Below are 57,671 nucleotides of genomic sequence, written 5' to 3' on the forward strand. Positions count from 1 at the left end.
TCCACAACTCGATCGCCATCGAACAATTCAGAACGCAGGATGTATAAAGCCGGCCGGTCGGCCGCCACGCTCCAGAGTTCGGGACGTGGCGCCGCTAACGCCTGCCGGACTTCCATCGCGGCACCGGCCTCGACCGCGAACGGTCCGGAACTGACCGGCGCAACGAACACCGAGCCATCGCACTCTTTCAGAATGGTCGTGCGCAAAGTGACACTCCGGTCCGACGCCTGCCGGTTTTCAATCCGGGTTCCGACTTCGACGGAGACAGGCATCCCGCGCCGGTATTCCTCCTCCAGGTCCGGCGTTACACCCGTACCGCCGTAGCGCGCCACCTGACCCGGCTCGACCGCCGCAAGCGTGACGCCACGGTAAATGCCGCTGCCGGAATACCACCGGCTGCTGCAACGGTCGCTGTCACCGGGTTCGGTCCGGTTGACCGCCCGCACGGCGACCACATTTTCCGTGGCGCCGTCGCAATTCACTTCATCGGTAATATCGTAGCAGAACGGAATATAACCGCCGGGCCGCGTCCCGACCAGCCGGCCGTTGACATAGACGGCACTGTCCATATAACCCCCGCCGAAATCGAGTAGAATCCGTTTGTCCCGCAGCGCTTCCGGCAAGATGAAACGCTTCCGGTACCAGCCGACGCCGCCCTTCAAATGGCCGATCTCACCGGTGACGTCATGGGAAAAATCCAATTCGATGCTCCAGTCATGCGGCAATACGACCTCCCGCCAGCCGGAATCATCATAATCAACCTTCGCCGGCCTCTCTTCCCGCACCGCATCTTCGAAACAAGGATCGGCGGCAAGCTGAAATTTCCAATGGTCGTTAAACGGCACTTGCAGCCGCCCCGCTTCCGGCCAACCGGCGACGACCGAAGCAACGACGCCCGGTTCCCCCGCCCTTCCGCCGGAAAACGCGCCAAGCACGGCTCCCAGCATCACCAATCTTTTAAGGCGCTTCATCATATCGACCTTCCATTGCTTGAAAATCCGTCACAGGACGCGGCACACACGGTCGGACCCCAAGGAAATTAATTTAGCGTATGATTCAACGTCCTGCAACTCTCGAAAGGCAGATATTTTCCGGAGCGGTCCCGGCATACAACCGGCGCGTCAAGGGAAATGACGGTTCGCTGCTCGAACCGTCTCGCTTTCCAGGCGATTCCCGGCGGCTGGCCGGCCGAAAGGATCACTCGGCGGCATGCTTCAGGATCACCCGGTCGATGAAAACGTTGTCGACCCCGTCGGAAATCGTCGGCGCCATATAGAGCCGGACGCCCGTCCCCATCGGCAAGGTCGCCAGTTTGATCCAGTGGTAATTGCCGGAAATATCCTTCAATTTGAACTGCTGCTGATGGTCCTTGTCGTTGCTGCCGTCATAAACTCCGATCAGCATGGCATCGCTTTCCGGATCGTTCCCCTCGCCGCGAATGCTCGCCCAGACCTCCCAGCGATTTTCGACCGCCGGGAACCAGTTCGCCAGCATTCCCGGCAAATCCAGCAGAAACGCCCAGGAAATATGATTGTTCGGCATCCGCACCGCGACGCCGTACGGCGACAGTGAATCCGCTTCACGGATATTCTTGACGCCCGGCTGCAACAAGGTCAAATCATCGGCCGAAAACTCGTACCAGGCCGCGTCATCCAAGCCGCGGCAGAATTCCGGCACTTCGCCGGACCGCTTCAGCCGCGCCGGACCGCCCAGCAGTTTCGGCATCAGTTCATAAAACGCCGCAATCCGGGTAATTTCATTGAAGTCGACCACGTTATTCCGCTGCAACGTCGCTTTGACTTCTTCCCACAATTTCCACAACCGCTCCCGTTCTTCCGGCGTCAAAGCCGGATTCCAGGCCGAGGATTCCGGCCGGTAAAGCAGCGCAATGTCATAAGGCAGCCGGGCCCGGCGCAGCCGTTCGCGGCAAACCGGTCGCTGTTCCTCCGGCAGCGCCTCCAGCGCCGCCGCTGCTTCGTCGAACCGCCGGAGCGCCTGCTGCAGCGTTTCCATCGACAGCCAGTCGTTGGCATCGGCCCGGTAGCAGCCGAGCGGTTTGCCGCTCCGTTCGAATTCCGCCGCCATCAGGTCGATGACCTCCAGCAGCTTGTCGCCGGCTTCCGGCGAATAGTAGCCATGCAGGAACTCTTTTTCGAGTTCGCGCTGATCGAGATAGGGATTCCACAGCAGATGGGCGACCACCCAGGCGCGCATCTGGATGAATTCGCCGCAATTCGAGGTGCCGATATCGCCCTGGGCGAAAACGAATTCAACGTTATTGTCGGCAAAGAGCCGGAGATTGGCGCCGAGCGTCCGGATGTTCGGATGCGGAATCAGATAATTGCTGAAATTGGAGTTGTAATCCCAGATTCCCAGCCGGTCGGCCAGCTTCCGCCAGTTGAGCAGATCGTCGCGGAACGCCGCATTGGCTTCCGAGGCGTAAGGCCGGGAAAAATCACACAGATAAGGACAGAGCCGGATCAGCACATTCCGGTGAACGTCCGCATTCACCGGCGGCTTCTGGGAGTAGACGTACGCCAGTGTTTCGATGACCACGTCGGGAAATTCCGATTCGATCGCCGCGGCGACGGCGTTGACCGCCTGAAGGATCGGGCCGGCCGGCGAACCGGTCTCCTCCTCGACGGCGGCACAGCGTTCGCAGCGGCAGCGCACCCAGCCGTCCATCTGGCTGATGGATAGAATTTTAACGCCGGGATGTTCGCGCAGGTAATCCCGGGTCTGCCGGATCAACTCCTGCTGCATCGCCGGTTCGCTCCAACAGGGCTGCTCGGCGGTGCGCTTGCCGGCTTCATCCAACGCATACCACTCCGGATGGGCCTCAAAATAGCGATCCGGCGGCAGCAGCGCCAGAATGGTATGAACGAACCCCGGATTCAGCGCCACATGGCCGCCCCACTCCTCCGGAATTTCCTGAAAATGACCGTTACTCTTCAATTTCACGGCAAACGGCACGAAATCCGGGTGGTAGTTGACCTGATAATAGTGCGCTTCCCGGCTGAAAAACTGCGGCGCGTAGCAGAACGACAGCTCATCCGGCACCGCCAATTCCCGCCGTTCCGGCACCAGCTCCTCGGTCGGGCTCCACCAGCGGACGCCCCAGTAATCCTCCAGCAGCGTGTAAACCGCGTACAGCGTGCCGCGCGGCCGGGCGCCGCTGACGACCAGCGTATCGCCGAACGTTTTGAGAATAACCGCGTCGTCCTTGTCCAGATATCCGGCTATTTCCGGCCGGCCCTCCAACCGCCGCAACGCCTCCGGCGAACGGCCGACCAGGATATTGCGCCCATCCGGCTGCGCTTCGCCGACGACCGGCAAAGTCACGCCGGACAGCAGTTCGATATATTTCTGCAACTCCCGCGCCGCCGTCTTCTCCGCCAGAATCGCCGTTTCATCGACGACAATCCGGTAATCGCTGCGACCGTCAACCGTCAAATCCAGTCCGCTCGCACTCATCGCCACCGCCAATCCCACCACCGGCAGCAGCCGGCGCATCCAGTTCGTTCGTACCGTTCCCATACCGTCAATCGAATTCCTTTCCAACCGGCCCCGCTGCAGGACGGCCCGGCTATTCCAAGATTCAGAAAGCGCCGGCATTGCCGGCGTTTCCATATATCTATATCAATGAATCAAAGGTTACAGTTTTTACAGCCAGCTCGGCCACAACAGCGTGCCGTCACCGGTGTTGTACGGAGCCCAATATTTGGTGACCGAATCAAGTTGCACAGCCGGAATTGATTCAACATGCCCGTCAAGGATTGCCGCATTGACTTTATTGTTGTGACGAGCATTCGGTTGATAGAAGCTCAATTCACGCAACGGATAACACCCTCTATCGAAACTCAGGAAATAAGAAGGCGCCCACGTCCCGGTCGCATTCTGAACAATTTCAGTCGGCGTTGCATCAGCAGACCAAACCAAATTGGTAGTGTTGCCGAAGCGGTCGAAATCCGATAATTTATGCGGGGTATAATAAACATTTGTCCAAGAAGTAACGCCGAAGCTGTTCATATTAAGGCCATAACTATAGTTGGCCATGTTCTTCAACAGGTCATCCTGGCTCACAATACCCTTTTCCGAAGAAGGGCATTCATACAATTCAGCGGCGAATCCGTAATTGTCAATCAGTTCCCAACCCCAGACCCGGGTACCTTCCCCACCCCAGGGATTAATTCCCGTAAATTCGGCCGGCATGCACCAGTCGTCATTGTCATTCTGATAGAACGCGTGCCCCAGCCCGAGCTGTTTCAGATTGCTGACGCATTTGATCGCCTGCGCCGCCGCTTTGGCCTTGCCCAGGGCCGGCAGCAACATGCTGGCCAGAATGGCGATGATCGCGATCACGACGAGCAGTTCGATCAAGGTGAAATTCCTTGACGACCAACGACATTTCTCGATGTTTCTTTTCATTTTATCCTCCGGTTGTTAGAGATTTCCCATTGTATTAAAACTGATTCAACGATTCGCAATAGTCCAGCAGTTCACGATCGCCGTAGGTATCGAAATACTCACCGTCCATATAGACCGCAAACGTGGTGAAACTGTCGATGCCGAGCTGGCGGTAGGCGCGCAAATCGCGGCGGATGATCTCCGGCGTCGTCTCCGGCTTCTTCGCCGGCTTGCGCCAGTTGCTGAACAGTGAACTGTCCAGCCAGTATTCCAGGATGTGGGTGGTGGCCGGATCAAACACCTCCAGCAAATCCAGCAGCGCCTGCCAATGGCGGCGGTTCACGCAACAATCCGCATCGTCGATGGCGTGACGGTAACAGCGGTTGAACGGCGCATATTCGAGAAACACGTTGCCGGCCGGCTGGACCCGCCGCGGCCGCTCCATCGTCGAACAATAGGCCAGGAACGCCACCTGCGCTTCCGGATCGAACTGGCGCAGTTGCCCGGCCATCGCGTTGACGCTGAGCAGGTACTGTTCGGCGTCGGACAGCGCGGCGCATTCATCGCAATGGCACCAACTGCTGACGGCGGAGTCCTCGCCCCAGAAGAAATGCCGGTGGGTCGACGGCGCCAGCTTTTCTCCCAGCGACCGGGCGCAGTTGCCGACCACGCCGAGCGCTTCCGCCCGGGCGGAACACCAGTTGCCGTTCGCCGACCGCTCCTTCGCCCGGAACGGCTGGATGAAATACTCCGGATGGCTCGTGAAAAGATTGCGCGGCATCAATTCCTGCGACACGTGCAACTCATATTCATAATCGATGCCGGCAGCCCGGAGCCGCTCCCGGAATTCCGGCTCGATCGTTTTGCCGAGCACGCCCAGCACATCATGGGCGGCGCCGCCGCCGGAATGAATGCCCAGCGTATTCAATCCCAGCGACTTCATTTTGGCCACCCAGTCCACCCCGATCAGATCGGACGGGGTAATTACCACACCTTTTCGCATGCAAACCTCTGAATGATTGTTATTTCGTATTTGCTTTTCGAGTCATGAACCATTATTTATTATTATACCAGAAATCGCGGTTCAAAACCATATAGAGAATGAGCAAAAGATGAGTATTCTGCGCAAATTTGAATTATTTAACGAAGAATGTGTCGTCGCGTTGGAAAATGAAGGCGATTCCCGACTCTATATGCCGCTTTGCGGGATAACCCGCTGTTTTCCCGATTACCACATTCGCCGGACCAACTCCTGCGAATGCATCATCGAAGCCATCGTCAGTGGTTCCGGCCTGTTTCAAATCGGCAAAATGGAGTACCATCCCAAAGCCGGTGATGTATATATCGCTCACCTCGGCAGCGACCATTACTACCGCACCGACCCGCGGAATCCCTGGGTGAAAATCTGGTTCAACCTGCGCGGCAGCCTGGTCGAGGAGCTGCTCCGCAGCTACCATCTGGACAAAGTCAATTACCTGCCCGGCTGCCGGCTCGAAAAGCTGTTCGAGGAGTCGCTGGAAACCATGCGCCGGAACCTCGACCAGCCTCACGAAACCGCCACACTGGTCGCCCATCGCCTGATCTATCACCTGGCCCGCTGCGCCGCCACCACCGACGCCCCCCGGCAGCCGGAAGCCGAAGAGATGAAGCTTTACCTCGATCAACGGCTGAGCGGCAGTTTATCGCTGCAGGAACTCGCCAGGCTGATCGGCCGCTCGCAATCCCAATGCCGGCGGATTTTCAGCCAGGCCTACGGCGTCTCGCCCTACCACTATTTTCTGGACCGCAAACTCGAACTGGCCAAACTGATGATTGAACGCGACAACAAATCCCTGAAGGAGATCGCCGCCGAACTGGGTTTCGCCGATCCCTATTATTTCTCCAATTTGTTCAAGAGCCGCTACCACATTTCGCCGTCCTCACTGCGCAAACGGCACGGCAATTCCTGAGATGCACGCCGTCTTGCGCCGAAGCGCGCCGTGAGCGCCCGGCCAAATCGCGGCGGGTTTATTCTTTGCCGGTTTTCAGGATCAATGTCAAAATCCGTTTGGCGCTGCGCTCCAGCTCCGGCCTCGCCAGCCTCCCTTCGGCGAGCGCCGCACGGAGACAGTCCGGCACGCCGGCCGGCATCTTGATATCGTTTCCGGCCTTGATTTCCCGGTCATGCCGGGAATTGTTGCCCCAGTCCGTCATCACGACTCCGGTAAAATCCCACTCACCGCGTAAAATACCGGTCAGCAGCTCATCATTTTCCGCCGTTTCCACTCCGTTGAGCAAATTATAAGACGACATGATGCACCACGGTTCCGCCTCTTTGACGGCAATCTCGAACCCCCGCAGATAAATTTCCCGAGCCGCCCGTCCGGACAGCCGGCTGTCGGCCCGCAGCCGGTTTTTCTCCCGGTTGTTGGCGGCCAAATGCTTCAAGGTCACACCGATGCCGTGACGCTGGACACCGCGCACCATCGCCGCGGCGATTTTACCGGTCAGCAAAGGATCTTCGGAGTAGTATTCGAAATTCCGGCCGCACAGCGGAAAACGGTGAATGTTCATCCCCGGCGCCAGCCACAGATCGACGCCGTTGTATTTCGCCTCTTTCGCCACCGCCGCCCCGACCGCTTCAACCAACGCGACATCCCATGAACTGGCCAGCAGCGTCGAATTCGGCCACTGGGTCGTCGTCAGGCCGCGACCCAGCCGGACACCGGCCGGCCCGTCGAATGTTTCCAGCGCCGGCACCCCGAAGGCTTCCAGGCCGCCGATCGTGCCGGTGCCGCCCCAGACATTCGGCTCATGGCCGCCCACCAGCCAGATCAAATCCTCATCGGACAACTGCGCGACAAATTCATCCAGCAATTCCGGCTTCTGCCGCAATTCTGCGAACATGACCGGCCGGCCGCCGCGCTCCTGCGCCTGACGCCTGACGCCGCTTGCCGCGACCGGCCATCCGGCGCAGGCTAATAATTTCTCCCGGTAAGCCGTCGGCGCGATAAGAAAATAGTCAAGGTTGGGACAATATCCTTTCGTCGTCAGCTGCAATTCGACCCGGCCGGCCGGCAGTTCAATTTCCACCGGTTCGAGATCGATGAACTCATGCCACTGCCCCGGCGTCGCCGGGCTGGCCACCGTGACATTCTGAAGCCGGCCATTGACGGCAATTTCCAGCGCATCGGCAATCGGTTCGGCGTTACCGTTGGCGCCGCGCAACCGCAACAGGTAACGGCCGCCCTCTGCCACCTCAAGCCGATAAATCATCTTCCGGCCGGCATCGGGCCAGCCGGCCACGCAGCAGCCGCTTTCACCGGACGGCCGGTAGAAATATTCCAGCCAACTGCCGCCAGTCAATGCCGCATAGTCCTCCGCCTCCACCCGGGTACAATCATCCGGCCGGACCGGCAGGCAGGGCGGCGGCGGCGGCGGTTGAACCGGCAATTGTTCCATCGTGCCGTCAGCCAACAGCCGTTCGGGCAATTCCTTCGGCGCCAGATAGCCGGTCAATTGTTCCGTCACCGCCAGCGACTCCCGGCGATGACAATAGATTTGCCGCGCCGCCGCATCCCATGACGAACTGCCCAGATAAATCCGGTAATCGCCAGCTTCGAGCAGCCGGCAATGGCGATGACCGCTGTGTCCCTGGTCGTCATAGGCGGCCATTTGAGCGACCGGAAACCGAAGCGGGATCTTTTCCGCTTCACCGGGAGCCAATAATTTTGTTTTGGCAAACGCAGCCAATTCCAGCGCCGGGCGTCCCAGCCTTCCCGACGGCGCCGCGAAATAAAGCTGCACAACTTCCCGCCCCGGCAAGCCGCCGCAATTGCGAACCGTCACTTCGACGGCGATTGCACCGTCCTCTTCTGCGGCCGACCAATCGTCCAAGACAAATTCAGTATAGCTCAAACCATGACCGAACGGGTAGCGAATCAAGCGGCGGGCCGGGTCGAAAGTGGCAAAATAGCGGTACCCGACGAAAATATCTTCCGTATAATCGACATGGTCGTCAGACGCGGCAAACCCGTCGGCGCCCGGATAAGCCGCCAGCGAAACCGCCCAGCTATCGGTCAGTTTGCCGGACGGATTGACCAGGCCAAGCAAGACGTCCATCACCGCCGGACCGCCTTCCATGCCCGGCAAACCGGCGAACAGCACGGCATCGATCCGGTATTCGTCGATCCAGTTCGTGTCGACAATGCCGCCGACATTCAGCACCGCAATCACCTTCCGGAAGCCGGCTTTGGCCAGCCGCTCCAACAGCCGGCGCTCCGCCGGCGCCAACTGATAATCGCCTTCCCCCGGCGACCGGTCGTCGCCCTCATGCGAATTGCGGCTGAGGACGAACAGCGCGACATCGGACCGCTGCCGGACTTCGGCAAGCTGCCCGTCGGTCAGCTCCACGGCGGGATTGGCCAGATACCACTGCGCCAAAGCAGTATCCAACTGCAAACGGCCCTCCGCCCGGGCGGCAAAAGCCGCCTGCAGCAGATTGGTCGCATAAGCGACCGTGACATCACCGGAACCGAGCCCGCCGCGGACGAAATCGACCTGCCCGCTCCCGAAAATGGCGACGCGGTCGCCTTCCTGCAACGGCAAAGCCCGGTTCTCGTTTTTCAGCAGCACCATCCCTTCGGCAGCGGCCCGGCGGGAAAATTGCTCATTTCCCGGATAGGGTTCCGCCGCCAATTCAAAGCTCGCGCGGCAAAAGGTCAAAATTACCATTGCTCCACAAATTCTTCTCATCCACTGTTTCATATCTTGCCTTTTACCGTTTTTTTCAGTGCCTGCCGGAAAATTTTACAGCCAATTTGGCCACAACAGCTTGCCATCGTAATTATACGGCGCCCAATATTCACTGACCCAATCGACCTGTTTGTAATGGATCGATTCGACATGGCCGTCGAGAATGACCGCATTGCATTTCTGCGCGCCGCCGTGACGGGCGACAATCTGGTAAAATTTGTTGCCGGAATACGGATAGACTCCGTGGTCGAGCTGCATGAAATAAGAGGGCGCCCAACTGCCGGACACCTTCTCCTGCACCGATGTCGGCAACGTATCCCCCGCCCACATCAGCTTCGAAACCGCTCCGGGAAAAGCGTCGAAATCGTTCAGCTTGTGCGGCAGGAACCAGCCATCATACCAGGTGTTGAGGCCGAAACTGTTGCGGTTGACGCCATAACTGTATTCGCCGTCGATCAGCAGTTGATCCGCATCGGCGGCATTCGATTCGGCACTCGGACAATTAAACGAGTTGAAGCCGAAACCGTAATTGCCGATCAATTCCTCGCCCCAGACCCGGCAATTGTTGCCTTTGGCGCACTCTCCGGCGATCTCCGCCGGCAACACCCAGTTGTCGTGGTCATTCTGGTAAAAGGCGTTCCCCAAGCCAAACTGTTTCAGATTGTTGACACATTTGATCGACTGGGCGGCAGCCTTGGCCCGCCCCAACGCCGGCAGCAGCATACTGGCCAGGATGGCGATGATCGCGATCACCACGAGCAGTTCAATCAAGGTAAAATTTTTCCCTGAACGGTGACAGACTGGTAACATCATTTTTCATTGTTTCCTTTTGCATCTTCTTCGAAAGCGCTGCAGCACTTCCAGTTTTCCCGGGATTCGAACCGTATTGTGCGTATCCGCAAAACTTCTTATGATAATTATATAGAAATCATGAGGCAAAAACCATGTGATTTACGCGCAAAAGATGAGTATTCTGTGCAAACTGCGGAAAAATCAGGCAGACACCGGCAGTTGATGCAACCGGGGAAAAAACTCTTTTTATCCATTTCCGCTTGTTTTCAGCCGAATTCGGCGATAATTTTATAACCGGGAAATCATCGGCAGGCGTCAAAATGACACATCACCCAACCATATAAAGGGAAGCGGCATGACGGAAAAAATAACGGAACCCGGCAAAACGGCAACTCCAGCGGTCGATCTGCAGCGGGAATTGCAGAGAACCCAACCCGATTACGTGGTATATGTCCCCAAAAGCAGCGACGGCTCCACTTTCGACACCGGCAATGAACATTTTCTGGTTTTCGACGGGCCGGACAACTCCCTGATGGCGGTCTGGACCCAAAGCTCCTTCGAGGGTGCCGGAGATCACCGGATCATGTTCAGCCGCAGCGCCGACCGCGGCCGCACCTGGAGTGCGCCTCTGCGGATCGCCGGAGCCGGCAATCCGGGCGAAGCGAAACGGCAGGCGAGCTGGGGCTTTCCGCTGGTGTCCCGAAGCGGCCGGATTTACATTCTGTACAACCAGCATACCGGCGTCACCGATTACCATCCCCAGCTCACCGGCGTCATGGCCGGAGTTTACAGCGACGACAACGGCGCCAGCTGGAGCGCGCCGGAAACGGTGGAAATGCCGAGATCGCCAAGCTATGACCATCCGGACGAAAAGATTCCTCCCAACTGGGTTATCTGGCAAAAACCGGAACGCGGAACGGACGGGCGTTACCTGGTCGGCGTCACCCGTTATGCCAGTCCGGCCGTCTCCCGCCAAACGCTCCTGGCGCAGCCGAACTGGTATTCCGCCGAAACCGTCGTCGAATTTTTCCGTTTCGACAACATCGACGACAATCCGCCCACCGGCCGGATCGTCATCAGCGGTTTCAACCGGGACAGGGAAGCGCTCAAAATTCCTTACTGGAGCAGGCCGGAACTCAGCGTCTGCCAGGAGGCCTCCATCGTGCCGCTGCCGGACGGGCGATTGTTTTGCGTCATGCGCAGCATGACCGGTTATATCTGGTATGCGGTCTCAAACGACGGCTGCCGCTGGTGTCCGCCGCGCCCGCTGCGCCGAAGCGACCACGGCGACGTCATCCAGGCGCCGCTGTGCTGTACGCCGCTTTACCGCCTCCACGACGGCCGTTATTTTCTGGTTCACCAGAACAACAATGCCGCCATCGGTTCCGGCGGACCGCTCAATCCGCTTCACAGCCGCCGGCCGGCCTGTATCGCCCTGGGGGAATTCCGGCCGCAGGCCGACCAGCCGATCTGGTTCAGCGCGTCGAAAGTCTGGATGGACAACGACGGCGTCGGCATCGGACCGCTGGGCAGAGTGGAATGCGGCGTCTATTCCAGCATGACCTATCTGGACGGCTGCGACGTTTTCTGGCATCCGGATCGAAAGTTCTTCCTGGTCGGCAAAAAAGTCACCGAAGAGGCGCTGGCCGGATTGTCCGTTTAAAGTCCCCGAACGACGGTTTTATCGAAAACACCGAGACGGCGCCGGCAGGAAAAACCTTTTCCCAAACGGTCAAAAGTTTTTCCCTGCCGGCCTCTTACCTGCCAGGCGGCAGGAGTGCGCCATGCCCTTTCAATTGCAGCGGCTGTAGCCGCAAGCCAGGCATTTCATGCAGTCTTCCTGGTAGATGACCGCCCGTTCGTTGCAATGCGGACAGATCATCTTCAATTTATCCTGCCCTTCCGGCAATGCGGCCGGGGCGGCTTTTTTCTTCGATTTTTTTTCTTCGGCCAAGCCGATGCTGTTCAAATGCTGCTCGATGACCAGGCCGATTTCGGCGGCGAGCGACGGCACGTACTTGCCGTTTTTGAAATAACCGCCGTTCGGATCGTAAACGCTCTTCAATTCCTCGACCAGGAAGAACGGTTTCGGTTCATGCCGGAACACTGCCGAAATCAACCGGGAAATGGCGACGATCCAACTGAAATGCTGCAGATTGCGGGTGTTGATGAACAATTCGTACGGCCGCAGGCAACCGTTTTCGAACTGGTCGTTGATCGTGATGTAAAAGGCGTCCGGCGACATCGGCGTCTTGATTTTGTATGTCGTCCCCGGCAATTCGTCGGGCCGTTTGCCGGCCAGTCCGGGATCGGCGGCGGCGTCCTTCTTCCGGTTGTCCTCCGGACGAATCAGCACGCCGGTCAAATGTTCCGACGGCCGGAAGGTCGTACAGCCCTTCAGCCCCTTCTCATAAGCCAGGAGATAGATGTCGGCAAATTTGTCGAACGGATAATCGGCCGGAATGTTGATCGTCTTGGAAATCGAACTGTCGGCATATTTCTGCAGCGCCGCCTGGATTTCGACATGCTCTTCCGGCGAAATCCGGTCGGCCGAGACGAAATAGTCCGGCAAATCCGCCAGTTCGATCGTCTTGCCGCCCCGGCATTCGCAATATTTCCGGTAGGCGTAATCCAGCACCTCGACTTCGGAGACATCGGTTTCCGCGCCGTTGCGGATGCGGCGGGTGTATTTGAAGGCGAATACCGGCTCCAAACCGCTGGAGACATTGCCGGCCAGCAGACTGATCGTGCCGGTCGGCGCAATCGAGGTCAGATGCGAATTGCGGATGCCGTATTTGCCGATGGCGTCGCGAATATCCTGCGGCAGCGTCTTGACGAAATTGCCGGCCAGGTATTTACCGGCATCGAACAGCTCGAAAGCGCCCTTTTCCTTCGCCAATTCGACGCTGGCCCGGTAAGCGGCCCGGGTGATCGCGCTCATGATCTTCTCGACCATCGCCGTCGATTCCGGCGTGCCGTATTTGATGCCGAGGAAAATCAGCGCATCGGCCAGGCCGGTGACGCCGATGCCCATCCGGCGTTTCTTCTTCGCTTCCTGGCGCTGGGCTTCCAGCGGATAGTTGCTCAACTCGATGACGTTGTCCAGCAGCCGCACCGCCACCGGCACCACTTCGGCCAGCCGTTCGAAGTCGAACGCCGCCTCCGGCTGGAACGGATTCCGGACGAATCTGGTCAAATTCACCGACCCGAGCAGACAGGCGCCGTAAGGCGGCAGCGGCTGCTCGCCGCACGGATTGGTCGCGCAGATATTCTCGCAGTAATACAGATTGTTGAAGTGATTGATCCGGTCGATCAGGATAAAACCCGGTTCGGCGTAATCGTAGGTGGAGCGCATGATCCGGTCCCAGAGCTCCCGCGCCCGGATCGTCTTGTACGCCACGCCGTCGAACACCAGATCCCAGTCGGCATTGGCCTTAACCGCCGCGATGAACTTGTCGGTCACCGCCACCGACAGATTGAACATCTGCAACTGGCTGTTTTCCCGTTTCGCCTTGATGAACGCTTCGATATCCGGATGATCGCAGCGCAGAATCCCCATCTGGGCGCCGCGCCGCTGGCCGGCGCTCATGATCGTCCGGCAGGTCGAATCCAGCACCTGCATGAAGCTGATCGGGCCGGAAGCCTCCGCCTCGCACCCCTTGATCTGGCTGCCGCGCGGCCGGATCGTCGAAAAATCGAAACCGACGCCGCCGCCCTGCTTCTGGGTCAGCGCCGACTCCTTGACCGTTTCGAAAATGCCTTCGATCGAATCGTCGATCCGGTTCATCACATAGCAGTTGAACATCGTCACTTCCTCGCGGGCGGTGCCGGCGTTGGCGACGATCCGGCCGCCGGGAATGAACTCCAGCGTCGTCAGAATTCCGGCAAACTCCTTCCGCCAGCGTTCGGACTCCGGTTCATTGGCGGCGGCGGCCCGGGCGACCCGCTGCATCGTCTCTTCCAGGCTGCCGTCGGGCGGGATGGTGTCCGATCCCTGATAACGGTATTTGCGCTGCCAGATATCTTCGGAAATATTGTAGGTTGCCATTCTCAATCCTCTCGTCATTGAAGTTTTACTGCCCTAAAGTAACTGCCGTCCGTCTTTTTGCAACCCTTGAAACGAGATATTATCGAGAAATATAACCACTACCGGTTGTATTCGTGAATTTCAAACCATAGCATATCATGTATATTGCAAAGACTTTCAGCACCCGCCGCCGGCGCGGGGCCGGGATTCGGATTTTTTTTGAAAAATGCCGGTTGCCATGCTATTATTTCCGGCAACCGCAGAGGAGAACCATTACTATGAATCTTTCACCGTTTTCACCGGGCAGCATCCGGCAGCTGTCGCTCCGCAACCGTTTCGTCCGGTCGGCCACCCATGAAGGCATGGCCGACGACGACGGCAATTATACGCCGGAATTGACCGCATTACTGAAGACGCTGGCCGACCATGAAGTCGGCCTGATCATCTCCGGCCACGCCTTCGTCGAACCGAACGGCCGGGCCGGCAAACGGCAGGCAGGAGCCGACCGCGACGACTGCATCGGGCCCTGGCAAACGGCAGTAAAGGCCGTCCATGACGCCGGAGCCGGCATTTTTCTCCAGCTCGCCCATGCCGGCGGTTACGCCGCCGTCCCGGCGCCGGCCGGGCCGTCATCGTTCAGTCCGGCGCCGAATCAATCGCCGTGCCGGACGCTGGATGAAACGGCAATCGCCGCCGTCGTCACCGCGTTCCGGACCGCGGCCGGCCGGGCCCGGGCGGCCGGCTTCGACGGCGTGCAGATTCATGCCGCCCACGGCTATCTGATCAGCCAGTTTCTGTCGCCTTATTACAATCGACGTTCCGACGCCTATGGCGGAACATTGCAGAACCGCTCCCGGCTGCTGCGGGAAATCTATGAAGCGGTACGGCGCGAGGTCGGCGGCGATTATCCGGTGGCAATCAAGATCAATTCCGAAGATTTCGTCGACGGCGGTTTCACCGCCGACGACTGTCTGCAAGTGTGCGTCGAACTGGCCCGGAGCGGCCTGGACGCCGTCGAACTTTCCGGCGGCATTCCGCCGGCCGGCAAACAACGTTCACCGGTCCGAACCGACAACCCGGCCGAAGCCGCCCGGCCGGTGTATTACGAAGCCGTCGCCAAACGGCTCAAAACGCTGGTGGACATTCCGGTGCTGCTGGTCGGCGGCATCCGCTACTATGAAGTCGCCGCCCGGCTGCTGGCGGAAAATTGCAGCGACTTTCTCTCCCTGAGCCGCCCTTTGATCCGGGAGCCCGATTTAATCCGCCGCTGGCAAACCGGCGACCGGCGGCGCGCGGAGTGCATCACCTGCAACGGCTGCTTCCGGCCGATCCTGACCGGCCGGGGGTGTTACTGCCCGCTCAAGCCATAGAAGCCGCGGCAGGGTCAGCCGGCGGCGACGGCATTGCGGTGCTGCTGCATGCCCTGCCAGCGCAGCCGCATCTGCGTCATCGCGTCGGCGTCCGAAATCGTCCCGTCCAGCACATCCCGGAAAATATCCACGCTGTTGTAGATCAGATCATGCTCCGGCTGCAGTTCGAACGCGCGCATCCGGGCCAGGATGCCGTCCTCCCAGCGCTCCGGCGGCAACGCTTCCGAAAGCAGTTGAAGCTCCCCGACCGCCTCGCGGGAATAAGGCACCGCGCACAATTCCCGGACAATCCGCCGCTGAACCTCCGGCGTCAACAGATAGCGCAGAAAAATATTGGCGGCGCCGGTCTCCTTCGTATTGGCCGTCACCGTCAGAAAACTGCCGCCGCTGTAGAGCAGGCCGCCGGGCTGCGGCAGTATCGGACTCATGCCGACCGGAAAACCGGGGTTCGGGAAAAGATGCAGCGCCAGGTTGGCCCAAGAGATGTACAACACCTGCCGCCGGTTCAGAAAATAGCGCAGCCGCTCCGCCGGCGAAGAAAAAATGGTCGGCCGGATCAGCCGCTCCTGGGCCGACGCGCTCAGATTTTTCAAAAAATCCGCCACGCCGGCGAAGAAATCCGGCTGACGGATGCCCATCGCCATCAGCAGCTCGCCCGGCGTGTGAACGATGTATTCGCAATCGAGCCGGCGCCGCAGCTCCCGGAACTGGGCGAACAGATCCGGCCCGCCGAGCGCAGCGGTCAAATCCTCCGGCAACCCGGCCCGCCGCAGCATATCGCGATTGTAGAATCCGGCGTAAAAATTGAAATAGACCGGAAACAGATAACTGGACGCCTCCGGCGGCGCGCCCTTCAGGAAACTGACCTGGTAACGCCGCTCATCCGCCAGCAGATGCTGCAGATCCCCGTACAACGGCTGACACAATCTGTAAGGATGCGTCGACATATTGTCCTGCAAAATGTCGATCGACTCGCGGTGAATGAACGCCTCCAATTCCGCCCCGTGAATGCCGCGCTCCAGCAGCAGGAATTCCGCCTCGATGCCGTGATTCTGCCGGTTGAATTCCTCGATCGTGCGCCGCCAGAAGCCCTGCTGATTCGGATGATATTCGAAGAACAGCAGCCGCAGTTTCATCTTGGCGGGAAAGCTGTCCAGGAAATAGTTCAGGATACTGTCCCCGGTTTCGGCCGGCGCCGGCACTCCGCCGGCTTCGGCGATGAAACTGCCGAGATACCCCCGGCGGACGATCAGCTTCTCTCTGGCCAACTGCGCAAACACCTTGCGGACCGTCAACCGGGAAATGCCCAAATCCATCCCGAGTTCCCGCTCGCTGGGCAACCGGGTTCCCGCCGGATTGACGGCGACGAAATTCCGCAACTGCAATTCCAGTTGGCGGTACAGGGGGGCGGCCGAGTCCCGGTCGATGTAAAAGTTCATACGGCTCCTCAGATAATATACTTTATGAAAGAATATATCCTTCACCGCAGTTTTTTGCAACCGCCGGCCCCGAAAAAAGCGCGACGGGGCGGCCGCCGATATCCCGGCGGCATCAGCGTCCCAGCCCCCGCCAGATCGGCTCCAGGTCGACAATGCGCTTTTCACGGCAGGCCTGATCGAGCGCCAGGGCGATGATCGAACTGTCCACGCCGCTGGCGCCGGAACAGGCTGGCGGCCGCTGCTCGACGATGGCCCGGTACCAGTCGTCGACGGTGGCCTGATCGCCGCCGTTGTGGCCCTCGCCGGCAAAATTCATCTGCCGGAAGCCCTCCTCATCCAACCGCTTGACCAGCAGCTTGGAAGTATAGGCCTCGACAACCATCGTCCCTTCGGTGCCGGAAATGTACATCCGGCGCTCCGGCAACGCGTTGGACATGGTGGTCTGGAACTGCACCCGCACGCCGTTGCGGTATTCGAGGATGGAGACCAGATTGTCCATCAAATCCTTCCTGATTTCAAACGGCGATTTGATTTCAATGCCCTGCTCCACTTCCCACTCGTTGACGAAAACATCCACCCCGTTGGACCGATGGTATTTTCCCATCAGGGACTTATATTTGTCGGTAAAGAAATTCAAGCCGCCGAACGCCGCAACTCTGGCCGGCAAATCGCCGATGAACCAGTTCAGCAAATCCAGGTCGTGGCAGCATTTTTCCAGGACATGCGGCCCGCCGATGTCGGCGAACCGCCGCCAGGAGCGTACCATATACGATCCATGGGCAGGCGCGATATTTTCGCTGCCGCTGATGCTGATGATATCGCCGATTTCTCCGGCCGCCAGCAGTTCTTTGGCCCGCCGGTAGAGCGGCGCATAACGCAGCACGAAGCCGATGCCGAACCGCCGGCCGCTGCGGCGGTAGGCCTCGTCGATGGCCAGGCAATCCGGAATGTTGATCGCCAGCGGTTTCTCGGAGAAGACATCCTTGCCGCAGTCGAACGCCGCGACAATCTCCTCCTTGTGGAACGCGTTCGGCGACGCCACCAGCACCCAGTCGACGCCGGGCGTCTCAATGGCTTCCTGATAATTCCGGCAAATCCGGGGATGCTGCGGCGGCCAGTCGGCCAAAGTCCGCCGCAGGGTATCGGAGCACGGTTCGAACACCGATTTAACCTTGATATCCGGGCCGCAGGCCAGCAGATGAGAGGTCAAAAGTTTACCGCGGCCACCCGCTCCAAGCACCGCGATTCCAGTTTCCGGCATGATTTTCCTCCATTTTTTGGATAATAAGCAATCAGAGCTCCGGTTCCGGAGCTCTTTTCGATTTTTCAGCAGGATCGCTCCCCAACCGGTCACGGCCGGTCGGCGGCTTCCGCCGCCAGCGCGTCGAGCAACCGTTCGCGGCGCTGGCGATACGACAGTGCTTCATCGGCCAGGCGTTCGGCCAGTTCCGGCTGATATTGCGCCAGTTGTTTGAGCATAATGAAATCCTCCCAGCCTTCCCGCATCGCCTCGGATTCAAAGGTCGGCACCGGGCCGGAAGCGCCGGGATAGACCACCTGATAGTCGAACTCGCCGCCGTCGAAATCGTTCCAGGGGTCGCAGCGGCTGGCATTCCAGGCGTAATAGCCATAGCCGTCGAGGCCGGCCAGAAAAGCGCGGCGCGGCATGTCGCGGCCCGGACACGGATGCACGTAATAGGCGTTGATTCTGCGCGGCGCATCCCACAACGGATGCCGGCCCGGATTGCGGAAATACAATCCCTGGATCGGCTGCGAATAGTCAACATAGCGGTTGTACCACGCCCCGTAGAACGGCAGCACCTCATCATCGTCCGGGAAGCCGAGCGGATTGTAACACAACGGATTGCACCAGATTTGAATTTCCGGATCATGCGCTTTGATCATCCGGGCGAATTCCCCCATCACCAGCGTCGCTTCCTTGAGGCCCGGTTCATCCCAGAATTCGATGGCGAACCGCTCCGGCGTCACCCCGGCGGCGGCCAGCCGCGCTTTCAACTGGCCGACGAAATCGAGCACTTCGCTGCGCATTTCATCGGTGACATCTTCCGGATGGATGCCGTTGCCGTACAGCCGGTGCAGATATTTCTGCGGCAAGCTGGAGACGATAAAGAAATTGCGAACGTCCCTGGCCGCTTCGCGGCCGAGCGGATTGTCGACCGGATCGAGCCATTGGACATTCAGGCCGCCCGCCCGGCGGTAAGCAAGCTCGTTGGCGTAATATTCCTCGGGATAGAACGGGAACGCCGGGTTGCTGAAATTGGCCCAGTTGTTGACGAACTGTTTCTCCGGCGCTTCCAGCGTGACGTCGACGACTTCGACGGGCAGTTCCGCCGCCGCTTCACCGCAGCGCAGCATTGCGCGGTAACGGCCGGGTGACGCGCCGAAGCTGTTGACCTTGACGACAACCGCCTCACCGCCGCCGGGGGCGAACACCAGTTCGGGGAAATGGGCGATATTGCGGCCGTTGAGCAGAAATTTCCGCATGAAGCCTTCCGCCAGAATGTTGTCGGCGGAAAACAGCGCCTGCGGCCGGGTGCCGCGCCGGGTCATTATATTGCCGACGGCCAGAAGTTCACCGCGAACGGTATCGACTTCGTTGCCGGCGGCATCGAAGAAGGCGCTCAGCGCGACCGTTTCCCGGCGGCCGGCGGCGGCATCGGAGTTGACGAGCAATACGCCGCAATTCTCCTGTTCGTTGCGCGCCATTCGCATTTCCGGCAGCCGGTCGGCCGCTTCAATCGCCGCCAGCCGGGCATCGGCGCCGGAAAAGTCGGCCGGCAACGGGGCGGCCAGCAGTCGGCCGGCCCGGTCGCCGAGCCGTTTCTGCCATTCGGCAAATTCTTCAGCGCTGTAATTGGAATCCGCCAAGCCGGTCAGGACCTGCAATGCGGCGGCGGCCGGCACCGACCGGTCGGCTTCAAGCCGGGCGAACAACGCCGGCGTGTGCGGTGAATTGTTGGCGATGGCCGGAAAAGTCGTCCGGGCAACGTCGACGCTGCCGCCGTCGGCGGTGCGGATGATCCGTTCCCGGAACAATGCGAAATAAAATTCAGTCAGGTCGACCTTGCCGGCGGCGCAGAGGCCCTGGACCGGCAGCAGCAGTTCGACGTAGAAACGGTCGCCGAGTTTCCGCACCGCATGGCGGACCGAAAACGGCCGGCCGTCGACGGTCGGATCGATGATGCGGCAATAGTCGTCACGGAATTTGCCGTCGGAATTGAGCGCAAAATGATAATAGCGTTCCCGGTTACCGACCGCCAGGAAGCATTCGACGGCGTTGTCGCCCCAGGCATGTTCACCGCCGGGGTGGTAGATCATGGCGCGCTCCAGCTCCGGTTCTTCACACTCGAGCAGCACGTACAAACCATCCGGCGTCCGGGCCAGGTAGCCGCGGGTCAGCGGATCGGCCTGTTCGATTCTGCCGAGCCCGGTGAAAGCCAGCGGCACCATCCGCTCCAGCAATTCCGGTTCGGGCGGCACGCCATCAATATCCGGCGTCCGGTCGAGCTTGACGAACGGCACGCCGGCGGCGGCCTGCTGCAACTCCGGCGGAACCCCGTCGACCGCCGGCTCGACCGGCTCGGCGTCGCCCCAGACATACACCTCATTGACCCCGAAATCACGCCCGGCATTGACGACGGCCAGATAGCGGCCCTGAACCGCCGCAAACGGGATACGCAGCACATGCTGATCGCGGTTGAAATCGCCGATCGCATAGGGGTGTTCGGTCGGAATTTCCCGGTAGCGGCTGCCATCGTCGCTGACCAGCAGTTTCACCTTCACTTTCGGCAATTCGACCGGACAGATGCAGACACCGGTCACCGTATCGACCGTCGCGCAGAGATCGACCTCGGTAAAGGTACATTGCTGTTTGAAGTCGAAAACGATCCGCATCCCGGGCGTTTCGGCGGCGGCCGGAATCCGGATGTATTCGTATTCATACATATAACCGTCATTCAGCAGCCGTTCCGGTTTGGCCGCCGGCGACAACTTCGGTTGCACTCCTTCGAAACGGTATTCCAGACCGGTCGTCACGGCGTTTTCATTCAGAAACGTCGGATTGTTCGACAGCAACTTGCCCGGCAGCTCAGCCGGACTGCCGTCAATGAACCGGTAGCCGCCGGCGCCGGCCGAAAAGGCACCGCACAGCAACAAGGCCGTCGGGAAGATAGTACGGAAAAAGCGCATAGCGATAATTCTCCAGATTAGGAAGTGTAAGACACCACACTGTCCGGCCCGGAAGCGGGACCGGACAAAAGCTCGGTCTTTATATCAGTACAGGTATTTGCCGCCGGAATAATAGGGCCGGAAATACTTGTACAGATTGTCTTTCGTGACCATCTCAATCGGCCGCCAGGCGCGGGCGCTGCCGTCCATATTGGAAACATTGAAACGGTCCTCGTGACGGACGCCGATCAGGTTCCAGCCGTTGCCGGCATAACCGGGACCGGAAAAACCATAGCTGGTCAAATCGACGCCGACGATCGCGCAATCAATGTTGGTCCAGCCGGCGCCGGGCGCATCACCGGGTACGGAATCGGCGAAGAAAATCGGCGTTGAACCGTATTCGGCCCCCAGCGACAACATCGAAGTAAGCTTGACCGGGGGGCGGGGGCCGTCGCAGGAAATGCCCCAGGTGCGAACATTGTGCCCAATGCTGACATTCGGACTACGCAAATCAGGCTCCCATTCGTGACCGCTGGCAGATGGACAGAGGAACACCTCGCCGGCAATGCCGTACTCCCGATTCAGGTAAGTGGGCCAGTAACGCGAAATCTTCAAAGCATCGACATACGGGTAGGCCTCCATCGCATAATCGTCATAGTCGAGCGCATACAACTGCTGGACGGTGCCGAGCTGCTTCATATTGCCGATGCATTTGATCGACAGTGCCTTGGATTTCGCTTTGCCCAACGCCGGCAGCAGCATGCTGGCGAGTATCGCAATAATGGCAATCACGACGAGGAGTTCAATCAGTGTGAAAGCTGTTTTTTTCATTTTCTTCTCCTGTTTTTTCGGTTTCAACGATTGTACTGTCGGGAACTTTTTTAAAATATACCATACATACCAATAGCATTTCCATATGGCGTTATTTGAATATTAGCAAAAAAATGTCGCTTTGTCAATCCCCCTAATCGATTTCTAATTGATTTCTTCGATAAAATATCCAGATATACCATATACGAGATGCCATCAGGAAAAGTATAGCAAAAAAATATCGCTTTGTCAATCCCCCAACCGCCATATAATCGATTTATTTGCGGAAAAAATCTTTTCCGGCCGCATCAATATATACCATAGATACCAATTTTGCATTTTTTTGCTTCCGCGCCTTGAAAAATGCCCGATATCATTTATTCTGATATGATATGCGCTCCATCCAAATCAAAAGAAAAACCAGGAGACCGATGAGATGAACTTTCCATTTCTCTGTCTGATCATGCCGGCGGCCATGCTGTCCTTCGCCGGAGAACCGGCCGCCGTTTCGCTGCAGGATCGTCCCGGCTGCATTGAAATCAGCATAGATGCCGGCCGGGATTGTCAAGCCGGGGATATTGCGCTCTACATCGACAACGACGACTGGCGTCCCAGCGGCTGGCGCGGACCGGACAACGACTGGCAATGCGGCGCCGACCTCCAGATCCGAAACGGCGTCGCCCGCTGGTGGTGGGGCGAAACGCTGGAATCGGGGGACTGGGGCAACGGCATGGAGCTGCCGGTTCGGTTCGATGGCCGGATATTGACCATCACGGTGCCGGACGACCGTTACCTGCTGAAGCGGGAAACCACCGTCCGGGCGGTGGCGATGATCGGCGCCGAGTCCGTACCGGCAGATCCGGGCAGGGAAACGCTGAGCTGGGAAATCGCGCCGCCGCCGTTTCCGGAAATCAAAGCGCCGGTGCCGGTGCCGCCGCCGGGCCGCCCCGAACCGCCCGGCGAACCGCTGACGCGCCGGGAATTCCGCGGCTTTTACGCCGATGAGCCGGAGGGACGGGACGGCCTGCGCAATCCGGAGCGCGGCTTGCGGACGATGACTTACTGCGGCGAACTCCCCGCCCCCGGCCGACCGCGGCCCCGACCGGCGGAGCTGGGCTGGCTGACCCGTTATCCGCAAACGACGCTGCTGCAGGCTTACTGCTGGCTGACCGATTATTATGACCGGCCGCTGCCGGAATCGAAACTGGCCGCGCTGCGGCGCGATCTGGCGGGATTCCGCGCCGCCGGCGTCAAACTGCTGCTGCGGTTCGCTTATGAACGCTCGCACCTGGAACACGGCGCCGGTCCAGACCAGGCGCACATCCTGCAGCATATGCGGCAATTGCGGGAAGTGGTGGCGAATTACGCCGACGTCATCTATGTCCTGCAGGCCGGTTTCATCGGCGCGTACGGCGAATGGCATACTTCCGCGCAGGGCCTGGACCAGGACAACGCCGCCAAACGGCGGATCTTCACCGCGTTCGGCACCGAATTGCTGCCGGAGAACCGGATGACCCAACTGCGGGTACCGTCCTACAAGCGGACGGTGTTCGGCCAGCCGGCCTGGGCCGACTACCGGTTCGTCACCGCCGCCACCGGGTTCGACGGTTCATTGCGCAGCCGCACCGGGTTCGCCAACGACGGTTTCGGTGCCGATCCGACCGAAGGGGGCACCTGGACCGAACCGCCTTATTTCGGCAATCCGGGCAATCCGGAATTCGATATGATGACGCGCGAATCGGCTTTCGTCGCCGTCGACGGCGAACTGTTCTGCGACAATTTCGGCGGCATGGTGCCGGCGCTGTGGGCGCTGGAACGCCTGCGGCTGCACCATTACACCAGTCTGGGTTACATCCACAGCAACGCGGAAGCCGGCAGCAGCGGTCAGGAGTGGACTTTCGACCGCTGGCGGCGGACGCCGTTGTCGCCGGATTCGCTGCTGCGGCGGCAGTTGCCGATTTCCGATCGCTATTTCCGGAACTCGGACGGTTCGCCGGCCGAACGGACCGTGCTCGAATACCTGCGCGACCATCTCGGCTACCGGCTGGAACTGCAGTCGGCGGCATACCGCAGCCGTCTGGCGGCCGGCGGCACGCTGGAGCTGGACCTCGACGTCATCAACCGCGGTTTCGCCGTGCCGATCAACCCACGGACTTTGTATGTGACGCTGCAGCAGGACAACGGCGAATTTTACGCCCTGCCGACGCCGGTCGACATCCGCCGCTGGCAGCCGTTCGCGCCGGACGATCCGGCCTTTACGCCGCTCCGGTACCGGGCCGCGATCCGGATCCCGGTGCCGGATGATCTGCCGCCGGGCGAATACGGTTTGGGACTGCGGTTGCCGGACGAATCGCAAAATCTGCGCGACGACGGCAATTTCATGCTCCGGTTCGCCAACGGCGATCTCGAATACGATCCGGCCACCGGCATCCATACCTTCGGCAGATTGACCGTGACGCCGAAATAACCGGTTCACGCGGCGGAATTGCTGATCGCCCGGAGGGCTTGCACTTAGCGGCGGAATTGCCGGCGCTAAAAAAAATTTCGCCCGTTGGACATGGGCGGCCAGCGGATTCCGCCTGCTGAACCGCGTCCGGGTACGCCCCGGAGCGGTAGCTTTTTTAGGTCCGGAAAACCTGTCTCGGCTTTTTCGGTGAACGGCCGGCAATGACCGTTCACCGCCTCGGCAGCAGGATCAGCCGGTCGATCCAGATATTCTTCACCGCCGGATTGACGACCGGGGCGATGAAAATGCACATCCCCTTCTGCAATTTCACCGGCCCGAATTCGACCGCTCGATAAGTTGGACCGGCTATCGTTCCGGCCGGAAAATCCTTCGAATTTTCCAGCCGGGCATTCCAGTCGTAGGTTCCAATCCGGATCGCGTCGCCGGACGGTTGATCGCTGTCGCAGCGGACCTCGACGTAAAGCTCGAATTCGCCCTCGGGCCAGTCGAAACTCTGAACGTACCAATCATTGTGGGTGTTCGGCATCCGAACCGCATACCCCAGGCTGGCGGCGGGATCCGCCGTCCGGAACAGTTCCCGGTTCAAGGCGTACAGATCGGCAATCCGGCCGACCGCCCAGGCATGATACGGTCTACCGGCCGCCACCGCCGGCGCCGGACCGTCATCGGCCAACGGCTGACCGCTGCGCAGTTGAAACCGCCATTCCAATTGCTCGGCCCAATGTTCCGGCGTCAGGCCGCCCTCGTTGAGCCGATCCACACCGGCAAGCCGGATATTCTCCAGCGTCGCCGCCAGCACCTCGCGATAATCGAGTTCCGTTCCGTCGAACAGTTCCGGCCGCTCCAGCAGCGCGCAACCGGCCGGAACGGCCGCCGCCGCCACCCGGGCGCCGTAAACCGGATCGTCCTGAAACTGCCGGCAGGCCGCCGCCATCGTCCGCCACGCCTGCAGCAATGTCGCGCCATCCAGCCACTCCGCCGTCGATTTGGCATAGCAATCGGCCTGCGTCTCCGGATGACGTTCGAGCGCCGCCAGCATCGAATCGAGGTAGTTGCGGACAGCACCGGCCGCCGGTCCGTAGTAGCCGGCGACAAACTCATCGATCAGGGCATCGGTATCGCGGTCGGGATTCCACAACAGCTTGCCGAGCAGCCAGACCCGCAGATCGCCGAGGTCGGCAATCCGGCCGCCGCCGTTCCAGGCGCCCTGTTCGTAAATATCGACCGCCCCGCAATCGCGGAACAGCCGCAGGTCCGCCGCGATGGTATGCCAATTCGGATGCGGCTGGTAATATTTGGCAAAATCGGTGACATAGTTCCAGATCATCAACTGCCGGGCAGCCCGATGCCAGCCGGTCAAATCTTCGACCAACGCCCGGTTGGCGCCGGCAGTCAGCGGCTGAAAACTCCTCGCTTCGATCGTACAATACCGGACGATGACATTGTCCAGCGGCCGGACGGTTTCCGGCGGCGTCCGGGTATATTGGTAGCCGAGCGTTTCGACCAGCACGCCGGGAAACTCCTTTGCCACCGCCGCGGCCACCTCATTGACCGCATCGAGCAGCAGGTCGGCCTGGTTGCCGCGGACGGCCACCCAGGCGGCGCACCTTGCGCACTGGCAGAAATTGAGGTTGTCATTCTGCGAAACCGAAACATAACGGCAGCCGTCACCGTCGGAGCGCAGCCATTGCAGCACATTCGCGGTCAACTCCCGGCGCAATTCCGGATTGGTCAAACAGAGCTGGTAATGCAAATTCAACCGCCTGCCGTTCCGCTCGGCAAACCATTCCGGATGACGTTCGTAATATTTGCCGGCCGGCATCAGCGGCTGGGTGTCGCTGAAGGTGTGAACGCCGCCGAGCAGCCGGACGCCGCCGCCCCACTCGGGAAAACCGCCGGTGCCGTTGCAGCGGAGACGGGCCGTGAATGCCGGCGTCCGGTACGCCAGATCATACCCCGCCGAGCGGACCGCAAACGCCGGGACGGAGCGTTCATCCAGCTGCGGCAGCTCAAGCAGCTCCCGCTTCGGGACATCGGTCGCCTCCGCCGTCCAGAAACGAACGCCGAACCGGGTTTCCAGCAGCTCATAAACCGCATACAGCGTCCCGCGCGGCCGGTCACCGGCCAGATAGAGGCTGTCGCCGACCGTCTTCAACCGGATTTCATCCGGCTTCAATGTTCGCCAATCGGCGACGCCGAGCGCCACGGCGGTTTCCTTCGATTGGCCGACGTAGATGGCCGGGCCGTCGGCCCCGGCGACGATCGGCAGCTCGACGCCGCTGATTTCAGCTAGAAAATGCTGCAGTTCCCCGGCGGCGGTCCGTTCCGCCGGAACGGCATCCGGCGCAACGACGATCCGATAATCGCTCCGGCCGTTTTCGATCAGCGGCGTCATCGCCGGTACCGCCTCGGCCGTCAGCAACAGAAGCGAAAACATCGCGATAACTCTCATGCCCGCGTTCCGTTCAATTGGCATATTCCCGGCCGACGCCGCCGGAGATGATATGGGTGAAATCCCGCTCGCGGAGCTCGCCGACCGTCTGCGCCGCGACATGACCGTCGCCGAATGCGACGTTGCCGGAATTGCCGTGATTCATGCTGATCCCGGAATTTTCGGTAAAAGCCTCCGGCAGGAAACGGTAAAAATCATAACCGGCATACGCTCCGGCGGTGGTCATCGTATCGGCAAAGACCGGAATCTCGGTCGGCGCCTTCATCTTCGACAGGATGAAAAACTGCCGGGTGTAATCCGGGCTGACCATGAAATCCCCCCATTCCTCCTTGTGATTGTCATAGTAGTTCCCCCCGCCCGGCATGCAGAGATAACCGTAAGTCCGCCACGGCCAGATCCAGTAATGCTCGATATCCGGCGAAACATTCGTGATGCCCGGACAGGAGACCACATGCCGGTCCAGATAGGTGGCGGTGTCGAGCTTGTCGTTGTCGGCCAGCGCCAGCGCCCACGGAATATCATAGGCACTGCCGGTTCCGTAATAATACAGCAGTATGGTGTCGTTGTAATCGTTGGCATAAAGTTGGGCGCCCAGCCCGACCTGTTTCAAGTTGCTGGTACATTTGACGGCCAACGCTTTCTGCTTGGCTTTGCCGAGCGCCGGCAGCAGCATGCTGGCAAGTATCGCAATAATAGCAATAACTACCAGCAATTCAATCAATGTAAAATTCTTTAACTTCATTTTTCCTGTACTCCATTTCATTTGGCGGTCGAATCGTTTTTTGAAACTGCAGTTTCCCCGCCTTCGGGCGGGCTGGAATCGTTTGTTCATCATCCGGATTTCCGATCCCATGTAAGAATAATACCAAATTATTCGACAAGAGTCAATCCCCCCGCCTGTTTTTTTTTCATATTTTTATTTCCCCCTCCAGGGCCCCGGCACCCGGCAAAGGCCGGTTTTGACCTAAAAAAGTGCCCCCGGAAGTTGGACAAACTTTCGGGGGCACGTCAAAACGGAAGCGGTGTTTCGGCACCGGCCGGGTCAATACTGCAAGAGATCGAATTCGTTGATGCTCCACCAGCGCTGTTCTGAAGTCGGTTCCGCCAGCGTCAGCTTGACCAGACGCGCCGTCACCTCGTCCGGCAGACGGCAATACTGATACCGGCTGCCGGAGTCGTCTTTCCGCAATTCGCCGACCGCCCGGTAGGTTTGGCCATCCGCCGAAATAGCGACTTCGGTACAAGCCGGGGTATCGCCGACATCGTCGATCAGCAGCCGGACCGCGTTGAAGGTCTGCGGCGCGCCTAGATCGATGACGACCTCCATGCCGCGCTCCTGCAAGGCTCCGCTGTCCCAGCGCGTCTCCGTCCGGCCGTCCAGCAGATTACCGGCAACGTCGTCGCGCCTGGAGGCCGCCGCCTGCCAGCCGTCGCGTTTCAACGCGGGACTGAAGATTCCCTGTCCCCAGCTGGCCGGCTCATCGCGGCCGCTCCAATCGGAATATTTTTCTTTTCCCTCTTCCTGTTCCCGCCGGCGGAAATTGAGCGCCCAGGCCGAACCGTCGACCGGCCGGCCCATCACCGCCAGAGCCTGGTAGGGAATTCCGACTTCGACATCATAGCCGCCGGCATGCTTCCGAACACCGATCCGCGGCCGCAAACCGGTGTTGCCCGGCACGTTATCCTGATAAACCACCCCGGCCGTATTGACGACACAGCGATAGCCGCCGCTGCGCATATTGCTGCAATCCAGCTCGATCTCGATGCCGTCATCCTCCCAGACCGGGCCGTCCTGCTCCGCAACCGTTTCCCGATACGGCCGCTCCGGGCGTTCACACTGCAGCAGGCAATAGAAATAAGCGTCATCATAAGCGCACCGCACCGTCGTCCGGCCGGCGCCGCCGGCCGCTTCGCCGAACTGTACCGCCGGCACCCGCCGCCAGACTGTTTCGGCCGCCTCGCCGTCGCACGTCACCGGTTCCCCGGCAAAACGAATCATCAGCTGCGGAATTCGGCGGACGATCACTTCCTCCGCCACCGCTTGATCGACCGCGCCCCCGCGCAGCGCCCCGGTCAACTGCAAACGATAATCCCCCAGCGGAGCGTCCGGCGGCAAAGTCAGCGTTACCGGATATTCGGCCAGGCCGGCCGGCGGGATGGCCAGCGTCGCCGGAGCTTGCAGTTGCCAGCCGGCCGGCAACTGCCATTCCGGGCGGAAAGCCAGCTCCCGGCCGGTCCGGTTGACGACTTCGACCACAGTATCGACCGTCCCTGACGGCGCGAAAATGACCGGCTGGCGGGGCCGGACCGCCACCGGCGGTTCCAAATCGACCGCCACCGTCCGCAACAGCGGGAGCCGGACGCCGTTCACCGTAACCGAACCGGCCAGCAGGACGCGATCCAATCCGGCAAGGCTGCCGGCAAAGCGGCCGGTCAGCCGGGACGGTTGCTCCGCCTCCGGTGTCAACGGTTCAACCAGTTCGACGATATAAGCCGTTTCCTCCGTCACTTCCGCCGCCGCCGCTCCGGACGGGACGGCAGAGACCAGCCATTCACCATCCTCCGCGCCGGCCGTCACCTGCCACTCGACGCCAAAACGTTCCGCGATCGCTTCCGCCAGGCGATCGGCGGCCCGCCCCAGCGCCCGGCCGCCTTCCCGCTGCCAGGCATACGTCACCGGCCAGGCTTCAAGCTGCCGATAAACTTTTATCAAAGCATCGGCAAAAGCCCGGTAAGCGCCAGCGGACGGCGTTGCCGCCTGCCGCAACGCCGACCAACTGTCCAGCAGCTGCTCCAGCCTGCGAACCGCCTCTTTCGGAACATCCGCCGGCAATTTCCGGCTATTTTCCAGAACCGTCCGGGCGAAAGCCAACTCGTCGGCCACCCGGTCGCCGGAAGCGAATCGGTCGGAACAGACGAAAAAGAACAGCCGCCCGGACGGGGTGTGCCGCCGGGAAGCCGGATAGTAGCCGGCCGGAATGGTCAGGGTTTCCAGTTCATCCGGCAGCATCGCCTCGTTGAAAGCGTCGTAAATTTTGTACAAACGATCCGGGCGGTCGGGCAGCAGTTCCCGCAGCGGCAGGTTGACGGCGCTGTGTTCCGGATTGACGACGACAAAACCGTTGGCGAAATTGCGCACCAGGCATTGACCGACCCGGCGGTATTCGCCGGACGGCTCGCCCAAGTCCAGCAGGTAGACCGGATCGGCCTGGAACAGGTGCGGCGTGCCATCACCGTTGGTGTACTGCTGCTGGCCGACCAGCGCGGTCACCGCCTGGGCGAAATGAATCGCCTGGCGGTCCATCGTCCGGCGGTAAACCGCCTGCGGCATCAGTTCGGAACCGGTTTTCTCCCCGGTCGGCTCCAGAAAGGGGCACATGTAATTCAGGTGGGTGATGACGAGTTCCGGATTGTACTGCGCCCGCAGCCGGTTGAAATTTTCGCAATGGCTGATGATCTCCGCCACCGGCCGGTAATTGGTTTCCCGCGACTTGACCACTCCCTCACCTTCGACGAACACTTCGACGACCGGTCCGTCATGCTGGGTCACCATCAGCGATTCGGTCAAATCGTAATCGGCAACCGAATAGATTTTTTCAGCCTGGTGATAACTCTGGTTGAGAAAAATGATGCAACCCGGATTGGCGGCCGCCAGGCCCCGATAAAACTTCCTGGCTTCATCGTCATAATCCAGATCCGGGTGACGCCGCTCGAATTCGCTGCGGCACAGCCACTTGCCGGTCTCCCAGACCGAACCGAAACCGGTGCAGTCGAAAAAGACGCCGTTGTACTGTTTGGCCCGCAATTTCTCGCTCAGGAGGTCGATCCGCAGTTGCCGCAGCTCCGGAACCGCCATATCGTAATAGTAGGCTTCCAGCCGTTCCGGCGCCATGTGATTGGGCCCCGGATTGCCGGGATTGAGCACCCAATCCGGATGGTGGTTCAGGATCTCCGCCGCCACTGCCGCATATTCGGCGTTGTGATCGTAAAAACCGGTCGCCCAGTCGTAGAATACCAGTTTAACCCCGTAACGGTTCAGAAACTCATTGGCCGACGGCTCAAGCCTGCCCGGCACGAAAACTTTGAAATTGCTGAACCACTTCACGTCCTCGTCACCGACCGGCGGATAATAAAAGGCCGCCGACCGGTTTCGCGCCACCGGCAGAAAATCCGGCATATTTTCCACCATCGGCACCGCCGCCGCCAGGCAGTGGCTCCCCAGCCATAAAACACCTGTCATGATTAAATTACAAACATTCATAAAGGAAGAATCCAATTTTTTAGCCTTCAAGCCGCAAGCCCTGCATTTTTCCCACGGCAGGCCGGCGGACAATACCCGTTTTTCATACTATACAGCTTTTCTCCCGGCAGGAAAAGCCGGGAGAAAATATTTCCGATGATTTCAGAATCTGGTATAAGCGTTCTTGTAACGCAGTGTTCCCTTTTTGATCACCTCCGCATGCCCGTCGGCAAAAGCGAAATTGGCGCTTTGGTTGTGGCGGGAGAAAATCGGCCAGCCGCGATCGGCATCGTACCAGTTGCCGCCGCGGTCCTGATAGTGGTCATCCCAGGCTGCGTCGACGATATCTTCCGCCTTGTCTGCGTTATAGACCGCCTGAAATGCATCGCCCGGCTGCGTAAACATCGGTTCGGCATCATCATAGGCGGCGATACAGCCGTCGCCGGCCAGGATCGAGTCGCTCGGCGTTTTTACCTGCGTCAATTTCGTCGGGGTCGTGCCCCAGACGCCGCCGTAACCGAAGCCCATTGAGTACCCCACCGACAGTCGATTCGATTTATTGAAGCCCTGCGACGGACAACTGAGCACCGGAGCATACGGTTCATCAAAGGTGTAGATGGTCCGCTCAAATCCGAAATAGCTGGAGGCAATACTGTACCATTTCACTCCCAGGCCGTCATAACCGGTATCTGCCGGCGGCATGTAGTCGCTGTAGTCGCCGGCATACATGACCAGTCCCAGGCCGATCTGTTTCAAGTTGCTTTTGCACTTCACCGCTTGCGCCGACCCCTTGGCCTTGGCGAGCGCCGGCAGCAGCATACTGGCAAGAATAGCTATGATCGCAATTACAACCAGCAGTTCAATTAATGTGAATCTTTTTTTCATTGTCAATCTCCTTTCGATTGTTGTTTTCATTTTGTTTGAAACGATTCCACTTTATGGTAAAAATCAAGAAGAGGCCCTGACCACCAGCCGGGTTTTCACTTTTCTGCCCGGAGCGGCGGACTTTCCTTTCACTTTATTCATCAGCAGTTCAATCAGCGCCTCCGCCAAATGCTGCGTATTCATATCAATGCTGGACAGCTCCGGTTCGCTGCACTGGCAGAGGATGGCGATATTGTCGTAGCCGATCACCGCGACATCCTCCGGCACCCGACAGCCGCTGCGCCTCAACGCCTTGATAATGCCGATCGCCCACTCGTCGTTGGAAGCGATAATCGCATCGCATTTCTGTTCGAAATACAAATGCCGACAAATCATTTCCGCCAACTGCGGCCTGACCATTCCGGCCAGACCGGTCAAACCGTGGTCCTCCGCCACCCAGCACAACTCCGGCAGAAACGGTAAATTGCTCTGCTGCAGACCGGCCCGGTAACCATCCAGCCGTCCGGTCATCGCCAGCGAATTCATATCGTTCAAGGCAATACCGATCTTCCGGCAACCGCGCAACACCAAATGCCGAACCGCCTCACAGACACCGGAACCGTAATCGACGCCCAACGCCGTACAGCCGGCGACGCCGGGCGGCTCGATGAAGAAAATAACATTGTCGTACTCATTGAACAATTCGGCAATCTCCCACGGATTGCGACGCGAAGGCTCGATAAAGTGATCCAGCACAATCGTGCCGGAAAAATCGAACGCCATCATCGAGCGCACCGCGTCCAGGCAATCCGGGCGCAGCGCGTCGAGGTGAGACAGCATCGTCCGGTAGCCGCGCCGGCTCAATTCCGTTTCCAGCAACTGAATCAAATCCGGAATAAAAAACGACAACGCGCCGGATGAAACGATATTGACGAATTCACTCTGGCCGTTGCGCAACTGGCGGGCCAGCGGGTTGGCCTGATAATTGTAACGTTCCGCCAGCGCCAGAATCCGCTCCCGGGTCTCCTCCTGGATCTGCTTGCCGGAATGGTTCAGCACCAGCGATACCATGCTTTGCGACACATTCGCCAGCCGGGCCAATTCCTTCTGCGTAATCCGCGTTTTGGTCATCGTCATTGCAATCCTTTTTATTTATACGTATGAATTAATCCAGCATCACCAATTCAGGCTGATTCATTCGTATGAATTAAGTATAGCAAAAAAAGTTTCAAAAGTCAACACCCCGGCAAAACTTTTTTCAACATTTGTCGGTTTTTCGGCTGTTTTTCGGCTGTAAAAGAAATTTTTTCACCTTTTCGCCGCCTTTTACGGTCTTGACAAAATTCGCGGAGCCGACTACATTGATGCCGATGAGGAGAGGCGCCGGCACCGTCGTTTTTTTGAACGGACGGCAGGCCGGCGAAAATCAAGGAGTCCAGAATCATGCTGAATTTCGAACAATGGAAAGCGGCCTGGCTGGCCGAGGAACAACGTGAATTCGAGGGCTGGGATTTTTCAGCACTCGAAGGCCGGCAGACCGAAGAACCGCTGCCGTGGGATTATATCGCGGTCGTCAACCACTATCGCCGGCCGGCCGATCAACTGCTGGACATGGGCACCGGCGGCGGTGAATTATTGCTCAAGCTGCGCCACCCTTACGCCAGGACGGCGGTTACTGAAGCGTATCCCCCCAATCTGGCACTCTGCCGGCACCGCCTGGCACCGCTGGGTATCGAAGTGCGGGCGGTAACCAGCGACTATGAACTGCCGTTCGCCGACCACAGTTTCGATTTGATCATCAACCGCCATGAATCGTTCGCCACTCCGGAGGTCCACCGGCTGCTGAAGCCCAACGGTCTCTTCATCACCCAGCAGGTCGGCGGACTCAACAACCACCGGCTTTCCGAACGGTTGATTCCCGGCTTCAAAGGCATCCTGCCGGACAGGCACGACTTGAAAAGCAATGCCGGCAGACTGCGGGAAAGTGGTTTCGAACTGCTTGAGCAGGATGAATATTTCCCTTATCTGCGGTTCCACGACATCGGCGCGCTGGTCTATCTGGCCAAAATCGTCAGTTGGGAATTTCCCGGTTTTTCGGTTGAAAGATGTTTCGACACGCTTTGCCAACTGCAGCAAATCGTCGAACGCGACGGCTATCTGGAAAGCACCGAGCATCGTTTCCTCATCGTCGCCCGCAAAACCGTCTGATCGTTTCCAGCCCGGCCGCTGGAAACGATTTTCAGAAAACTCGCCGCGGGCGCGGCGGAATTTCTTCGCCCGTCGGCAGCGGATGCCCGACGGAGTCCGGCCGCCGGCCGGTATGGTTCTGCATTTTGGCTGGTTGGAAATATCCCCCCCTCAAAAGCGGAGGAACAGCGGGAAAGGATATTGTAGTATTCGGCCGGCATCAATACTTCGTTTGGCTGAAGCGGCACTCCTGCCAATCCCCATTTGGGCTCGTCTGCCACCTCTCGTATCAAGCGGAACAACGGTTCGTCACCGTTCATGGGAACTTGTACTGCAAGCATGCCGCCGTCATTCAATCTATCCATAAATGCAGGGATAAGCGTAGCGTGGTCGGGTATCCATTGCAGGCAGGCGTTAGAAAACAGAAGATCGTACTTTCCGTCAAGAGACATGGCATCGCACAGACGGAAGTTTATATCGGGTTGCTCGGCTTTGGCTTTTTCGATCATATTCGGCGAGTTATCAATACCGAGAATATTGGCATCGGAGAAAATATCCCGCAACACCTTGGTGCTGTTGCCAGGACCGCAGCCGATGTCGACGATTGTTTACGGACGAAGCAAAACCTGACAAGCGCCGGCATTTCCGACGCTTTCCAAATCAAAAATCACTGCGATTTCAAATGCCTTAATAGGCGAAAAAGTCAGTATTACAATGGTTTTCACAGTTTGACAACTTTTGGCAGATCAAAGTTTAAATACTAATTTTTTATTTCACCGGTCTTTATCCCTGTTGCAACTTGAAAACCTTCCGATATTTTGGTATATTGAATGGAATGATGAAAGCGGTCGAATCCAATCGCCGTTTTCTTCCCGGCAACAACCCGAACCGTCGCCAGGACGGTCCATAAAGGAGCAAAGGTTATTATGCAGATTCTTCATGACAGTGATGCCGATCTCGGCATCTTGAATGGCAAGACCGTCGCGGTCATCGGCTACGGCGCCCAAGGCCGCGCCCAGGCGCTTTGCATGCGCGACTCCGGTTTGAACGTCATCATCGGCGTCCGTCCGGGCAAATCGTTCGACGCGGCCGTGCAGGACGGTTTCAAGGTGGTCAGCGTCAGTGAAGCCGCCGCTCTCGGCGACATCATCCACCTGTTGTTGCCGGATGAAAATCACGGCCCGGTTTACAAGGAGGAAATTGCCGACAAACTCAAAGCCGGCGACGTGCTCTCCTGCTCGCACGGTTTCAATTTCGTTTTCAAGGAGATCATTCCGCCGAAAGACGTCGATGTCATCATGATTGCGCCGAAAAGCCCTGGGACCGAAGAGCGCAAGCGGTTTGTCGAAGGCTTCGGCGTGCCGGGCCTGATCGCCGTCAAACAGGATTACTCCGGCAAAGCCTGGGATATCGCGTTGGCTCTGGCCAAGGCGGAGGGCCTGACCCGCGCCGGCGTGCTCAAATGCACGATGGAACAGGAGACCTACGAAGACCTCTTCGGCGAACAGAACGTGCTGTGCGGCGGTATGGTCGACCTGATGAAATACGGCTTCGAAACGCTGATCGAGGCGGGTTATCCGCCGGAAATGGCCTATTTCGAGTGCATCCACGAAGCGAAACTGATCGTCGATCTGATCTATGAAGGCGGCATCCAGAAGATGAATGCGGTCATCTCCAACACGGCGGAATGGGGCGAATACTACAATGGCCCGTTCATCCTGCCGCCGGATGTCAAAGAACGCATGAAAGAGTCGTTGAAGCGCATCGAAAACGGCACGTTCGCCAGAGAGTGGCTGGCGGAAGCCCGCAGCGGCGCCAAAACGCTCAAAGCCAAACGCGAAGCGCCCGGCCAACACCCGGCCGAAATCGTCGGCGCCGAAACCCGCAAGATGTTCGAAAAGAAATGAAACGGCATCTTCCCGCCGGCAACAGCAAAAAAGCTCCGGTCAACCGACCGGAGCTTTATCGTTTCATCGGCGGCGAAATTCACCCAACCGGCAGCTTGCTTTCGAGGAAATACATATTCATCCGTCCCTTGCCCTTCACATTGACTGCCGGACGGGCCTGAAAACGGAATTGTCCATCGGCCAGTTGCCAGGTCGTTTCGGAGACGTTGATGCGCATCGGCTCGGAATTGGTTTCCATCCTGGCCGCCGTATTGATCGCATCGCCGAAAACATCGTAAATATATTTTTCCACGCCGACGATGCCGCCCACCACCGCGCCGGTATGGACGCCCATCCGCATCCGCCAATTCAACTTGCCCGGCTGCCGGTTGCGTTTTTCCAGATAAGCCATCGCCTCCAGCGCCGCGTTCAGGACATTCCTCCAGTGCTGCGGATCCGGCTCCGGCATGCCGGAAACACTCAGATAGGCATCGCCGATGGTCTTGATCCGCTCACAATGGTTGGCCGTAAAAACACGGTCGAATTCCGTAAAAATATCGTTGAGTTCGGCGATGACCACCTGCGGCGCCAACCGGCTGCTGATCGAAGTGAAATTGACGATATCCGAAAAGAACACGGTCACCTGTTCGAAACATTCCGGCTCGCAATGTCCCTTTTCATTCAAATCCCGGATCACCCGGTCCGGCAGAATATTGTGCAGCAGCCGATTCGATTTCTCCTGCTCATCCCGTAATTTCTCGGTCAATTCCAGCATCTTCAAATTGGCTTCGGCCAACTTGTATTTCTGTTCGTCGAGCTCCTCCTTGAGTTCCAGCAGATTGAGGTTGGATTCGATCAATTTACTGTTCTGCTCGTCGAGCTCGTCCTTGATCGTCGTCAAATCCTTGTTGGCCTCCTCCAGGTGGCGCTTCTCCAGACTGAGCTTGCCGACCTCTTTCAGCGCCTTCTCTTTTTCTTCGATCAGCGGCAGCGTCTTGCTCAACAACTCCTGCCGGGTCAGCGGCCGCTCATCCGCGGTTTCCGGCACCCGAAACCGACGAACCAGTTCGGCCCGGAACCGGAATCCCAGCCAGCAGACGCCGGCCAGCAACAGCAGGATAACGCCAAAAATCAAGATGTCCATACTCCTCCCTTCCCGCGACTCCCCGGCAGCCGGTTAACCGGCGCGCTCCTCTCCGAGCACTTCACTCCACGGCCGCTTGTAAAACAACTCCCGGTTGGCCAGACAATTGTATTTGAAAATATGCCACAAAGCGGCAATCCCGTCCTTCCAGGTGATTTTCTTCCCCTCATCATAACGGCGGGGATTGTACGAAATCGGCACTTCCCAGATGCGCAGACAGCGGCATTTCGCCAGTTTGGCGGTCATCTCCACCTCGATGCCGAACCGTTGCGAGTCGAGCTTCAGGTTCTGAATCACCTCCCGCCGGAAGGCTTTGTAGCAGGTTTCCATATCCGACAGATGGATATCCGAACACAGATTCGAGAAAAAAGTCAATACCTTATTGCCCATCTCATGCCGGAAATAACGAACCATTCCCGGTGTCCCCATGAACCGGGAACCGTAAACGACATCGGCTTTCCCAGCCGCCAGCGGCGCCAGCACCGTCGGATAATCCTCCGGCGAATATTCGAAATCGGCATCCTGAATCAGCACATAAGGTTTCGTCGCTTCGGAAAAACCGCGAATCACCGCCGCCCCTTTCCCCTGGTTGACTTCCTGATTGAACAGTTTCACCCGCGGGTTCGCCCGAAAAGCCTGAAGACGCTCCCAACTGCGGTCTTTCGACGCGTCATTGACGATGATCAATTCACCCGGTTCCGGCCGGGCCAGCACCAGATTGACCAACTGTTCGATCGTCGCCTCTTCATTATAGACCGGAATGACGACGCTCAATTGACCGGCGAGCTCCACCGGCTCCCGGAGGTCGGCCGGCGGCGTCATTTGCTCTTACCCAGTTCCGCCGAACGTTCGGCCGCCGCTGTCATCGCCTTGAGCAGCGTTCCCTTGAACGCTCCCGTTTCCAGCGCCAACAGCGCCTGCGCCGTCGTCCCGCCGGGCGAGGTCACCTGGTCGCGCAGCACCGACGGATGTTCCCCGGTTTTCTGCACCAGCCGAGCCGTGCCGGCGACGGTCTGCGCCGCCAGCGCCAACGCCAGCTCGCGCGGCAACCCCAGCAGTACCCCGCCGTCGGCCAGCGCCTGAATCATTTCCAACACGTAAGCCGGCCCGGAACCGCTCAACGCGGTAACCGCATCGAACAACGCCTCCGGAATTTCCACCGCCACACCGACCGCTTCCAGAATGCGGCGCACCAACTGCCGCTCCTCCGGCTCCCGGATGCCGGGCATCGCATAGGCGCTGGCGCCGGCGCCGACCAAAGCCGGCGTGTTCGGCATCACCCGGGCAATGCGGGAGCTGCCGGTCAGCTCTTCCAACCGGGCAAGTTTGACGCCGGCCACGATCGACAGAATCAGTTTATCCGCCAACAACGCTTTTTTGCCCTCCAGCGCCGTCTTTAAATACTGCGGCTTCACCGCCAGAATCACCGTTCCGGATGCTTTGATCAGGCCGTCCAGGCCATCTTTGCCGAGCGCCCGGATGCCGGTCGCCGCGGCAAAGCGTTCCGCCGCCGCTTCGGAGATATCGAAAGCGGTGACAGTATCGAGATTGAAATCACCGGCCGCCATGCCGCCGGCAATGGCCGTCGCCATCCGGCCGGCGCCGATAAACAAAATTCGATTGAGCATATTCTTTCACTCCTTTAGCGGCGGAACCAATTGCAGTAAGCCCAATAGAGCAACACCAAGACGCCGACGCAATACAAATACCAGGAAAACCACTGCAATTTACCGCGCTGCAACAATTTCAACAAAATTTTCAATGCGAAAAATCCCACCACGGCCGACACGACAAACCCCATCACCAACATCCAAAGAGCGATCGAACCGTCCGAAGCCGTCGCGTCCGGCCCTGCCTTCAGGGCCTCCAGCAAATCGAGCAGCGCCGCTCCGCCAATCGCCGGAATGGCCAGCAGAAATGAAAATTTCGCACTGTCCGCCGGTGTGATCCGGCAACGCAGCGCCGCCGCAATCGTCGAACCGGAACGCGAAATGCCCGGCACGATCGCAATGCCCTGCGCCACCCCGATGCCCAACGCCTGTTTGAAATTCATCCGCTCCAGTGCGAGGCCGTTCTCCGCATTCACTTTGCGCTGCATCGCGAACTGCAGCATCAGGGCGGTCAGCAGGAAACCGATGCCCGGCGTCAACAAGTTGTTGAACAACTGCATATCCAAGCCGGTTTTCTTGATTCCCAGGCCGATCACCGCCGCCGGAATGGAGCCGACGACCACCAGCCCGATGATCCGCCATTGCGACTTGTTGACCAGGATATTCCACAGCGTATGAAAATAAAAAATCAGAATAGCCAGCAACGTGCCGGCGTGCAGAATCACATTGAGCCGTACATTGCTTTCCGGGTCGAAGCCGAACACCTGCCCCAGTACCGCCAGATGACCGGATGAGCTGATCGGCAGAAATTCAGCAATCCCCTGAACGACGGCAAGCAAAAAAACCTGTAAACCTTCCATACCCCAAATAACTCCGGTGACAATGATTTCCAAAAAAGTTGACCAATGACGACAATTTACACCCGAATGGACTTCCCCGCAACCGGACATGGGAAGTAATTGAACAATTATCAGGCCGGAATCCGGCCTTCCCGCCTCAGCGGAATCAAAGCTATTTCCAGCAATTGTAAATCTGCGGAACCAGATACTTCAGGACCGCCGCGGTCGGCATGGCAAAAATCATGCCGGTAATGCCGGCGAAATAACCGCCGAGCAACACGACGATAATGGTTTCCAATGTCGTCAGCCCCAATGATTCGCCAATGATCGCCGGATAAAGAAAAAATTGTTCGATCAAGCCATTTTCCAACAGGTAAATGCCGACGATACCGGCCAGTTGCAAGCCGGACACCTCGGCTCCGCCGACCGCCAGCGTCACCAACAGCGTCAACAACGCGCTGGCCACCGGGCCGATGTACGGCAGCAAAATACCGCAGGCGGCAATCGCGCCGAGCACGAACGGATAGGGAACATCCAGCAAGATGAACGTCGTTGTATAAACCGCCAAATCGATGATCATCAACAGCAGATAACCGCGCAGCCAGATCCGCAGCTTGTTGATCACTTCGGAGATGATGCGTTCGCCCTCCGCCAGCGACTCTTCCGTCGCGCCGGGCAGCCATTTGCCGTTGAAAACGGTACGTACCAGGTAATCACTGCGCGCCCGGGTCGAACTGTTGGCGGCAAACAACGCCAATTTATTCAGAATCAGCGAGAAGAAAAATACCGTCAGCAGCAGGTCCAGCACCAGATTGACCAATTTGCCCAACAGCGAAGCGGTAAACGACAGAAAACCGCCCGATTTCTCCAGCAGCGTTTTGATAATCTGCTGCTGCGCTTCGGGATTCTGCAGCAATTTTGCCAACTCTTCAATCCCCCAACTGACCAGCGGCAGCCGTTGAAAGCGAACTTTCAGGTTATTCAAGTCCTGGTTGAGGTCATTGGCCAGTTTGACGATCACCGGCGGCAGATGTTCCATCGCCGGCAAGGTCACTTCCGGCGCCGCGTTTTCCTCCTGCTGCACTTCGGCGGCATCGTATTTCACCGCCAACGGCGCGTCCGGCTGTTCCTCCGGCGTATTGACCATCGCCGGCGGCGGCGCCTTCTCCCGCGCCCACTTCTTCACCGAAGAGCCCAGCCCGGCCACATAATTGCCGGATATCCAGGTAAATGCGAAAATAATTACCACCACCATGACGATGAAAGTCGTCACCGTCAGCGTCGTCGCCCGTGAAATCAGCGCCTGCCGCTTTTTCTGAGCCACCTCGTCCGCGGATAAACGGCTCTCTTCCTGATTGCGGAGCCGGCCGGCAAATCGTTTCAACGGCCGGGTAACGGCGTCCGGCGCCTTGAAAAAGCGGTGGATAAAGCTTTTTTCCTCCCCCAGCTTCCGCTCGAAATATTTCTCCATCGGCAGAAAGATATAGGCCAGGATCGTCCCGAACAACACCGATTTCAACCAGGTGGCCATCATGATGAACACGACGATGACGATCACCGCAATCAGCACGCCGGCCCCCGACTTCACCAGATTGCGGCGGCGATGGTATTCCCGGGAAACCTCCTGGTTGACCGCGTCGAAATCGATGGCGCCCTTCGGCATGCCGTCGGCCAGCGAACGGATGAACTCCTGCTTCGACTCGGTATATTCGCCGGAACAGAGCGACAACATGATCAACACTTCGATGATCTGCCGCTGCTGCTCCACCGAGAAATCGCCCAACACCAGCAACGCCGCTTCCGGTTCCACCGGCGCGCAACTCTTGAGTGCGGCAACATACTCGGCCACTTCGCTTTCGGAATAGTCGCGAATCAATACGCTGTGAAAGGCATCCAATGCCTGCTCGTTCAACCGGCCGTTTTTGAGCAGCACCATTTTCATCAGCGCAATCACCACCCGGTCGCTGTAAGTAACGCCGGGATCGTGCAACTGCAACACGCCGTTCAATCTGACAAAAGCGCGGCTGAACGGCTTATCCAGCAAGTCCCTGGTCCAATTCAACGGCTTCTGCCAATCCTTCAAACTCATCCACTGCCCCCGCTTCGCGGCGCGCCGAGCGCCGCGGCTAGTTGATCGTCACCCGGCAATCGCCTTTGATTACTTCACCGACCACCTCGGCGGTAAAGCCGCAATCACGGCAGATCTTCAGGGCGGGCGCCACATCGTCCTGCGGCAGGAACCAAACCATACCGACCCCCATATTGAAGACCCGGAACGCCTCCACCTCATCAACCTGACCGGCTTCCACCAGCAGCTTGAAGATCGGCGGCGTGCTGATCGCGCTGCGGTCGAACACCACATCGACGTCGGCGGGCAAAATCCGCGGGACATTGTCGTAAAGCCCGCCGCCGGTAATATGGGCGATGCCGTCCAGATGCAACCCCGCCGCCAACGCCTGCCGAATTGCCGGCCAATAGCAGATATGCGGCCGCAGCAACGCTTCGCCGACCGTTTCGCCCAGACGATCCAGATAAGTATGTACCGTATATTTGCACTGATCGAACAGAATTTTACGCGCCAGGCTGAAACCGTTGGTGTGCAATCCGGCAGATTTCAAACCGATCGCCGCATAGCCCGGCCGGATCTTTTCGCCGGTGATCAGTTTGTCTTTTTCAACGATGCCGGTAATCATACCGACCAGATCGAAATCATCGCCGTACATGCCGGGCATTTCCGCCGTTTCGCCGCCCAGCACCGCGCAACCGGCCGCTTTGCAGGCTTCGGCGATGCCGAAAAGCACCTCTTCGTACAGCGGGCTGCGCAATTTGCCGATACCGATATAGTCCATGAAATAAATCGGCTCCGCCCCCTGCACGGCAATGTCGTCAATGCAATGGTTGACAATATCGTATCCCACCGTGTCGAACTTATTCATCTGCATGGCGATCATCAACTTGGTTCCGACGCCATCCACACTGGAGACCAAAACCGGCTGACGGTATCTGGACAGATCCAACTGAAACAGGCCGCCGAACCCGCCGATCGGCGCCAGCATCTCCGGCCGCCGCGTCGCCGCAATTCTTTCTTTCACCCGATCGAGCAAGCTATGCGCCAAGTCGATATCCACACCGGCGGACTTATAGAGGTCGCTTTTTACCGTGGTAGCCAATTTCCAATATCCTTATGGTTTACAGGGTTGATACTCAAAGATAATGTACTCCCAAAGCCGATTTTTTCAACTTGTCTTCGGCGGGACATCGACGGTTATGGCCATCAGCCGCCGCTCCAGCTGTTCCCGATATTCTTCCAGCCGGTTATCGTCCACCGCTTCCGGCACCTGCATCATTTCACCGAGCACCAGCGTCAGCGTCGCCCCCGGCTTCGGAATTTGAAAGCGGTCCCAGCTTTTAATTTCCCAATAACGCGAAGCATTGACACTCAGGGGAATGATTCCGACGCCGGTAACGCCGGCCAGATGAATCGGGCCGCGGCTCATGCGGTATTTCGGCCCGCGCGGGCCGTCCGGCGTGAAAGCGACATGATAGCCGTTGCGAATCGCCCGCACCGCTTCCAGCTGGGCATGGGCGCCGCGCGATTTCGACGAACCGCGCAAACTTTTGACTTGCAGAAAAGAGATCAAATCGGTGATATACTGCCCGTCGCGGGACGGACTGACCACCGCCACGGTCCGCTGCCGGGCCACCTTCGGCATCAAGACCGGAAAAAACAGCAGACGATTGTGCCAGGTAACCACCACATTGCCGCGCGCCTGGTGGATATAATCATGCGGATCAACAATCCTCACCCGGTACAATCCATGGCCGATCAACTGCAGCAATCTGGCCGGCAGCCAGAAAAGCCAGGTCGGCAATTTCTGGATTTTCCGGAATTTCTTCTTCAATATTCCCATATTCACTCCATGCGAGAAAACAATGCGCTCCAAACATCATCCGACATTTGGAGCGCATACATTGTCGGCAATTTCTGCCGTTCGACTACGATTTACGACGCCAGAATCATATCCAGCATCCGATCGACATCACTGCGGAAGGCCGGGTGTTTCTCCTGCAGATATTCCCGTTCCGCCAACTCCGACAGCAACGCTTCCAGCGCCGCTTTGTCGTCGGTCGCCTCTTCCACCAACGGATCGTTGTTGGTATCATCCAGATCCATCAGGTCAACAATTCCGAGCTCATCCGGCCCCAGCGGCGAACCATAGACCGACAAACCATCGGTCAAACTGATCCGGCCCTGCACCGCCAGCAGCATATCGTAGGTCGTCCCCAGCGGCGGCACCTGGCCGCCAAGCGGATTGGTTTCAAGCTGCGAACGCCACTCCTGCGACATCAACTGCCAACTGCGTTCGCCTTCATCCAGTTTCGGACGCGGCAGCATAATGTCGTGCAGCCGCATCGAATAATCATTGAACTGCCAGGCATTCAAGCCGTGCGGCGCATACGGTCCATCGAACGATTTTTCATTGAGGCCGATTGCATAACTGCCTGTCGCCACCAAGCCATCCGCCTGTTTCCAGCCGTCGCGGTAGACAAACAACTTGCCCTGATCGCCCAATCCCTGGCCGATTTCCGATTTGTCCGGCGTAATCGTCATCGACAGATCCAAACCGCTGCCGTCACGGACAATCGTCCACACCCGGTTGACCACCGTGTCATAACTGAACAGCGGACCGCCATTCGGCGTACCGACATCGGTCACCGGCGTAAAGGTGCCGACTCCGATCATTTCACTGCCTTCACCCGGCGCCGCCGTCAAAGTGACCGTCGTCACATGCGTCGCATCGCCGATGTAGAGATCGGCGGTGCTGCCGGCGGTGAGGTTGAGATATACCAGGCCGTTTCCATTGGTCATGAAATAACGATCCGCCGAAGAATTCTGGCTGCCGCGGATCCAGATCGAACCGTTTTCCACCGCCAGTCTGCCTTCGTCGAACCGGAAATCACCGCCAATATCGAGCCGGCCACCGGTAAAGGTCGCCCCGGCCGCGCAACTGAGCACCACGTCCTGGCCGATGGCCAGAGCGCCGGTCAGCGCCAGCGTCAACGGCTGGGAACTCTGCATGTACAGCGAACCGTCGATGCGTCCGTCATTGACATTGACCGTCAAATTGTGGTCCATCTGCAAATCGCCTTCCACCAGCAGGCTCTGTCCATACAGGCCGGAATCGCCCTCCAGCACGACATCATTGTGCAACGTGATCGCACCAGTCGTCCGAACCACGCCATTGAGATAGATGGCGTCGTTGGCGTGCACTTCCAGACTGCTCAGATTCAGCATATTGCCGATGCGGGCGAACGTTTCGGCATCCAGCACCAGTCCTTCGCCATTCAGCGCTTCCACCGTGCCGCTCATCGATACCGACCCCTGTTCGGAAGTCACCGTAATCGTCCGTCCCGGCGCATCCAATTTGACATTGCCGCGGAAATCGACATCGTGCTGCGTCAGGAAATCGCCGCGCAACGTAATATTGCCTTCGAAAATCAGATTGGCATAATTGAATTCCACATCGCTGATGATCACATCGCTGCCGTTGACCAGCAGCGTACCGCGGATGCCGTCGGCCGCCGTGCCGGCAATGTTGGTCAGCGAAATCGCGCCGTCGGAAACGAAACCGATCGTCCCGGTATCCGCCACCGTGATATTGTTCACATCGAACACCACCTCGCCGGTGCTCTGCGAAGCATCGCCGGTCAACTCAATTCCCCGCTGGCCGGTGTAGAAGAACAAGCTCGAGTAATCGCTGACATTGATATAGGCATCACTGTCGAATTCAATACCGCCGGCGTAAATTGCATTGTCGCCGAAAGCATTGAGGTCGCCGGTCCACATCACCATATTGGTCTTGTCCGTATTTCCGACCTGCGCGTTAGACAAATTGATCATCTCGGCGCGCAACACAACATCGGAGCCGCGTCCGGCGGAAATGACCGCATGGTCATCAACCAGAATCCAGTTTTCGCTGACCAGATTGACACCCTTTTGCGCATAGATTTCGCCGCCGCCGGCAATGCTCAGATTGCCGCCGCCGCTGTAGGCGGAAAACACACCGTTGACAAAGACATCCGTCAGGAATACCCGGCCGGACTCGGAAACGATCGAACTGCTGCCGCCGGTCGCCGTGAAAGAATCGACCGTGACATCGGCAAACGCTTCGATATCCACCTTAACAGCAGTCACCGAACCTACGCTGACGCTGCCGGCATTGGTAATTTCCACCTGCGTACCGGCAGAAATATTCTTTACGTCAATCGCAGCGCCGCCGCCATCCATCAACACGCTGCCGACCGCAGAATGAAGCTCATCGACTGCCAACGTGGAACCGCTGCCCAAGGTAATATCGACGCTGCCGATGGCAGTATTGATCTCTCCGACAGACAAACTAGACTGGGAGCCTAGGACGATATCAACATTGCCCATCGCTTCCACCGAATTGAGTGTAACCTCGACCTGCCGAGAGCCATCGCCAATGACAACCCCGGAAGCCGCGACGATATCGCCGCCGACAGCGCCGGCCGCATAGACATTGCCGTAAACGACCACACTGCCGGCACTCAACGTCACATCACCCATCGTCAGGTCGCCGTTGACGGTAATGTTGGTCGAACAAGCTTTGTCGCTGTCCGTCAGCGTCAGGTTGCCATAGTTGCCGGCCAGCACCGTCTGCGTTTCCGTGCCGGCGTAGTTGTAAATCACCGTCGAATCGGTTGCATTGTCGGAAACCGTCAACGAAATGTTGTCGGTCTGCAGCGATGTCAGCGTCAAGGTCGCCGTATCGTTGATCGTAATGGCACCGTTGAACAATCCCAGCACCACCAGCGAGCTGCTATCGCCGACTTCCGCCGTCGCCTGCACTTCCGCATCATCGGCAATCGTCACCTGGGCATCGTTGATGATTTCCAGATCAGTACGTTTTCCGGCGCCCCAGACCTGCCCGGCATCGTCAAATGCCACCACCTGGGTCAAAGCGCCGTCGATCACGAAGGTCGCATTGTCCCAACTCTTCGGGTTCCGGCCATCCTCGCTCAACCAGTTATCGAGGTTGTAAACGCCGCCGCCATGCAAATCGCCCTGATAGATATATTTGGTGGTTTCCATTTCAACGGCGCCGATCGTCGCACTATTCGGACGCTCCGCCCCGTTCTGGTCAACCGTCACCTTCACCGGGTCGTTGGAATTACCCTTGCCGATCAGCGCACTGCCGTTGAATACCGTCACGATCATCGTACCGCCGTCGACCGGGGTCAAGACCGTATCGAGCTTCAACTCACTCCAGGCATATTCACCCGCCTTGTCAGGATTGTCGACAAACAACAGGTTATTCAGATCGGCTCCATTGACCAGACTGCTGGAGAAGTTGAAAACGCCCAACGCACTGTACCGAATATCCATACCGACACTGCGCGCAATATAAAGGTCATTGCGCACCTGGCTACCGTCGGCATTCGTCGTGTAATTCTGGGCGACAACACTATTGGTCAATACCAATTCACCGGCACTTTGATACAGACCACCGCCCAAATTCTGAACATGATTGTAAGTACCGCTGACATTGTTGGCAATCGTCGCAAAATTGATGTTCAACTGACCGCCACCCGTATAGGCGATAGCTCCACCATTCATGCCGGAAGTGTTGTTGCTCAACGTCGAGTTGACTATCGTCAAATCCGACGCCTGCGAATAAATGCCGCCGCCATTGCCTTGAGTCGCGGTATTGTAACCGATTGTGCTCCGGTTAATATTAGAATCGGCACCAACCAGATAAATACCGCCACCGCTGATCGCTGCAGTATTGTAAATCACCATGCTCTGATCAATCTTCAAACCGACCTGAGACGCATCGACATAGAGACCGCCGCCCTGATAAGCGGTATTATGAGAAACCACCGTACCATCTTTCAGCGTAATGCTGCCGATCGCCGAGAAAATACCGCCGCCGAAATTAGCCGCTTTATTACCATCGACCAAGACGTTGCTCAACGTCAAATTCTCTTTCGCATAGATCGCGCCGCCGTTACCGGCCGCCCCCGAGCCATTCGCCGACCCGCCGGTCAAAATCAGATTGGCCAGGGTCACATCAATCAGCGTCTGAGCAGTATAAGTGCTGGCAATATTGAAGATCCGGCTGTCACCATTCCCTTCAATCGTCAGCCGAATTCCGTCTCCCAAATTTCCGTCGATCAGAATCCCATGAGAAATATTGACTTGACCGTGCACCAAGGCGATGGTATCCGCCGTCCACGTTTCGGCAGTCCGGTCAAACGTAATGACGCCATCGGCGTCAATATACTGCAACGCTTCGCGCAAATTCCAGATACGGTCCGGATCGGACAGCGATACATCATGCTCGAAATCATAACCATCGACCATCACGCCCGGATCAATGTCAGCATTATCCTTGACCACAATTTCCGTCAAAGATTCGTAAGAGCCGATATTGCGATTGGTGCTTCCATAACGATCTTTCTGGTCACGATTGACATGGCGCTGATCGGTGTCCAGGTAATGGAAAGGCGCGGCATTGACAATCACCGAACCGGCACCCAGCAGAATACTGCCATCCATCACCCGATAGGATTTGGTCAATCCGCCATTGTAACGCATTTCCGTATCCAAATTCAAATTTTTGATGGAGCCTGTCGAATCTCCAACGATATTGGACAAACCTTCCGCACTCCAATCGAAAGAACCACGATAACCGCCGATTACATTGTGCGTCGCATCGCTACCATTTTCTTTATCAACTTTCACCGAAACTTTGTCACCGACATACAAATCGATCACTTCCAGTCCCGCCGGGCTGGACATCAGTTCAAGCCGATTGTACGCCAGAATCGTATTGGAGAGATTCAATTCTCCGTTAATCACCGCAACCGCGCCGAGGAAATCATATTTCCCATCGGCGGCTTCACCAGGATTATTGATTACTGAAGTGTTATAAACAATCGTATTGTAATAAGAACAGATCAAACCTCCGGCGTTATAAATTGCCGCACCGCTACCGGTATCGTTTTCCATGAACTTGTTGACAGATACTTCATTCTGAGCGATCGTCGTATTGGCAATATAGAGCTGTCCCAGATTGTAAATGCCACCGCCCTTGGCTGAATCGCTTGAATAATCCACCGCCGCGCCGTTGACCTTGTTTCCAGAGAGATTGGAACGCTCAATGACCACCAATCCTTCATTGTAGATACCACCGCCCAAACCGGTATGGGTCACCACATGGTCTTGATCAGAGGACATATTGGCTGAATTGCCCCGCACCGTGGTATCATACAGATATAACTCCGCACCCAAGCCATTGTAAATGCCGCCACCCAAGCCGGAATTGCTATAGGGACCATTCCCGCCGGTATTGTGTGCTTCATTGTTGACAACCAAAATATTGTTCAAGACCAACCGGCCCAGATTGTAAATACCGCCGCCACCGGCCAGATTTCCATAGGTATCAATATCCCGGTTAACGAAACCATTCTGAATATTTAAATTATTCAGAATCACATTCGTCCCGCGGGAGAAATAGAACACCTGATCCTTCGCGCTGTCGGCATTGTTTTTGCCACCGTCGACCGTCACCCGGTAGGAGACATCCTGTGACCAGTAAATGTTATCCGGCCGGTCATTGTAATCGTTCGGATCATTCGGGTCGTTCTTGGCCACCGAACTGACCATGATCTCCTTATTCCAAACCACATAGACCGCCCCGTATTTCAACTGGATGATATTGTCCTCATTCTCAGCGGAAAATACCGTGCTGTCAAATTTGACAAAGCGATCGCCATCATACACCTTGGCCTCGAAAGCGGCAGAACGATCATAAGTATCCATCCAGTACATCGCTTCCCGGAGGGTCATTCCATCCTGCAATGCATACTTCAGATAACGTCCCTGGTCATCGTGAATGAGCACAAAACCATCCGTCTCCACACTATGACCATAATACATTCGAGAATCATCGTCTTTACTGTTCACCGTCACATAAAAGATCGGCTCAAAAGCACCGATACTCGGGGCCTCGTTCAATTTCCCATCGGCACCATAACCCACCCGGTTGTTGCCGCGCTGGTCATAGTCGATACCGCTCACTGCAATACCGCCGGTATAAGCCCAACTCTCCTTGTAAAGGATTGCCAGAGCCTTGGTCCGGTAATTGGCATGATATTTCAATTCGGTATCCAGATACAAATTTTGCTGAATTTCCAGCATTTTCGCTTCAGAAGAGCCGATCAGGCGATTAGCGGCAACCTTCTGCGCTCCCCCCATTTCCGCAACCGTCAAAGCATACTTGCCAAGTTGAGCGCTGTCGAGATAATAATGACTGTAAATATTATTCTCGAACTGTACGACTTTCCGATTTTCAGAAAGACGGATCTGAGAAGCAAGATTCTCGTACCCCCAATAGTCATTTTTGTCGTTATAAATGATCGTATTGACGATGCTAACCTGATCGGTCTGCCCCGCGGCTCCGGCAACGTAAATCTGTGCCCCCTCACCCCAATCCACGCCATTATAGGCAAAAGTCACAAAATAAGCACTCAAAGTGCCAGTGCCAAGATAAACGGCACCGCCATTCAAGTTGGCGGCATTGAAAGCCATTGTCACATTTTCCAGCAACAGGGAACCGGCAATCTGATAGATCCCGCCGCCGGAACCATCAACTCCGGTCGCTCCAGCCAGCGAATAGGCAATCATGCTGGTCTTAATCGACAAAGTTCCGGTACCATCACCGCCGCCATCATACCAGATACCACCGCCATCGCCAGTACCCGCCCGTCCGTAACTAAGCTCGGAATCTTCCAAGGCCAGATCACCCGCATTGGCCATATAAATACCACCACCATCAACATAAGCGAAGTTATTGTTGATATTGGCTAGGAAAAAACTCACATCACCACTATACCCAATATATAGCCCACCGCCAGAACCATTAACAGCTTCATTGCCGGAAACACTATTTTCGATATTGGCAACACCGACATATTTCCCATCCGGCATCAGTATTCCGGAAGTCGGGGTGACATCCATTTTCAGATGACCGCTATTATGAACAAAATAAATACCGCCACCATCCTGCAGGGCTGTATTGGAATCTACCCGGCAGTTGTAAAGTGACAGAGAATTTCCCTGCTCATAACTGATTCCACCACCGTTACCGGCACGATTGTCAGCAACGTCAACCCAGATCATGATAGTTTCTCCCGTACCGCCATTAACCGCGATACCACCACCATTACCATTTACTGCACTGTTGCCTGCAACATAAACATGATAGGCAACAAAATCGGCTGCACTGTAAATAGCGCCACCGGAACCGTTTTCCGCAGTATTGGAAAAGACAGAGATATCCATATCATGACCGTAAATATACAAATCACCACTGGAGCTATTGAAAATGCCGCCACCGGAGTTGCCAGCCACATTAGACATGATATCAGCAATAAAATAGCTCTCAACCTGTCCCCAGAAGGTTAATTTACCGGTATTGTAAATACCGCCGCCATCCAGATCGGCCCGATTACCTTCCACCTGAACCTGCCACATATTGACTTCGCTGTTGGAAGTGATATAAACCCCACCGCCGTTACCGGCCGCCGGATCGGTGATATCCGCGGTGGAAGCATGACCACCGGTAATAATCATCTTTTGGAGATTGACAATCGTTCCATCGCTGGTCGGTGTGGCATTGATATAAAATACCCGAGAGTTGTCCGCGGCGTTAATCGTTGCCGGAGTATAAACCCCATTCCCAAGGTCAATAGAACCGTTGATCGTCACGCAATTATTGATTTCAAACTGTCCCAATTCGGCATTGATCGTAATTGTCGTGCCGGCATAAGGATTGCCATCAGGATCCGTTTTGTCGATCATCCCGCTCAGGGCGGCAAAACTGATCAAATCGCCATCGGCCGCATTGGCCAACGCATAACGCAAAGTGATCTCGCCCGGATCGTTCAACTGCGGATCAATATCACGAATACTGTTGATCACCCAGTTGGTCAACGAATAATCGTAGTCGGCCACCACAACCACCGCCGCTTCAATCGCTCCGGTGGTATACTCCATCACCCAGTCGCCCTTGGCGCCGACTGCGTTGTCGGAAGCGGCCACATCGGCGCCGGTATAATGCGCCAACTGGTCGACAAAATGCTGTCCCGCATCGGTTTCAGCGACGTTGCAACCGTAGAGCAGGATGTCGCCATGCTCGGTCATCGCATCGCCCCACGCCGCCAGATCATCGGCATGATGCTGCAGGAAATCAGCATTGATCTGCTGATCACCGAGATTGATGAAGCCATCGTTGCCGTGGCTGAAAATATGAATGCTGTCGATATCAGTGCGATCCGCCAGGTATTCGGTAATCTGGTCGAACCCATTGCCCGGGTCCAGAATGACCACTTCGGCATGCTTGCCGAGTGAATTGATGATGTCCTCTTTGCCGGCCACCGACGATTCGATAAACACCACCTCGGTCGGTTCTTCGAGCCGGTGGTCAAAACTGTCCAATTGCGCGACATCAAAATATTCGGAGATCACATCGCCGCTGCCGCCGTCGGTCACATATTCCAGCGCCCAATTGCCGCCGGCATCGGCGTCGCCGGTCACATCGTCGCTCGCCGCCACCGTATGATCGGTCAAATCGGCAATCGCATCGACCAACGCCTTGCCGTCGTCACCCGACGCGACATTCGAGGCAAACAAATCCACCCGGCCGTCAGCGGACAACATATTCTCGATATTGCTCCAGAAATCCTGCTGCACCTGATCGTGGAGCGAATCCAGCGTCGTCGCGCCATCGGCAAAAATTTCCACGCTGCCGTCTTCTCCGGCAGTCAAAAATCCGATCGAATCGGCTTTCTCGCCACCCAGCGCCTCGTTGAGTTGCTGGATCAATTGAGCGGCAGTCGTCTCATGCGCGTCATATTTGATGATGATGGTATCGCTATCCGCGGCTTGAATGAGGGCGTCGGCATTTTCAAGCGTGGAAGAAACCAGCAGGATATTGACTTTACCATGTTCGGCCAGGGTTTTCTGGTAATAGTCGCCAAGGGCACCAACATCAATCCCATGCTCGCCGGTCAGATTGTCCAATCCCTCCGGAGTAACCTGCACGCCGGCGCCCTGCTGATGCTGCTGAGCTCCGTCGTGATGATTATTGCCGTCCTGGTGTTCCCCGCCGTTTTCGCCGGGTTCCGCCGCCGCCGCCGCATCGGCCGTTTCCTGCGCCGCCGCCGCCGCCGCCGCATCAAATACGGCCGCACCATCAAAAAGGATTCGATCTTCAAGCTGATACATGATTAGCCCTCAATTGTTATCTTACCATCATCATTGCCGACTGTGCCGACCAGTCGACTTGATATTTTCTCTGTCACTCTTGTGCTAAATTCAATTTCACCGGCCGCGTCACAACGCGGCATCCGCCTCTTCCTGCGGCACCAACGCATTGAGCCGGTCCCGCATTTCCGGAGAAAGCGTATTCTCGCCGACCACCACGCCTTTGAACATCACCTGGCCGTTGTCCTTCACACTGTTCTGAACATTGGCAATCGCCTGTTTTTCGCGCTCACTCAACGCGTGCTCTTTGGCTTCCGCCTCGGCGATTTTCTTTTCCAGCAGGCCGACCGTTTCCGGGTCGATGTTATCGACGCCGACCGCATTGATCAACCGCTGGTAAGCAACGTAGTAATTCGACAGCGACAACATCCGGTCGATCTCCGCTTCCGCCGCTTCCAATTCCAGACGGTCCAGTTCCAACTGGGTCAGCGCACCGCCGGCCTTGTAGGATTCCCGCGCCATTTTGGCGTGCATCGCGAATTTCTGCGCAATTTTATCATCCAGTTCAAACTGCTCCTTGACTTCGATGATGTTGGCATGAGCGATACGCACCTGGGACATCACGCCGATGGACAACGCCAGCGTCCGCTCGTCAATTTCATTGACCTGCTCGCGCTGCGCCCGGTAACGGTAGATATTCTGCGGCAATTTCAGCAGGTTATACGCAGCCACCGCCCCGATTTCCCACCAGGACTGATGGTAGAGGAAGGAGTTGTTGCTGTTGTTCCAGTCGACGAACGCCTTGACGTTCGGGAACATCATCAACAGAGTTTTGCGGGATTCATTGACCATGATGTTGGTCTGGATATCCAACTGGTAGAGCTCCGGACGCTGGGTCAAGGCAATCTTCTCCAGCAGGTTGATATCCGGCAACTCTTTGATCTGCATGTTCTTGATCAGGCTGGTATCGACTTTGATATCGCTGATCGGCAGGTAGCCCATCAACGCGCGCAATTCAATGCACGCATTGTTGTAATTGCGGCGGTACTCCATCAACTGCTTTTCCAGCCGGTAGAAACGCTTGGCTTCATCGCTGAGCCGCAACGGCGAGAGCGTCCTATTCTGCGCCAGGTCTTCGAGAGCCACTTCGACCTGTTTGCATTTCTCCAACAGCGCATTGGTGGTCTCGATCGCATCCTGAGTCGCCGCCACCCGATAATAAGTGCGCACGACATCCAGCATCAGGTTCTGCTTGGCGCGCCGCAACTGCTGATCTTCGATCAACGAATAGTCTTCCGCCTGCGCCGCATTCAAATAGGACAAACCGAAGTCGAGCGCGCTCAACGCCATTTCCACTTTCAGATTGTTGACATTGCGGTCGCTGCTCTGGCTGGCGCTGTAGGTGCCGCCGGTGCCGCCGGTGACGTTTTCACTGGAAGACGCCGGCGTATTGTTCCGGCCGGTGATGTCATTGGTCACCGTCAAATCCGGCAGCATGCCCATGACTTCGGCGTAAATCTTCTCTTTGGCAACTTTCTGCTTCTGCTCGTAGACGCGCAAGTCACGGTTGTTCTCGATCGCCATGCGCATACAGTCCTGCAGCGTCAATACCGTGCCCTCCGGCAACACCTTGCCATTGGTAATCTTTTCAATCGCCTGCGGCACTTTGGAGAAACGCTCCGCTTCATACTCTTCCGCACTGCGGCAACCGCCGGCCAACAACACCGCGATGGTCAATCCCGACAGAACCCGAAAATCTTTCAACATGGTGGGTACCCCTTCTGCCAATCCTTAAATCTTTGATTTATTGCCCAAAATTACTTTCTTAATCGCCAATTGAATATATCAATCCCCCGCCTTCCGCCCTCATTGCTTGGCGGAACGCTGCAACACACCTGCTTCCAGAAGCTTATCGATCAATTGCTGCATCGACTGAAACGCATTCAGAAACCCCTGGGGCGGCATGATCACCCGTTGCTGATATTCCGCTGTCGGCTCGCCTTCCCCCTGGGGTTGCAGCGTCACGAAATCGAAACGCACCATGCCTCCCGCAAAATGAATCTGACCGATACCGTCAGCAAAAATTTCCGATTTTTCACCCATGCCCAATTCCCTTTTGCTGGTTATCCATGATTAGATATTCATTCCCATTAACTACCAATATCACGAAAACAATGAATTGCAAACCGGCAAAATTCAAAAAAAACATTCTTTTCCAAATTTTTACCCGAAAAAATGCTTCAAAGTATTGCGATAGACACTTTGCCGGATATATTTATTTAAATTAGACGGATCATGCCGGTCGATTTTCAACAATTTTCGGAGAGAACATGTTTTTTCAGTTAAAAATGCCATCGATTCTTGCTGCGGTGCTGTTCTGGACGGTGCTGCCGGAATTGCTTTTCGCGTCCACCGATCCGTTGACCGCCAAAGTCGTGCTGTTTCCATTCCGCCAGGCGACCATCAGCAGCCGGGTGGAAAGCACCCTGGAATCTTATCATTACAAAATAGGCGACGCTTTTGAAACCGATGCCGTGCTGCTGCAACTGGATGACGCCATCTACAAGCAGCAGCTGGAAAAAGCGGCGGCGGCGCTGGCGGAGGCCCAAAGCTCCTACGACTTCTCCGTCAGCAACGTCAAACGGGCCGAGGAACTGCTGGCCAAAGGAGTCGGCGGGCAGCAGGAGCTGGAACAGGCCCAGCTGGAACTGGAGGTCAACACCAGCAAATTGCAATTTCACCAGGCCAATTACCAACTGGCTCAGCGGGATCTCGACGCCTGTAAAATCGTCGCGCCGTTCGCCGGCCGGCTGATCCGCAAAGAGCTGCAGGAGCACGAATTCGTCCGGGCCGGACAGCCGTTGCTCTACATCATCGACGACCGCCAGCTGCTGGCCATCCTCTATCTGCCGAGTCAATTGAAAAATCAGGTCAAAATCGGTCAGGAGATCGAGATCACCGTCGAAGAGACTCACACCACGCATCGCGCCGTCGTCTATGAAATTGCCGGTGAAGTCGATTTCAACAGCCGGACGTTCGAAATCCGGGCCCTGCTCCCCAACCGGGACGGCAAACTCGCCGCCGGGATGTCGGGATATCTCTCCGGCGTTACCGTGACAGCCGGCGCCACGCCACAGCAACTGGATGCCAAGCAGGCCGGGGGCCGCCCATGAGCGCCGCCGATCCCGCCCGCGAACTTTTGCTGGTCAAAGGCAAACTCAACGCGCTGTCGGCCATTCTCCGCCTCGGACATGAAGCGTTCACCAAACACACGCTGAAAGAATGGGCCATTCATGTCGTCAACAACAGTGTACTGGCAATTCCGTACGACCGTTCCAGCCTGATCGACCTGCGCAGTGCAATGCCGACCGTGCTGGCGGTCAGCGGGCAGAGCGAAGTCAACGCCAATTCCGAATTCGCCTTGAACCTCTGCATCGCGGCCCGTGAGTTGACTTCGTTGAAAAAAATTACCCTGCTCGACGAAAATTTGCAGGAGTCATTGCCGTCGTCCGCCGCCGTCGAGGAGGCGTTCGGTTACTTCAACGAAGTTTCCGAAGCGATCTATTTCGTCCCGCTGCGGCCGGCCGGCACGGATGAAAATGCCGACACCACCCTGTTGTGGGTGGTGGAGTTCGCCAAGAAGGAGCAAGCCGTCATTGCGCCGGCACTGCTGGCATTGCTGAGCGAACATTATGCCGAGTCGCTCTTCTATATTTTAAACGAGCGGAAAACGACGCTGGTGCAGCAGGTGATGGACCGGCGGAAAATGTTCAAACCGTCGCGCATTTTTCTGATGCTGCTGTTGCTGTTCGCTCTGGCCTGCGTCATCGTCCGGATTCCGCAAAAGGTCTCCGCCGAATTCGAGATCGTGCCGGAAAATGCCTCCATCGTCTATTCCCCGTTCGACGGGGTTATCGAAAAGTGCTTTTTCCGCAGCGGCACCCTGGTGAAACGCGGCGAGCCGGTCCTGCAATTCAACACCGAAGAACGGCAGTTCAGCCTGGCCGCGGCGCAAAATGACTACAACAAAACGTCGGCCCAACTGGATTTGACCCAGCGGATATCCTTCCGGGATATCAACCAGCGGGGCAAAATCAAACTGCTGGAACTGCAGCAGGCGAGGAGCGACATCGAAATCAAACGCAACCAATGGTATCTGAAACGCAGCAGCGTCCTGGCCGAAACCGACGGCATTCTCGACATCGGCGACGCCGATAAAATGGAAGGCAAGGCGGTGCGGGCCGGCGAAAAATTGTTCGAGGTATCCAGCACCACCGAACTGGCTGCGATGATTTATCTCGACGAACGATATTCTTCGGTATTGCAAAACGGCTATTCGGTCACGTTGTATCTGCATTCCCGGCCGGAACTGCCGATCGCCTCCAAAGTCATCAGCATCAGTCCGAAACCGGTATTGACCGAACGGAAACTGTTCTGTTATCTGATCAAGGTGAAACCGGATATCGATGCGGCCGAACTGATCTGCGGGATGCGCGGCATCGCCCGCATCTCCGGCGACCGGGTTTCACTCGGCTACTACCTCTTCCGCAATTTGCTGCTCTGGTACCGGCAACTGTAATCAGCTATGGACGCCCAATCTCTCAAGCCGGAACCGCAGCAGCCGCACGTCGGAGAACTGCGGTATGATTTGGAACTGTTGCCCGGCGAAGCCGACGGCAACGGCATGCCGAGCTATCTGATCTTCGACCCGGTCGCCGACACTTATTTCCGGTTGACGGAGTCGAATTATCAGATCATCCGGCTTTTGACCGGCAATCCGACGTTGGACGCGTTTCTGGAGAAATTGAAAAGAGCCGGCGTCAGCGCCTCCCGCGAAGAGGTTTTGAAACTGCTCAGTTTTCTGCAGCAGAGCAATCTGATGAAAGTCAGCTACCAGCTTACCGAACGCAAGGTTCTACAGGCC

At 57.4% G+C, this 57,671-nt stretch carries 36 protein-coding genes (2 of these 36 only partly in view); 9 read left to right on the forward strand and 27 right to left on the reverse strand.

Going from position 1 to position 57,671, the window contains the following annotated elements; all coding sequences use genetic code 11:
• The 4 genes from HWX74_RS04355 to HWX74_RS04370 all read right to left on the reverse strand — a co-directional run.
• Positions 1 to 974, reverse strand: the 5' end (the start) of a protein-coding gene (locus HWX74_RS04355; RefSeq protein ID WP_176012383.1) for a glycoside hydrolase family 2 TIM barrel-domain containing protein. 1,816 nt of this gene lie to the left of the window's left edge; the window shows 974 of its 2,790 coding nt (coding positions 1–974); the start codon lies at positions 972 to 974; its stop codon lies off the left edge, out of view.
• Positions 975 to 1,197: 223 nt separating this feature from the next.
• Positions 1,198 to 3,537 (reverse strand): DUF4838 domain-containing protein, encoded by a 2,340-nt coding sequence (locus tag HWX74_RS04360; protein ID WP_176012384.1) that lies wholly within the window; start codon positions 3,535 to 3,537, stop codon positions 1,198 to 1,200.
• A 126-nt stretch (positions 3,538 to 3,663) separates the two neighbouring features.
• On the reverse strand, positions 3,664 to 4,428 hold the full coding sequence (locus HWX74_RS04365; protein WP_176012385.1) for a type II secretion system protein: 765 nt from the start codon (positions 4,426 to 4,428) through the stop codon (positions 3,664 to 3,666).
• A 34-nt stretch (positions 4,429 to 4,462) separates the two neighbouring features.
• Positions 4,463 to 5,410 (reverse strand): DUF4838 domain-containing protein, encoded by a 948-nt coding sequence (locus HWX74_RS04370; protein WP_176012386.1) that lies wholly within the window; start codon positions 5,408 to 5,410, stop codon positions 4,463 to 4,465.
• Between the two features lie 109 nt (positions 5,411 to 5,519).
• Between HWX74_RS04370 and HWX74_RS04375 the strand changes: the two genes are divergently transcribed.
• Positions 5,520 to 6,356 (forward strand): AraC family transcriptional regulator, encoded by an 837-nt coding sequence (locus tag HWX74_RS04375; protein ID WP_176012387.1) that lies wholly within the window; start codon positions 5,520 to 5,522, stop codon positions 6,354 to 6,356.
• Between the two features lie 58 nt (positions 6,357 to 6,414).
• On the opposite strand, the gene HWX74_RS04380 is transcribed toward HWX74_RS04375, so the two are convergent.
• Together HWX74_RS04380 and HWX74_RS04385 are read right to left on the reverse strand one after the other, a co-directional pair.
• A complete protein-coding gene (locus tag HWX74_RS04380; RefSeq protein ID WP_176012388.1) occupies positions 6,415 to 9,141 on the reverse strand; it encodes a glycoside hydrolase family 3 C-terminal domain-containing protein in 2,727 nt (908 codons plus the stop codon).
• 54 nt (positions 9,142 to 9,195) lie between these two features.
• Positions 9,196 to 9,954 (reverse strand): type II secretion system protein, encoded by a 759-nt coding sequence (locus HWX74_RS04385; protein ID WP_176012389.1) that lies wholly within the window; start codon positions 9,952 to 9,954, stop codon positions 9,196 to 9,198.
• Positions 9,955 to 10,288: 334 nt separating this feature from the next.
• Between HWX74_RS04385 and HWX74_RS04390 the strand changes: the two genes are divergently transcribed.
• On the forward strand, positions 10,289 to 11,596 hold the full coding sequence (locus HWX74_RS04390) for an exo-alpha-sialidase (RefSeq protein ID WP_176012390.1): 1,308 nt from the start codon (positions 10,289 to 10,291) through the stop codon (positions 11,594 to 11,596).
• Between the two features lie 129 nt (positions 11,597 to 11,725).
• Here the strand turns inward: HWX74_RS04390 and HWX74_RS04395 are convergent, their stop codons facing one another.
• Positions 11,726 to 13,981, reverse strand: a complete 2,256-nt coding sequence (locus tag HWX74_RS04395) for an adenosylcobalamin-dependent ribonucleoside-diphosphate reductase (RefSeq protein WP_176012391.1) — start codon at positions 13,979 to 13,981, stop codon at positions 11,726 to 11,728.
• 257 nt (positions 13,982 to 14,238) lie between these two features.
• Here HWX74_RS04395 and HWX74_RS04400 point away from each other — a divergent pair, with 257 nt between their 5' ends.
• Entirely contained in the window at positions 14,239 to 15,330 is a 1,092-nt protein-coding gene (locus HWX74_RS04400) for an NADH:flavin oxidoreductase (RefSeq protein ID WP_176012392.1), read from the forward strand.
• 14 nt (positions 15,331 to 15,344) lie between these two features.
• Here HWX74_RS04400 and HWX74_RS04405 read toward each other — a convergent pair whose 3' ends face one another.
• The 4 genes from HWX74_RS04405 to HWX74_RS04420 all read right to left on the reverse strand — a co-directional run bounded on the left by HWX74_RS04405 (position 15,345) and on the right by HWX74_RS04420 (position 21,788).
• Positions 15,345 to 16,769: a GntR family transcriptional regulator gene (locus HWX74_RS04405; RefSeq protein WP_176012393.1), complete on the reverse strand. Its 1,425-nt coding sequence runs from the start codon at positions 16,767 to 16,769 to the stop codon at positions 15,345 to 15,347.
• 112 nt (positions 16,770 to 16,881) lie between these two features.
• A complete protein-coding gene (locus HWX74_RS04410; RefSeq protein ID WP_176012394.1) occupies positions 16,882 to 18,030 on the reverse strand; it encodes a Gfo/Idh/MocA family protein in 1,149 nt (382 codons plus the stop codon).
• A gap of 89 nt (positions 18,031 to 18,119) precedes the next feature.
• Entirely contained in the window at positions 18,120 to 20,978 is a 2,859-nt protein-coding gene (locus tag HWX74_RS04415; protein WP_176012395.1) for a glycoside hydrolase domain-containing protein, read from the reverse strand.
• Between the two features lie 84 nt (positions 20,979 to 21,062).
• Positions 21,063 to 21,788: a type II secretion system protein gene (locus HWX74_RS04420; protein ID WP_176012396.1), complete on the reverse strand. Its 726-nt coding sequence runs from the start codon at positions 21,786 to 21,788 to the stop codon at positions 21,063 to 21,065.
• A gap of 415 nt (positions 21,789 to 22,203) precedes the next feature.
• Here HWX74_RS04420 and HWX74_RS04425 point away from each other — a divergent pair, with 415 nt between their 5' ends.
• Positions 22,204 to 24,234: a DUF4832 domain-containing protein gene (locus HWX74_RS04425; protein ID WP_176012397.1), complete on the forward strand. Its 2,031-nt coding sequence runs from the start codon at positions 22,204 to 22,206 to the stop codon at positions 24,232 to 24,234.
• 208 nt (positions 24,235 to 24,442) lie between these two features.
• Here HWX74_RS04425 and HWX74_RS04430 read toward each other — a convergent pair whose 3' ends face one another.
• The 5 genes from HWX74_RS04430 to HWX74_RS04450 all read right to left on the reverse strand — a co-directional run bounded on the left by HWX74_RS04430 (position 24,443) and on the right by HWX74_RS04450 (position 32,927).
• The gene (locus HWX74_RS04430) at positions 24,443 to 26,686 is read right to left on the reverse strand and encodes a DUF4838 domain-containing protein (RefSeq protein ID WP_176012398.1); all 2,244 of its coding nucleotides are present in this window, start codon (positions 26,684 to 26,686) and stop codon (positions 24,443 to 24,445) included.
• 13 nt (positions 26,687 to 26,699) lie between these two features.
• Positions 26,700 to 27,428, reverse strand: coding sequence for a prepilin-type N-terminal cleavage/methylation domain-containing protein (locus HWX74_RS04435; RefSeq protein WP_217704848.1), 729 nt, complete (start codon positions 27,426 to 27,428; stop codon positions 26,700 to 26,702).
• A 300-nt stretch (positions 27,429 to 27,728) separates the two neighbouring features.
• A complete protein-coding gene (locus tag HWX74_RS04440; protein WP_176012400.1) occupies positions 27,729 to 30,926 on the reverse strand; it encodes a discoidin domain-containing protein in 3,198 nt (1,065 codons plus the stop codon).
• A 162-nt stretch (positions 30,927 to 31,088) separates the two neighbouring features.
• Complete coding sequence (locus HWX74_RS04445; protein ID WP_176012401.1) at positions 31,089 to 31,811, reverse strand: prepilin-type N-terminal cleavage/methylation domain-containing protein; 723 nt, start codon at positions 31,809 to 31,811, stop codon at positions 31,089 to 31,091.
• Positions 31,812 to 31,874: 63 nt separating this feature from the next.
• A complete protein-coding gene (locus HWX74_RS04450) occupies positions 31,875 to 32,927 on the reverse strand; it encodes a LacI family DNA-binding transcriptional regulator (protein WP_176012402.1) in 1,053 nt (350 codons plus the stop codon).
• 306 nt (positions 32,928 to 33,233) lie between these two features.
• Between HWX74_RS04450 and HWX74_RS04455 the strand changes: the two genes are divergently transcribed.
• The gene (locus HWX74_RS04455; RefSeq protein ID WP_217704849.1) at positions 33,234 to 33,998 is read left to right on the forward strand and encodes a class I SAM-dependent methyltransferase; all 765 of its coding nucleotides are present in this window, start codon (positions 33,234 to 33,236) and stop codon (positions 33,996 to 33,998) included.
• On the opposite strand, the gene HWX74_RS04460 is transcribed toward HWX74_RS04455, so the two are convergent.
• Complete coding sequence (locus HWX74_RS04460; protein WP_368506815.1) at positions 33,944 to 34,582, reverse strand: methyltransferase domain-containing protein; 639 nt, start codon at positions 34,580 to 34,582, stop codon at positions 33,944 to 33,946. The two genes, HWX74_RS04455 and HWX74_RS04460, sit on opposite strands and share 55 nt — an antisense overlap.
• Positions 34,583 to 34,903: 321 nt before the next feature.
• On the opposite strand from HWX74_RS04460, the gene ilvC reads away from it, so the two are divergent.
• Positions 34,904 to 35,884 (forward strand): ketol-acid reductoisomerase, encoded by a 981-nt coding sequence (gene ilvC, locus HWX74_RS04465; protein WP_176012404.1) that lies wholly within the window; start codon positions 34,904 to 34,906, stop codon positions 35,882 to 35,884.
• A 79-nt stretch (positions 35,885 to 35,963) separates the two neighbouring features.
• On the opposite strand, the gene HWX74_RS04470 is transcribed toward ilvC, so the two are convergent.
• The 10 genes from HWX74_RS04470 to HWX74_RS04515 form a co-directional block, all read right to left on the reverse strand.
• A complete protein-coding gene (locus tag HWX74_RS04470; RefSeq protein WP_176012405.1) occupies positions 35,964 to 37,007 on the reverse strand; it encodes an adenylate/guanylate cyclase domain-containing protein in 1,044 nt (347 codons plus the stop codon).
• A gap of 33 nt (positions 37,008 to 37,040) precedes the next feature.
• Positions 37,041 to 37,829 (reverse strand): glycosyltransferase family 2 protein, encoded by a 789-nt coding sequence (locus HWX74_RS04475; protein WP_176012406.1) that lies wholly within the window; start codon positions 37,827 to 37,829, stop codon positions 37,041 to 37,043.
• On the reverse strand, positions 37,826 to 38,635 hold the full coding sequence (gene proC / locus HWX74_RS04480; protein ID WP_176012407.1) for a pyrroline-5-carboxylate reductase: 810 nt from the start codon (positions 38,633 to 38,635) through the stop codon (positions 37,826 to 37,828). Before proC ends, HWX74_RS04475 begins: the two co-directional genes overlap by 4 nt.
• A 14-nt stretch (positions 38,636 to 38,649) precedes the next feature.
• Positions 38,650 to 39,477 carry an undecaprenyl-diphosphate phosphatase gene (locus HWX74_RS04485; protein ID WP_176012408.1) on the reverse strand — a complete coding sequence of 276 codons (828 nt, stop codon included), beginning with the start codon at positions 39,475 to 39,477 and terminating at the stop codon, positions 38,650 to 38,652.
• Positions 39,478 to 39,628: 151 nt separating this feature from the next.
• Entirely contained in the window at positions 39,629 to 41,545 is a 1,917-nt protein-coding gene (locus HWX74_RS04490) for an AI-2E family transporter (protein WP_176012409.1), read from the reverse strand.
• 37 nt (positions 41,546 to 41,582) lie between these two features.
• Positions 41,583 to 42,626: a phosphoribosylformylglycinamidine cyclo-ligase gene (gene purM, locus HWX74_RS04495; protein WP_176012410.1), complete on the reverse strand. Its 1,044-nt coding sequence runs from the start codon at positions 42,624 to 42,626 to the stop codon at positions 41,583 to 41,585.
• A gap of 66 nt (positions 42,627 to 42,692) precedes the next feature.
• Entirely contained in the window at positions 42,693 to 43,367 is a 675-nt protein-coding gene (locus tag HWX74_RS04500) for a lysophospholipid acyltransferase family protein (RefSeq protein ID WP_176012411.1), read from the reverse strand.
• 92 nt (positions 43,368 to 43,459) lie between these two features.
• Entirely contained in the window at positions 43,460 to 52,768 is a 9,309-nt protein-coding gene (locus HWX74_RS04505) for a DUF4347 domain-containing protein (RefSeq protein ID WP_176012412.1), read from the reverse strand.
• A 108-nt stretch (positions 52,769 to 52,876) separates the two neighbouring features.
• Positions 52,877 to 54,514 (reverse strand): TolC family protein, encoded by a 1,638-nt coding sequence (locus HWX74_RS04510; protein ID WP_176012413.1) that lies wholly within the window; start codon positions 54,512 to 54,514, stop codon positions 52,877 to 52,879.
• A 99-nt stretch (positions 54,515 to 54,613) separates the two neighbouring features.
• Positions 54,614 to 54,850 carry a hypothetical protein gene (locus tag HWX74_RS04515; protein WP_176012414.1) on the reverse strand — a complete coding sequence of 79 codons (237 nt, stop codon included), beginning with the start codon at positions 54,848 to 54,850 and terminating at the stop codon, positions 54,614 to 54,616.
• A gap of 227 nt (positions 54,851 to 55,077) precedes the next feature.
• On the opposite strand from HWX74_RS04515, the gene HWX74_RS04520 reads away from it, so the two are divergent.
• The 3 genes in view from HWX74_RS04520 to HWX74_RS04530 are tightly spaced (at most 6 nt apart) and all read left to right on the forward strand, a layout consistent with a single transcriptional unit that may run on beyond the window.
• Positions 55,078 to 55,920, forward strand: a complete 843-nt coding sequence (locus tag HWX74_RS04520; protein WP_176012415.1) for an efflux RND transporter periplasmic adaptor subunit — start codon at positions 55,078 to 55,080, stop codon at positions 55,918 to 55,920.
• Positions 55,917 to 57,326: an efflux RND transporter periplasmic adaptor subunit gene (locus HWX74_RS04525; RefSeq protein ID WP_176012416.1), complete on the forward strand. Its 1,410-nt coding sequence runs from the start codon at positions 55,917 to 55,919 to the stop codon at positions 57,324 to 57,326. The genes HWX74_RS04520 and HWX74_RS04525 overlap by 4 nt, the downstream gene beginning before the upstream one ends.
• Before the next feature lie 6 nt (positions 57,327 to 57,332).
• A protein-coding gene (locus HWX74_RS04530) for an HlyD family efflux transporter periplasmic adaptor subunit (protein ID WP_176012417.1) crosses the window boundary here: on the forward strand, positions 57,333 to 57,671 show its 5' portion. The gene runs 1,782 nt beyond the window's last position; only the first 339 of its 2,121 coding nucleotides appear in the window; the start codon lies at positions 57,333 to 57,335; its stop codon lies off the right edge, out of view.

It is taken from the genome of Victivallis sp. Marseille-Q1083 (assembly GCF_903645315.1).
In the GTDB taxonomy this organism is placed as follows: Bacteria; Verrucomicrobiota; Lentisphaeria; order Victivallales; family Victivallaceae; genus UMGS1518.

Excerpts from the sequence above, each read along its gene's own strand:
- HWX74_RS04360 (WP_176012384.1), bottom strand. The coding sequence starts at position 3,537 with ATGGGAACGGTACGAACGAACTGGATGCGCCGGCTGCTGCCGGTGGTG.
- HWX74_RS04365 (WP_176012385.1), bottom strand. The coding sequence starts at position 4,428 with ATGAAAAGAAACATCGAGAAATGTCGTTGGTCGTCAAGGAATTTCACC.
- HWX74_RS04370 (WP_176012386.1), bottom strand. The coding sequence starts at position 5,410 with ATGCGAAAAGGTGTGGTAATTACCCCGTCCGATCTGATCGGGGTGGAC.
- HWX74_RS04375 (WP_176012387.1), top strand. The coding sequence starts at position 5,520 with ATGAGTATTCTGCGCAAATTTGAATTATTTAACGAAGAATGTGTCGTC.
- HWX74_RS04380 (WP_176012388.1), bottom strand. The coding sequence starts at position 9,141 with ATGAGAAGAATTTGTGGAGCAATGGTAATTTTGACCTTTTGCCGCGCG.
- HWX74_RS04385 (WP_176012389.1), bottom strand. The coding sequence starts at position 9,954 with ATGATGTTACCAGTCTGTCACCGTTCAGGGAAAAATTTTACCTTGATT.
- HWX74_RS04390 (WP_176012390.1), top strand. The coding sequence starts at position 10,289 with ATGACGGAAAAAATAACGGAACCCGGCAAAACGGCAACTCCAGCGGTC.
- HWX74_RS04395 (WP_176012391.1), bottom strand. The coding sequence starts at position 13,981 with ATGGCAACCTACAATATTTCCGAAGATATCTGGCAGCGCAAATACCGT.
- HWX74_RS04400 (WP_176012392.1), top strand. The coding sequence starts at position 14,239 with ATGAATCTTTCACCGTTTTCACCGGGCAGCATCCGGCAGCTGTCGCTC.
- HWX74_RS04405 (WP_176012393.1), bottom strand. The coding sequence starts at position 16,769 with ATGAACTTTTACATCGACCGGGACTCGGCCGCCCCCCTGTACCGCCAA.
- HWX74_RS04410 (WP_176012394.1), bottom strand. The coding sequence starts at position 18,030 with ATGCCGGAAACTGGAATCGCGGTGCTTGGAGCGGGTGGCCGCGGTAAA.
- HWX74_RS04415 (WP_176012395.1), bottom strand. The coding sequence starts at position 20,978 with ATGCGCTTTTTCCGTACTATCTTCCCGACGGCCTTGTTGCTGTGCGGT.
- HWX74_RS04420 (WP_176012396.1), bottom strand. The coding sequence starts at position 21,788 with ATGAAAAAAACAGCTTTCACACTGATTGAACTCCTCGTCGTGATTGCC.
- HWX74_RS04425 (WP_176012397.1), top strand. The coding sequence starts at position 22,204 with ATGAACTTTCCATTTCTCTGTCTGATCATGCCGGCGGCCATGCTGTCC.
- HWX74_RS04430 (WP_176012398.1), bottom strand. The coding sequence starts at position 26,686 with ATGAGAGTTATCGCGATGTTTTCGCTTCTGTTGCTGACGGCCGAGGCG.
- HWX74_RS04435 (WP_217704848.1), bottom strand. The coding sequence starts at position 27,428 with ATGAAGTTAAAGAATTTTACATTGATTGAATTGCTGGTAGTTATTGCT.
- HWX74_RS04440 (WP_176012400.1), bottom strand. The coding sequence starts at position 30,926 with ATGACAGGTGTTTTATGGCTGGGGAGCCACTGCCTGGCGGCGGCGGTG.
- HWX74_RS04445 (WP_176012401.1), bottom strand. The coding sequence starts at position 31,811 with ATGAAAAAAAGATTCACATTAATTGAACTGCTGGTTGTAATTGCGATC.
- HWX74_RS04450 (WP_176012402.1), bottom strand. The coding sequence starts at position 32,927 with ATGACGATGACCAAAACGCGGATTACGCAGAAGGAATTGGCCCGGCTG.
- HWX74_RS04455 (WP_217704849.1), top strand. The coding sequence starts at position 33,234 with ATGCTGAATTTCGAACAATGGAAAGCGGCCTGGCTGGCCGAGGAACAA.
- ilvC (WP_176012404.1), top strand. The coding sequence starts at position 34,904 with ATGCAGATTCTTCATGACAGTGATGCCGATCTCGGCATCTTGAATGGC.
- HWX74_RS04470 (WP_176012405.1), bottom strand. The coding sequence starts at position 37,007 with ATGGACATCTTGATTTTTGGCGTTATCCTGCTGTTGCTGGCCGGCGTC.
- HWX74_RS04475 (WP_176012406.1), bottom strand. The coding sequence starts at position 37,829 with ATGACGCCGCCGGCCGACCTCCGGGAGCCGGTGGAGCTCGCCGGTCAA.
- proC (WP_176012407.1), bottom strand. The coding sequence starts at position 38,635 with ATGCTCAATCGAATTTTGTTTATCGGCGCCGGCCGGATGGCGACGGCC.
- HWX74_RS04485 (WP_176012408.1), bottom strand. The coding sequence starts at position 39,477 with ATGGAAGGTTTACAGGTTTTTTTGCTTGCCGTCGTTCAGGGGATTGCT.
- HWX74_RS04490 (WP_176012409.1), bottom strand. The coding sequence starts at position 41,545 with ATGAGTTTGAAGGATTGGCAGAAGCCGTTGAATTGGACCAGGGACTTG.
- HWX74_RS04500 (WP_176012411.1), bottom strand. The coding sequence starts at position 43,367 with ATGGGAATATTGAAGAAGAAATTCCGGAAAATCCAGAAATTGCCGACC.
- HWX74_RS04505 (WP_176012412.1), bottom strand. The coding sequence starts at position 52,768 with ATGTATCAGCTTGAAGATCGAATCCTTTTTGATGGTGCGGCCGTATTT.
- HWX74_RS04510 (WP_176012413.1), bottom strand. The coding sequence starts at position 54,514 with ATGTTGAAAGATTTTCGGGTTCTGTCGGGATTGACCATCGCGGTGTTG.
- HWX74_RS04515 (WP_176012414.1), bottom strand. The coding sequence starts at position 54,850 with ATGGGTGAAAAATCGGAAATTTTTGCTGACGGTATCGGTCAGATTCAT.
- HWX74_RS04520 (WP_176012415.1), top strand. The coding sequence starts at position 55,078 with ATGTTTTTTCAGTTAAAAATGCCATCGATTCTTGCTGCGGTGCTGTTC.
- HWX74_RS04525 (WP_176012416.1), top strand. The coding sequence starts at position 55,917 with ATGAGCGCCGCCGATCCCGCCCGCGAACTTTTGCTGGTCAAAGGCAAA.